47 protein-coding genes and 1 pseudogene are annotated in these 57,671 nt (G+C 74.0%); 33 read left to right on the forward strand and 15 right to left on the reverse strand.

Annotated features, from left to right (window positions below; translation table 11 throughout):
• Positions 1–197: 197 nt before the first annotated feature.
• The gene (locus IE180_RS33085) at positions 198–878 is read right to left on the reverse strand and encodes a ScbR family autoregulator-binding transcription factor (protein WP_190160641.1); all 681 of its coding nucleotides are present in this window, start codon (positions 876–878) and stop codon (positions 198–200) included.
• Positions 879–1,006: 128 nt separating this feature from the next.
• On the opposite strand from IE180_RS33085, the gene IE180_RS33090 reads away from it, so the two are divergent.
• The 3 genes from IE180_RS33090 (at position 1,007) to IE180_RS33100 (ending at position 3,765) form a co-directional block, all read left to right on the forward strand.
• Complete coding sequence (locus IE180_RS33090) at positions 1,007–1,960, forward strand: ScbA/BarX family gamma-butyrolactone biosynthesis protein (protein WP_190160642.1); 954 nt, start codon at positions 1,007–1,009, stop codon at positions 1,958–1,960.
• 15 nt (positions 1,961–1,975) lie between these two features.
• The gene (locus IE180_RS33095) at positions 1,976–2,923 is read left to right on the forward strand and encodes an NAD-dependent epimerase/dehydratase family protein (protein ID WP_190160643.1); all 948 of its coding nucleotides are present in this window, start codon (positions 1,976–1,978) and stop codon (positions 2,921–2,923) included.
• Positions 2,924–3,000: 77 nt separating this feature from the next.
• Positions 3,001–3,765 carry a glucose 1-dehydrogenase gene (locus IE180_RS33100; RefSeq protein ID WP_190160644.1) on the forward strand — a complete coding sequence of 255 codons (765 nt, stop codon included), beginning with the start codon at positions 3,001–3,003 and terminating at the stop codon, positions 3,763–3,765.
• Positions 3,766–3,803: 38 nt separating this feature from the next.
• Here the strand turns inward: IE180_RS33100 and IE180_RS33105 are convergent, their stop codons facing one another.
• Both IE180_RS33105 and IE180_RS33110 read right to left on the reverse strand, forming a co-directional pair.
• Complete coding sequence (locus IE180_RS33105; protein ID WP_190160645.1) at positions 3,804–4,454, reverse strand: ScbR family autoregulator-binding transcription factor; 651 nt, start codon at positions 4,452–4,454, stop codon at positions 3,804–3,806.
• A 243-nt stretch (positions 4,455–4,697) separates the two neighbouring features.
• Complete coding sequence (locus tag IE180_RS33110) at positions 4,698–5,186, reverse strand: hypothetical protein (RefSeq protein WP_190160646.1); 489 nt, start codon at positions 5,184–5,186, stop codon at positions 4,698–4,700.
• 354 nt (positions 5,187–5,540) lie between these two features.
• On the opposite strand from IE180_RS33110, the gene IE180_RS37280 reads away from it, so the two are divergent.
• From IE180_RS37280 to IE180_RS33150, 7 genes are all read left to right on the forward strand, one after another.
• Positions 5,541–7,085, forward strand: a complete 1,545-nt coding sequence (locus IE180_RS37280) for a vanadium-dependent haloperoxidase (protein WP_190160647.1) — start codon at positions 5,541–5,543, stop codon at positions 7,083–7,085.
• A 163-nt stretch (positions 7,086–7,248) separates the two neighbouring features.
• The gene (locus IE180_RS33120; RefSeq protein ID WP_190160648.1) at positions 7,249–7,788 is read left to right on the forward strand and encodes an HPP family protein; all 540 of its coding nucleotides are present in this window, start codon (positions 7,249–7,251) and stop codon (positions 7,786–7,788) included.
• 41 nt (positions 7,789–7,829) lie between these two features.
• Complete coding sequence (locus tag IE180_RS33125) at positions 7,830–8,735, forward strand: sulfurtransferase (protein ID WP_190160649.1); 906 nt, start codon at positions 7,830–7,832, stop codon at positions 8,733–8,735.
• Entirely contained in the window at positions 8,728–9,144 is a 417-nt protein-coding gene (locus IE180_RS33130) for a cupin domain-containing protein (protein ID WP_190160650.1), read from the forward strand. Before IE180_RS33125 ends, IE180_RS33130 begins: the two co-directional genes overlap by 8 nt.
• Before the next feature lie 178 nt (positions 9,145–9,322).
• On the forward strand, positions 9,323–9,796 hold the full coding sequence (locus IE180_RS33135; RefSeq protein WP_190160651.1) for a cobalamin B12-binding domain-containing protein: 474 nt from the start codon (positions 9,323–9,325) through the stop codon (positions 9,794–9,796).
• A complete protein-coding gene (locus tag IE180_RS36920) occupies positions 9,793–13,116 on the forward strand; it encodes an FAD/NAD(P)-binding protein (RefSeq protein ID WP_229861160.1) in 3,324 nt (1,107 codons plus the stop codon). Before IE180_RS33135 ends, IE180_RS36920 begins: the two co-directional genes overlap by 4 nt.
• Positions 13,113–14,987, forward strand: coding sequence for an acetate--CoA ligase (locus IE180_RS33150; protein ID WP_190160652.1), 1,875 nt, complete (start codon positions 13,113–13,115; stop codon positions 14,985–14,987). The genes IE180_RS36920 and IE180_RS33150 overlap by 4 nt, the downstream gene beginning before the upstream one ends.
• Here IE180_RS33150 and IE180_RS33155 read toward each other — a convergent pair.
• The gene (locus IE180_RS33155; RefSeq protein WP_190160653.1) at positions 14,977–15,555 is read right to left on the reverse strand and encodes a TetR/AcrR family transcriptional regulator; all 579 of its coding nucleotides are present in this window, start codon (positions 15,553–15,555) and stop codon (positions 14,977–14,979) included. The two genes, IE180_RS33150 and IE180_RS33155, sit on opposite strands and share 11 nt — an antisense overlap.
• 144 nt (positions 15,556–15,699) lie before the next feature.
• On the opposite strand from IE180_RS33155, the gene IE180_RS33160 reads away from it, so the two are divergent.
• Together IE180_RS33160 and IE180_RS33165 are read left to right on the forward strand one after the other, a co-directional pair.
• Positions 15,700–16,248 (forward strand): carboxymuconolactone decarboxylase family protein, encoded by a 549-nt coding sequence (locus tag IE180_RS33160; RefSeq protein ID WP_229861161.1) that lies wholly within the window; start codon positions 15,700–15,702, stop codon positions 16,246–16,248.
• 149 nt (positions 16,249–16,397) lie between these two features.
• The gene (locus IE180_RS33165) at positions 16,398–17,513 is read left to right on the forward strand and encodes a LysR family transcriptional regulator (RefSeq protein ID WP_190160655.1); all 1,116 of its coding nucleotides are present in this window, start codon (positions 16,398–16,400) and stop codon (positions 17,511–17,513) included.
• Positions 17,514–17,633: 120 nt separating this feature from the next.
• On the opposite strand, the gene IE180_RS33170 is transcribed toward IE180_RS33165, so the two are convergent.
• Positions 17,634–18,728, reverse strand: a complete 1,095-nt coding sequence (locus tag IE180_RS33170) for an Lrp/AsnC family transcriptional regulator (RefSeq protein WP_229861163.1) — start codon at positions 18,726–18,728, stop codon at positions 17,634–17,636.
• 66 nt (positions 18,729–18,794) lie between these two features.
• Here IE180_RS33170 and IE180_RS33175 point away from each other — a divergent pair, with 66 nt between their 5' ends.
• Positions 18,795–20,069, forward strand: a complete 1,275-nt coding sequence (locus IE180_RS33175; RefSeq protein ID WP_229861164.1) for an MFS transporter — start codon at positions 18,795–18,797, stop codon at positions 20,067–20,069.
• The gene (locus tag IE180_RS33180) at positions 20,066–21,352 is read left to right on the forward strand and encodes an amidohydrolase (protein ID WP_190160656.1); all 1,287 of its coding nucleotides are present in this window, start codon (positions 20,066–20,068) and stop codon (positions 21,350–21,352) included. The genes IE180_RS33175 and IE180_RS33180 overlap by 4 nt, the downstream gene beginning before the upstream one ends.
• A 6-nt stretch (positions 21,353–21,358) precedes the next feature.
• Here IE180_RS33180 and IE180_RS33185 read toward each other — a convergent pair whose 3' ends face one another.
• Positions 21,359–22,531, reverse strand: a complete 1,173-nt coding sequence (locus IE180_RS33185) for an alkane 1-monooxygenase (protein WP_229861165.1) — start codon at positions 22,529–22,531, stop codon at positions 21,359–21,361.
• Positions 22,532–22,645: 114 nt separating this feature from the next.
• Between IE180_RS33185 and IE180_RS33190 the strand changes: the two genes are divergently transcribed.
• Together IE180_RS33190 and IE180_RS33195 are read left to right on the forward strand one after the other, a co-directional pair.
• Entirely contained in the window at positions 22,646–23,242 is a 597-nt protein-coding gene (locus IE180_RS33190) for a TetR/AcrR family transcriptional regulator (protein WP_190160658.1), read from the forward strand.
• Positions 23,243–23,518: 276 nt separating this feature from the next.
• Positions 23,519–23,701 carry a cold-shock protein gene (locus IE180_RS33195; RefSeq protein ID WP_190160659.1) on the forward strand — a complete coding sequence of 61 codons (183 nt, stop codon included), beginning with the start codon at positions 23,519–23,521 and terminating at the stop codon, positions 23,699–23,701.
• A gap of 688 nt (positions 23,702–24,389) precedes the next feature.
• Here IE180_RS33195 and IE180_RS33200 read toward each other — a convergent pair.
• The gene (locus IE180_RS33200; RefSeq protein ID WP_190160660.1) at positions 24,390–24,767 is read right to left on the reverse strand and encodes a nuclear transport factor 2 family protein; all 378 of its coding nucleotides are present in this window, start codon (positions 24,765–24,767) and stop codon (positions 24,390–24,392) included.
• Between the two features lie 696 nt (positions 24,768–25,463).
• Here IE180_RS33200 and IE180_RS33205 point away from each other — a divergent pair.
• On the forward strand, positions 25,464–26,864 hold the full coding sequence (locus IE180_RS33205; protein ID WP_190160661.1) for a histidine-type phosphatase: 1,401 nt from the start codon (positions 25,464–25,466) through the stop codon (positions 26,862–26,864).
• A 232-nt stretch (positions 26,865–27,096) separates the two neighbouring features.
• Positions 27,097–27,483, forward strand: coding sequence for a VOC family protein (locus IE180_RS33210; RefSeq protein WP_190160662.1), 387 nt, complete (start codon positions 27,097–27,099; stop codon positions 27,481–27,483).
• Positions 27,484–27,492: 9 nt separating this feature from the next.
• On the opposite strand, the gene IE180_RS33215 is transcribed toward IE180_RS33210, so the two are convergent.
• The 3 genes from IE180_RS33215 to IE180_RS33225 form a co-directional block, all read right to left on the reverse strand.
• Positions 27,493–31,686 (reverse strand): bifunctional nitrate reductase/sulfite reductase flavoprotein subunit alpha, encoded by a 4,194-nt coding sequence (locus IE180_RS33215; protein WP_190160663.1) that lies wholly within the window; start codon positions 31,684–31,686, stop codon positions 27,493–27,495.
• A 109-nt stretch (positions 31,687–31,795) separates the two neighbouring features.
• Complete coding sequence (locus IE180_RS33220; RefSeq protein WP_190160664.1) at positions 31,796–33,751, reverse strand: APC family permease; 1,956 nt, start codon at positions 33,749–33,751, stop codon at positions 31,796–31,798.
• Between the two features lie 188 nt (positions 33,752–33,939).
• The gene (locus IE180_RS33225; protein WP_190160665.1) at positions 33,940–35,730 is read right to left on the reverse strand and encodes a sigma-70 family RNA polymerase sigma factor; all 1,791 of its coding nucleotides are present in this window, start codon (positions 35,728–35,730) and stop codon (positions 33,940–33,942) included.
• A gap of 266 nt (positions 35,731–35,996) precedes the next feature.
• Here IE180_RS33225 and IE180_RS33230 point away from each other — a divergent pair, with 266 nt between their 5' ends.
• Together IE180_RS33230 and IE180_RS33235 are read left to right on the forward strand one after the other, a co-directional pair.
• A complete protein-coding gene (locus IE180_RS33230; RefSeq protein ID WP_190160666.1) occupies positions 35,997–36,737 on the forward strand; it encodes a class I SAM-dependent methyltransferase in 741 nt (246 codons plus the stop codon).
• Between the two features lie 263 nt (positions 36,738–37,000).
• The gene (locus IE180_RS33235; protein WP_190160667.1) at positions 37,001–38,344 is read left to right on the forward strand and encodes a diacylglycerol/lipid kinase family protein; all 1,344 of its coding nucleotides are present in this window, start codon (positions 37,001–37,003) and stop codon (positions 38,342–38,344) included.
• Positions 38,345–38,504: 160 nt separating this feature from the next.
• On the opposite strand, the gene IE180_RS33240 is transcribed toward IE180_RS33235, so the two are convergent.
• Entirely contained in the window at positions 38,505–39,431 is a 927-nt protein-coding gene (locus IE180_RS33240; RefSeq protein WP_190160668.1) for a helix-turn-helix domain-containing protein, read from the reverse strand.
• Between IE180_RS33240 and IE180_RS33245 the strand changes: the two genes are divergently transcribed.
• The 10 genes from IE180_RS33245 to IE180_RS33290 all read left to right on the forward strand — a co-directional run bounded on the left by IE180_RS33245 (position 39,408) and on the right by IE180_RS33290 (position 50,319).
• Positions 39,408–40,040, forward strand: coding sequence for a hypothetical protein (locus tag IE180_RS33245; RefSeq protein ID WP_190160669.1), 633 nt, complete (start codon positions 39,408–39,410; stop codon positions 40,038–40,040). The two genes, IE180_RS33240 and IE180_RS33245, sit on opposite strands and share 24 nt — an antisense overlap.
• Before the next feature lie 192 nt (positions 40,041–40,232).
• Positions 40,233–41,477: a threonine synthase gene (locus tag IE180_RS33250; RefSeq protein ID WP_190160670.1), complete on the forward strand. Its 1,245-nt coding sequence runs from the start codon at positions 40,233–40,235 to the stop codon at positions 41,475–41,477.
• A 17-nt stretch (positions 41,478–41,494) separates the two neighbouring features.
• A complete protein-coding gene (locus IE180_RS33255; RefSeq protein ID WP_190160671.1) occupies positions 41,495–43,159 on the forward strand; it encodes a thiamine pyrophosphate-binding protein in 1,665 nt (554 codons plus the stop codon).
• A 6-nt stretch (positions 43,160–43,165) separates the two neighbouring features.
• Positions 43,166–44,428 carry an ATP-grasp domain-containing protein gene (locus tag IE180_RS33260; RefSeq protein ID WP_190160672.1) on the forward strand — a complete coding sequence of 421 codons (1,263 nt, stop codon included), beginning with the start codon at positions 43,166–43,168 and terminating at the stop codon, positions 44,426–44,428.
• Positions 44,425–45,690 (forward strand): DUF1015 family protein, encoded by a 1,266-nt coding sequence (locus tag IE180_RS33265; protein ID WP_190160673.1) that lies wholly within the window; start codon positions 44,425–44,427, stop codon positions 45,688–45,690. Before IE180_RS33260 ends, IE180_RS33265 begins: the two co-directional genes overlap by 4 nt.
• Positions 45,630–46,430, forward strand: coding sequence for a fumarylacetoacetate hydrolase family protein (locus tag IE180_RS37285; protein ID WP_190160674.1), 801 nt, complete (start codon positions 45,630–45,632; stop codon positions 46,428–46,430). The genes IE180_RS33265 and IE180_RS37285 overlap by 61 nt, the downstream gene beginning before the upstream one ends.
• 50 nt (positions 46,431–46,480) lie before the next feature.
• Positions 46,481–46,915, forward strand: coding sequence for a DUF6917 domain-containing protein (locus tag IE180_RS33275; protein ID WP_190160675.1), 435 nt, complete (start codon positions 46,481–46,483; stop codon positions 46,913–46,915).
• Positions 46,912–48,123 carry an MFS transporter gene (locus IE180_RS33280; protein ID WP_190160676.1) on the forward strand — a complete coding sequence of 404 codons (1,212 nt, stop codon included), beginning with the start codon at positions 46,912–46,914 and terminating at the stop codon, positions 48,121–48,123. The genes IE180_RS33275 and IE180_RS33280 overlap by 4 nt, the downstream gene beginning before the upstream one ends.
• On the forward strand, positions 48,110–48,793 hold the full coding sequence (locus IE180_RS33285; protein ID WP_190160677.1) for an HAD family hydrolase: 684 nt from the start codon (positions 48,110–48,112) through the stop codon (positions 48,791–48,793). Before IE180_RS33280 ends, IE180_RS33285 begins: the two co-directional genes overlap by 14 nt.
• 341 nt (positions 48,794–49,134) lie before the next feature.
• A complete protein-coding gene (locus tag IE180_RS33290; protein WP_190160678.1) occupies positions 49,135–50,319 on the forward strand; it encodes an ATP-grasp domain-containing protein in 1,185 nt (394 codons plus the stop codon).
• 87 nt (positions 50,320–50,406) lie between these two features.
• Here the strand turns inward: IE180_RS33290 and IE180_RS33295 are convergent, their stop codons facing one another.
• Positions 50,407–51,165: an MBL fold metallo-hydrolase gene (locus tag IE180_RS33295; protein WP_190160679.1), complete on the reverse strand. Its 759-nt coding sequence runs from the start codon at positions 51,163–51,165 to the stop codon at positions 50,407–50,409.
• 73 nt (positions 51,166–51,238) lie between these two features.
• Positions 51,239–52,216 carry a GlxA family transcriptional regulator gene (locus IE180_RS33300; RefSeq protein WP_190160680.1) on the reverse strand — a complete coding sequence of 326 codons (978 nt, stop codon included), beginning with the start codon at positions 52,214–52,216 and terminating at the stop codon, positions 51,239–51,241.
• 362 nt (positions 52,217–52,578) lie between these two features.
• Here IE180_RS33300 and cuyB point away from each other — a divergent pair, with 362 nt between their 5' ends.
• Positions 52,579–53,322 (forward strand): cysteate racemase, encoded by a 744-nt coding sequence (gene cuyB, locus IE180_RS33305; RefSeq protein ID WP_190160681.1) that lies wholly within the window; start codon positions 52,579–52,581, stop codon positions 53,320–53,322.
• Between the two features lie 516 nt (positions 53,323–53,838).
• Positions 53,839–54,240, forward strand: a pseudogene (locus tag IE180_RS33315) (enolase C-terminal domain-like protein); the annotation flags it as partial.
• A gap of 20 nt (positions 54,241–54,260) precedes the next feature.
• Here IE180_RS33315 and IE180_RS33320 read toward each other — a convergent pair.
• Positions 54,261–55,409, reverse strand: coding sequence for a magnesium and cobalt transport protein CorA (locus tag IE180_RS33320; RefSeq protein WP_190160682.1), 1,149 nt, complete (start codon positions 55,407–55,409; stop codon positions 54,261–54,263).
• A gap of 169 nt (positions 55,410–55,578) precedes the next feature.
• On the opposite strand from IE180_RS33320, the gene IE180_RS33325 reads away from it, so the two are divergent.
• The gene (locus IE180_RS33325) at positions 55,579–56,691 is read left to right on the forward strand and encodes a winged helix DNA-binding domain-containing protein (protein WP_190160683.1); all 1,113 of its coding nucleotides are present in this window, start codon (positions 55,579–55,581) and stop codon (positions 56,689–56,691) included.
• Positions 56,692–56,793: 102 nt separating this feature from the next.
• Here the strand turns inward: IE180_RS33325 and IE180_RS33330 are convergent, their stop codons facing one another.
• Positions 56,794–57,600, reverse strand: coding sequence for a helix-turn-helix transcriptional regulator (locus tag IE180_RS33330; protein ID WP_373302854.1), 807 nt, complete (start codon positions 57,598–57,600; stop codon positions 56,794–56,796).
• Between the last annotated feature and the right edge of the window lie 71 nt (positions 57,601–57,671).

Raw genomic sequence — 57,671 nt, forward strand, 5'->3', positions numbered from 1 at the left:
AGGGCACGCACCGACTCCCGGAGCATGTCGTGCTCCTCCGAGGGCCGATAGAGGTCGAAGTCCTTACCCATGATGGAGCTCCCCTAGACGCTTTTGGCACTGAGTACCCTCAGCAAAACACACTCAGTGCCATGACGCCAGAGCGCCCCGACGCTGTTCTGCGTCGGGGCGCTCTGAAAACCGGCGAGTCGGTTTTGTTAATCGTCCGTTTCCGTGAAGTTCGCCTGCTCCCTGCGGCGCCGGTTCGCGTCGTATTCGGCGCCGAGCTTCCGGCCGTACTCCTCGGTCAGGCCGAGGCCGGTCAGCAGCGCCGGCGTGCAGATGCTCGGCATGAAGTGCTGGAGCAGGACCGAGACGCGATGGATCAGATCTTTACGATCGCACAGGATCTGGGACATCGCCTGGACCCCGGAGAAGGCGCCCGAGAAGAGCGAGGCCGTGTCCGTCACGTCGACGTGGACGAGCAGCTCGCCGCGCGCCTTCGAGACCATGAGGATCTCCGACACCTGGTCGATCCACGCCCGGAAGGGGGCGACCCGGTCCACGCCGACGGCTCCGCTGTCCAGGGCCAGGGCGACGCTCGCCCGCACGAGCGCGTCGCGCTGCAGCCGGTGGGCGAGCAGGAAGGCCTGGTCCGCGAGTTCCTGGAGCTTGATCGCCTGCGGGGGCAGCGGGACGTCGAGCATCTGGGCGTCGAGCACGCCGAGGGCGAGGTCTTCCTTGGAAGCAAAGTGGAAATAGAGGGCTCCCTTGGTCACCCCCGCGCGAACCAGGATCTCCCCGATGGTCGTGCGCTCGTAGCCCCGTTCGGCGAAGACGGCCGCGGCCGACTGCAGGATCGCCTGCCGGGTCTTGATTGCACGCGCTTGCTGCGCCAAGGCGCCTCCCGCTGTGTCGCTGTCTGTGCCCGTGGTGTGACATGAAGCATTGAAAAGAAAACCGGGCTGTACGTATTCTAGGTCGGGCGGGTACGCCGCCCAGGGGCGCGGGGATGCTAGGGGGATCCATGGATCAGAACTTTCGAGACGCGACATCGACATGCGTCCCCGGGGAGTTCGTTCACCGAGCGGATCCCGCGGACATCATCCCCACGGGGTGGACCCAGTTGGCGGAGAACCGGTTCTCCGTCTCCGCTCGCTGGCCTGCCGCGCATCCCTTCTTCTCTCCGGTGGCAGGGGACCGGCACGACCCCGTACTGGTGGCCGAGACGATACGCCAGACCACCATGCTCGTCGCTCATGCCGAATTCGGGGTACCCGTCGAGGACCAGTTCGTCATGTGGGGCCTCCACTACACCGCGGACGCCGACGCGCTCGCCGTGGACGGCCTCTCCTCGGACGTCACCGTCGACGTCGTCTGCTCCGACCTCGACAGCCGCCGCGGCGGCCTCCGCAACCTGCGCACCACCATGGTGCTCACCAGGGACGGCCGGCACCTCGCCACGGGCGGCGCCGCGGCCCGCTGCACCTCGGCCCTGGCGTACCGCCGGGTCCGCGGCGAGCGGATGGCCGCCCTCGGCCGGCCGGTTCCGCTGATCCCGGGCGTCCCCCCGCGGCTGGTCGGCCGCGAGCACGCCAAGGACGTCGTCCTCGGCCCGGGCACCCGCCCCGGTCAGTGGCAGCTGCGGATCAACACCCAGCACCCCACCCTCTTCCGGCGGCCGAACGACCACATACCGGGAATGGTGCTCCTCGAAGCCGCCCGGCAGGCGGCGACGCTGACGCTCGGCGGCGGCGCGTACCTGCCGACCGCCATGGACGTCTCCTTCTCGCGGTACGCCGAACTCGACAGCCCGTGCTGGATCGAGACCGAGAGCCTGCCCGGCACCGCCCCCGGCACGGAGACCGTGCGGGTGACCGGTCTGCAGGACGGCCGACCCGTCTTCCTCTCCACGCTCACCTCCCCGTCCCGGGACCTGACGGTGGCCGGAGCCGGCCTCGGCAGCTGCCTGGCGGGCTGAAACGGACCGGGAACCATGGGGCTTCGCACACTGATCACCGGCGCGACCGGATTCATCGGCGGCCGGGTGGCGGCGACGGCCGCGGCATCGGCGGAACCGGCGCACGTACGGCTGCTCGCCCGCCGCCCGCTCGCCCCGCCGTCCGGGCCGGGGGACGAGGGGGTCGAGGTCGTCACCGGCGACCTCCGTGACCCGGACTCCCTGCGCCGCGCCTGCGAGGGCATCGACGTGGTGATCCACTGCGCCTCGGCGATCGGGGCGACGGAGGACGTCGCCCGTGCCGTCAACGACGAGGGCACCCGTGCCCTGGTCGACGCCGCCGTGCGCGCCGGGGTGACCAGGATCGTCTCCCTGAGCACGGCCTCCGTCCACGGCCGCGGCCCGTTCCGGGCGGCGGGCCCCGGCACGCTTCCGCTCGCCCCGGGGTCGGCGACCAGCCGCACCCGGGCGGCGGGGGAGCGGCACGTCCTGGACGCGGGCGGAACCGTCCTGCGCCCCCACCTCGTGTACGGCACGGGCGACCGGCAGCTGATGCCCGGCCTGGTCCGGCTGCTCGCCGCCCTGCCGGGCCCGCTCGACGGGGGCTCCTCGCTGCACTCCCTGATCGACGTGGACAGCCTGGCGCGGGCCCTGCTCGGCGCGGCGCTCTCCCCGCGGACGCGGCCGGGCCCCCACTACGTCAACCACCCGGAGCCGGTTCCGGTGACGGACCTGCTCGCGGTCGCCGAGACGCTCGTCGACGGGGGGAGCGGGACCCGGGGGCCGGCGGTGGACATCGCCGAGGCCCGGACGCTGCTCGCGGACCTCCCCTTCGCGCAGCACCACCTCGCCATGCTCGCCACCGACCACTGGTTCGAGGACGACCGCCCCTGGCGGGAGTGGGGCCAGGACCCGGGGCCGGGTTTCACCGCGACGATCGCGGACCACATGCCGTGGTACCGGGACCTCCTCGGCCGCTCCTGAGCCGGCTTCCAGGGCGGAGCCGTCCCCGAACGCGTTCGGGCGGACCCGTCCCCGCACAGAAAGAAGGCACCACCGACATGTCCGCGCTGGCGGGGAAGACCGCGATCGTCACCGGGGCGAGCCGCGGCATCGGAAGAGGCATCGCGGAGCGGCTGGCCGGGGACGGCGCCCTGGTGGCCGTGCACTACGGCCACAGCGAGGCGGCCGCCCACGAGACGGTGAGGGCCGTCGAGGAGGCGGGCGGCCGTGCCTTCGCGTTCCGCGCGGACCTGGAGGCGCCGGACGCCGTGGACGCGTTCTACACCGCCCTGGACGCGGGGCTCGCGGAGCGGGGCGCCGGTCCGGAGTTCGACATCCTCGTCAACAACGCGGCGGCGAGCGGCTCGGGCCGGATCCACGAGCTGACCGCCGAGGTCTTCGACCGGCTCTTCGCGATCAACGTCAAGGCCCCGCTCTTCCTCGTCCAGCGGGGCCTCGGCCTCATGCGCGACGGGGGCAGGATCGTCAACATCTCCTCGGCCGCGACGAAGCGCGCCTTCCCCGAATCCGTCACGTACGTGATGACCAAGGGGGCCGTCGACACGATGACCCCGGCCCTCGCCAAGGAGCTGGCGCCCCGGGGGATCACGGTGAACTCCGTGGCCCCCGGCTATGTCGCGACGGACATGAACGCGCACCGCCGCGCGACGCCGGAGGCGAGTGCCGCCCTCGCGGCCCACTCGGTGCTCAACCGGCTCGGCACGCCGGCCGACATCGCGGACGTGGTCGGCTTCCTCGTCTCCGACGACGCGCGCTGGATCACGGGCCAGTGCGTGGACGTGTCGGGCGGCTACAAGCTCTGACCGCCGCTCGCGCGCGGCCCCCGTGGCGGACCGGACGCTCAGCCGACGGGCACGCGGGCGTCGCCGGTCGCGGCCGGGCTCCCCGCGGGGTCGAGTCCGGCGAGCGACTCGGGGGTGGCCAGCATCGGCAGCAGCGTGCGCCACAGGCCCGTGACGGTCCGGGGGGAGAGCCATTCGCCGTTGTCGCGCCAGAGGGTCTCCAGGCCGATCGTCGAGGCCACGACGGTGCGGGCGAGGTCCTGACGGCCTCCGGCGTCGACGGCGAGCAGGCCCTCGTCGGCCGCTTCCGCGAGCCGCTGCTGCACACAGCTGTGCCACTCCTGGCGCAGGCTGAGCTCCGTACGGGAGTCGTCGGCGCAGCTGAGCCGGAAGCCGGCGCGGACGACGACGTCCTCGCGGAGCAGCCGGGCCAGGGCGTGCGTGGTGTCGGCGAGGTTCTGCAGGGCGTTCGACCGCCGGCCGTACACGATCCGGGCGGTCCGGCGCAGGGTGGCGCAGGCCTCCTGCTCGACGGCTTCGGCGACCGCGGCCTTGTTCTCGAAGTGGAAGTGGAGGGCTCCGGGGCTCACGCCCGCTCTCGCGCTGATCGCGGAGAGCGTGGCCAGGGCGTAGCCGTACCGGTCGAATTCCTCGGCCGCAGACCTGATCAGTGCGTCGCGTGTCCGTGTGGCCCGCTCCTGTTTGGTCACCGAGGGCTCCCGTAGTTGTAAACCGACTGCTCGGTATTGTACGAACCAGGGGATGTCTTCCAGGTGCTTCGGCGCGTAAACCCTCCTTTGGGGTGAAGCGGAGGGGAAATCTCTGAGGGGGAGGGAGCGGGGAGGGGCGGAGGGCGCGGGGGTCGGGCCGAGGAGGGGCGCGAGGACCGGGCGAACGGGATGCGCGGCCTGCCGGGCCGGTGCGGCACGGCGTCACCGGCGCCACCGCCGTCCCTACCGGTGGCCGCCGGTGCGCCCCGGGCGGGTCAGCACCACCACCGCGCCCGCGAGCAGCACCACGTTCTTGACGACGAACTCGCCGACCAGCGTGAGCAGCAGCGGGTTGGAGTGGGCGAAGGCGACCGACGGGGTGAGGACGAGCACCGCGAAGGTGCCGCAGAGGTGGGCGGTGAGCACCGGGAGCGCGGCGGCGCGGGCGCGGCCCGACACCAGCCAGAGGCCGAGGGCCACTTCGGCCCAGCCGAGCGCGGGCACGAACCAGCTCCCGGCGGGGAAGGGCAGGACGGCGACGACGAGCGCGGCCGCCGGGCTCAGCCCGATGACCTTGAGGACGCCGAACCAGACGAACACCCCGCCGAGGCCGGCCCGGAGCATCCCCAGGCCGTACCGGTGCAGCCGTGGCGCGAGCCGGTCGAAGGCGCCGGCGTGCGGCGGCGGGACGACGGCGGTGACGGAAGGGGTCAGTTCGGAGGAAACGGTCATGCGCGGGCATCTCCAACACGGGTCGACGCGGGGCCGGGCGGGCCGGACGGGGCGGATCGGAGCCGGACGGGGGCGGAGCCGGGCGGGGACCGCTCGGATCACGCCGAAATCGCGGCCGGAGGGCGGACGCCGTGGGCTCACGCTAGCGACGTCCCGAGGACCCCCGCGATGCCCATCGCTTCCTTGCATGCCCGCGATGGAAGAAGTCGATCGGCCGTTGCCGGACGCGATCAATTCTCGCCAGCCTGAGGACTGTTCGAGTTTGTGTTTGATCCCGGGTGACGTCGGCCGTGGGTGACCCACAGGCCCGGACCGAGTCCGTCCGCTCCCGGCCGCATGCGAAGGAAACCCCGGATGACCCACCGACCCACCGCCCCCACCACGACCGCCGCGGCCCGCACCCCGCTCACCCGGCGCCGGGTGCTCACCACCTCCGCCGCCGCGGCCGGGGCACTCGCCCTGTCCGGCACCGCCGCCCGGGCCGTCCCCACCAGCTTCGAGGCCGAGACCCGCACCGGCCGCCGCGCCCCCGGCGCCGTGGCCGACCCCAGCGTCGTCGTCCGCTGGAACCAGGCCGCGATGGACGCGATCCTCGGCCGCTACCACGCCGCCGGCAACCGCTTCGGCCCCGCCACCGTGAACGCCCGCGCCCTCGCGATCGTCCACAACGCCATCTACGACGCCTGGGCCTGCTACGACCCCCACGCCGTCGGCACCCGCTTCGGCGGCTCCCTGCGCCGCCCCCGCGCCGAACGCACCCTCGACAACAAGAACGAGGCCATCGGCTACGCGGCCCACCTCGCCCTGCTCGACCTGTACCCCGAGTACAAGGTCGCCATCGACTCCATGCTGCGCAGCCTCGGCGGCGACCCCGAGCTCACGGACCCCCGCCCGTACAGCCCCGCCTGGATCGGGCTGCGCACCGCCCGCGCCGTCCTGGAGTACCGGCACGCCGACGGCGCCAACCAGCTCGGCACCCCCGCGTACGGCGACACCACCGGCTACCAGCCGCGCAACGGCCCGCAGACCGCGGGGGCCTTCGACCCGGCCGCGATCACGGACCCGGCGCACTGGACCCCGCTGATCGTGAACGGCAGGACGCAGAAGTACCTCACCCCGCAGTTCGCGGTCACGCGGCCCTTCGCCCTGAGCAGCCCCGACCAGTTCACGGTGCCCGCCCCGCCCGCGTACCCCTCCGTCCGCATTACCGCGGCCATCGAGGAACTCCTCGACATCAGCGCGAACCTGACGGACGAGCACAAGGCGATAGCCGAGTTCTGGCTCAACGACGACGTCACCCCGCCCGGCGCGCAGCAGATGTGGGGACGGTACGTCTCCGCCCGCGACGGCCACGGCGTCGACGAGGACGCCCGGCTGTTCTTCGGCCTCAACATGGCGGAGTGCGACGCCGCCATCGCCTCCTGGGCCGTGAAGCGCTCGTACGACTTCGCCCGCCCCTCCACCCTCGTCCCCTACGACCGGCGGGGGCAGCAGATCCGCGCCTGGGGCGGTCCCGGGCAGGGCACCGTCACCATGGACGGCGTGAACTGGCAGGCTTACGTGGCCGTTCCGCCCTTCCCGGCCACCGTCTCCGGACACAGCACCTTCTCCGGAGCCGCCGCCGAGTTCCTCCGCCGCTTCACCGGCTCGGACTCCTTCGGCGACTCGTACCGCTTCGAGGCCGGCGCCTCCACCGTCGAACCGGGCCTCACCCCGCGCACCGACGTCGTCCTGCACTGGGCCACCTTCAGCGAGGCCGCCCACCAGGCCGGCGTCTCCCGCGTGTACGGCGGCATGCACTGGAGCTTCGACAACGAGCCCGGCATCGAGATGGGCCACCGCATCGGCAAGGTCGTCCACCGCCAGGCGATGCGCTACTTCACCGGCTCCCACCGCTGAGCCGTCCCCACCGCCGAGCCGCTCCCACCACCGCGCCGCGCCGCTCCCACCACCGCGCCGCGCCCCCCGCCGAGCCGCTCCCACCACCGTTCCGCCCCGGTCGCCGGCCCCTTTCCCGCCACCGGTCCGCCCCGCCGCCCGCCCGTCGCACGAGGAGTACACCGTGAGCAACCAGACCCAGACCCCCGCGGGTCCGGCGGCCCCGCCCGCCCGGAGCCGATGGGCGGGCGGATCCCCGCCCTTCCCCGGCCCCCGGCCCGCCGCGCTCGGCAGCCTCGCCACCGTCGCCTCGCTGCTGATCCTCGTGGCGCTCGGCGAGACCACCGGCCACCTCCTGATGATCGCCCCCCTCGCCGCCACCGCGATGATCATCTGCAGCACCCCCGCACTGCCCCCGGCCCAGCCCCGCGGCGTCCTCCTCGGACAGCTCGGCTCCGGAGCCCTCGGCCTCGTCGCCGTCGCCCTGTTCGGCCACTCCCTCTGGGTCGCCGCCGTCGCCGCCGGACTCAGCGTCGGCCTGATGCTGCTGCTGCGGGCCGTCCACGCGCCCGCGGCCGCCACCGCCGTCCTCGCCGTCCTCCAGGACCCCGCACCCCTGCGCTTCCTCGTCCTGCTCGGCGTCGGCAGCGCCCTGCTCGTCCTCGTGGGCGTGCTCGCCTCCCGGCTCGGCGCGATCGGCAAGTACCCGACGTACTGGTGGTGACCCCCGGCCCCCTTCCCGCCCACACCCCCAACGGAGCGCCAGTGAACCGAGACAGACTGCTCGTCGGCTGCGAGCAGCTCATGGAACGACTGAGGAACCCCGCCACCCGGGACGAGCGCACGGTCGTCGTCGAGATCACCGACGGCGGCGGCGCACAGGGCCGGATACCCGGCTCCGTCCTCCTGGACTGGACCGGCGACCTCCAGGACCCGGTGCGCCGGGACGTCATCGGCCCCGAGGCCTTCGCCGCGCTCCTCGGCCGGCACGGCATCACCGACGGGCACACCGTCGTCTTCCTCAGCGGCAACAACAACTGGTGGGCCGCCGCCGGATACTGGCAGTTCAAGCTGTACGGCCACCGGGAGCTCCGGCTCCTCGACGGCGGCCGGGCCCGCTGGGAGGCGCTCGGCGGCCCCCTCACCCGGGACGTCCCGGAGCGCGAGCCCGTCGCCTACCCCGTACCCGCCGTCGACGAGACCGTCCGCGCCCGCCGCGAGGACATGCTCGACCACATCGGCCGCCACCAGATCCTCGACGTGCGCTCCACGGAGGAGTACCTCGGGCGGAGCAACACCCCGCCCGGCGTGCCCGAGGACCTCGGCGTGCGCTGCGGCCACGCCCTCTCCGCCGAACACGTCCCCTGGAACACCGCCGTCCACCCCGACGGCACCTTCCGCGACCGGGAGGAACTGGCCCGCGCCTACGCGGCCGTCCGCACCGACGTCCCCACCGTCCTGTACTGCCGCGTCGGCTGGCGCTCCGCGCACAGCTGGTTCGTCCTCAGCGAGCTCCTCGGGCTCCCCGACATCCGCAACTACGACGGCGCCTGGCGCGAGTTCGGTTCGCTCATCGGCGCCCCCATCGTCACCGGACCCCGGCCCTGGGGCCCCGACGGCATCCCGTCCATCGTCGCCCAGCGCGCCCCGGAGGTTCCCGCCCGTGCCTGACGTCACCGTCTTCCGCGACGTGCTCCGCAGCGGCTTCGACCAGACCGACCTGCCCTGGGTGCCCTGGACCGAACCCGGCCGCGCCGGCGTCGAGTACGTCGTCCTCTGGGGCCCCGACCCCGCCGAGGACGAGGACTCCGCCTCGCTCCTGCTGCGCTTCCCGCCCGGCGCGCACGGCGACTTCCACGAGCACCTCGGCCACGAGCTGATGCTCGTCCTCGACGGCACCCTCGACCACAGCGACGGACGCCGCTTCCACCGCGGCGACCTCGTCGTCGAGGAGCCCGGCACCCGCCACCAGATGTCCAGCGCCGAGGGCTGCACCGTCCTCGCCGTCCGCGCCCGACCCGCCGCCGCCCGCACCCCGGAGGCCGGCGAGATCACCACGGGCGTCGGCGCGGGGGCCTGACCGGCCGGAACCCCCGAGGCCACCGGGCGCTTCGCGCAGGCCCGGCGGCCTCGTTCCGTACCCGCACCCGCCCCTCGCCACCCGTACCCGCACCCGCCCCTCGCACCCGCCCCTCGCACCCGCACCCGCCCCGCCTCCCGCACCCCTCCACCCGCACCCCCTTCCGGAGAGAGACGCCATGACACCGTCCGCACGGCCTCAGTCCCTGCGCAGTCCCCAGCCCTCCCGCCGGGTCCTCCTCACCACCGGTTCCTCCGACGCCCACACCTGGAACCTGGTCCACCTCCAGCTGTTCCTGGAGGAGCACGGGCACTCCGTGCTCAACCTCGGCCCCTGCGTCCCCGAGCGACTGCTCGTCGACACCGTCCGGATGACGAGCCCCGACCTCGTCGTCCTCTCCTCCGTCAACGGCCACGGCCACCAGGACGGCCTGCGGGCCGCCCGCGCCCTGCGCGCCGACGACCGGACCCGCTCCGTCCCGATGGTCATCGGCGGGCTCCTCGGCATCTCCCCGGAGGGCGCCGCCGCCCGCACCGCCGAACTCCTCGACGCGGGATACGACGAGGTGTACGAGGACGGCACCCCGCTTACCGCGCTGCTGCGCCTGCTCGCCGGCCTCGACGGCGCGTGTACCGGGCGGGCCGCGGCTTGACCACCTCAGCCCCGACCCCGTCCCCGCCCCCGCTCGCCCCCGGCGACCTCGGCGCCTTCGTCCGGGACGCGGCCGCCGCCGGCGAACTGGTCGTCCAGCCCCGCATGGGCATGGCCGGGCCCGAGGAGATGGCCCGCGGAGTCGCCGCCGTCGCCGCCCTGCCCGAACGGACCGTCGCCACCCTCACCATCGACAGCTACACCCGCGTCGGCGACCACGCCGCCGCCACCGCCGCCCTCCGCGCCGGACACCCCCTCAACGGCTTCCCCCTGGTCAGCCACGGACCGAGGACCGGCGCGCGGGTCGCGGCGGCGGCCGGGCGCGCCGTCCCCGTCCAGGTCCGGCACGGCTCCGCCGACCCGATGGCCATCTTCCGCACCATGGCCGCCGCCGGGCTCACCGCCTCCGAGGGCGGCCCCGTCTCGTACTGCCTGCCCTACGGCCGCACCCCGCTCGCCGAATCCGTCGCCGCCTGGCGCGACTCCGTCCGGTTCCTGACGGAGGAGAGCCGGCGGCACGGCCGCCGGGCCCACCTCGAATCCTTCGGCGGCTGCCTCCTCGGCCAGCTCTGCCCGCCCTCGCTGCTCGTCGCCGTCTCGGTCCTCGAATGCCTCTTCTTCACGGCCCACGGCGCGACCAGCGTCTCCCTCAGCTACGCCCAGCAGACCCACCCCGGCCAGGACGCGGGCGCCCTCGCCGCGCTGCGGAAGCTCGCCGACGAGTTCCTGCCGCCGGCCGTCGACCGCCACCTCGTGCTCTACACGTACATGGGCGTGTACCCGAAGACCGTGCCCGGCGCCCGGCTGCTGCTCCGCCGCAGCGCCGAACTGGCCGTACGCGGCGGGGCGCAGCGCCTCATCGTGAAGACCGAGACCGAGGCGCACCGCATCCCCACCGTCCACGAGAACCTGACCGCCCTGCGGATCGCCGCCGAAGCGGCCCGCACCGCCCACGGCACCCCGGCCGGCGGGGGAGCGGACGCCGAGGAGACGTACACCGAGGCCCGCGCCCTGATCACCGCCGTCCTCGGGCTCTCCGACGACCCCGGCACCGCCCTCCTGAAGGCCTTCGACCGGGGCCTCCTCGACGTGCCGTTCTGCCTGCACCCGGACAACCGGGGCGCCGTCCGGTCCACCGTCGCGCCCGACGGGCGCCTGCGGTGGACCGACCTGGGCGCGCTGCCGCTGCTCACCACCAGCAGGAGGACCCTTCCGATGACCTCGCGACAGCTCTCCGGCGTGCTCGGCCGCGTCGCCCGCGAACACGACCGCGCGGCGGCGACCCGGCCCACCCCCGACCCGGCACCCCGTACCGCCCCGCCGCCGGCCGCCCCGCCCCTCCGGGTCGGGTTCGTCGGCATGGGTCCGCGCGGCCTGTCCGTACTGGAGCGGCTCGCCGCCCGCTGCGCCGAGGAGCCGCCCGCGCGGCCCGTGGAGGTGTTCGCGATCGATCCGTACGAGGCGGGGGCCGGTCGGATCTGGCGCACGGACCAGTCGCCCCGGTTCCTCATGAACACCCCGGCGCAGGAGGTCACCATGTTCTCCGGGCCCGCCGACGGCGGACCCCACCGGCCCGGCGCCGGGCCCACCCTCGGCGAGTGGTGGGCCGAGGACGACCCGGCGGGTGCCGAACCCGACGGGTACGCGCCCCGCGCCGTCTACGGCCGTTACCTGACGTACGTGATGGCGCGGATCGAGGAGACCCTGCCGCCCCGGCTCACCGTCCATCGGGTCCCGGCCCGGGTGGTCTGCGCGGACCGGGACCCGGCCGCCGACCGGGCGCGGGCCGGGGCCGGTCCGGACGGCGCGGCGGGTCCGGGCGGCGCGGCGGGTCCGGGCGGCGCGGCGGGTCCGGGCGGCGGTGCGGGTGCGGACGGCGGTGCGCACCGGCTGCGGCTCGACCGCGGCGACGTCCTCACCGTCGACCGGCTCGTCCTCGCCACCGGGCACCCCCTCACCGAACTCGACCCGGACCAGCGCGCCTGGCAGCGGTTCGCCCGGGAGCACAGCACCCCCGCCCGGCCCGTCCGCTACGTGGCCGGGGGCTCCGCGAGCGAGATGCCGCTCGCGGAGATCCCGGCCGGCGCGAGCGTGGGCATCCTCGGCATGGGCCTCACCTTCTACGACGTCCTCGCCGAGCTGACCCTCGGCCGCGGCGGCGGCTTCACCGAGGGCCAGGACGGACTGCTCTACCTGCCCAGCGGCAAGGAGCCCCGGATCCTGGCCGGTTCGCGCGGAGGAGTGCCGCTGCTCACCCGGGGCGCCAACCAGAAGGGCCCCGAACACCGCTACCGCGCCCGGCTCTTCACCCCCGAGCGGATGGCCGCGCTGAGGGCGGCCGGGGCGCCGCTCGACTTCGAGCGGACCGTCCTGCCCTGGCTGCTCGCCGAAGTGAACCTGGTGCTCCTCGCCACCCGGATCCGCCGGGCCCACGGCCCGGCCGCGGCCGAGGAGTTCACCGAGCGGGGCGCGGCCCTCCTCGCCGGCCGCGCCGATCCGCGCCCGCGGCTCCTGGAACGGCTCGCCGCCGACTACGGCCCCCGGGTCGACCCGCGGCCGCTCACCGGACTCGACGCGCTCGCCCGCCCGTTCGCAGGCCGGCGCTTCGGCTCCTCGGCCGAGTACCACAAGGTGCTCACCGAGTGGCTCCGCGCCGACCTGGCCGAGGCCCGCCGGGGGAACGCCGACGGTCCTCTCAAGGCCGCCGCCGACGTGCTGCGGGACGTCCGGCAGACGATCCGTACCGTGGTCGACTTCGGCGGGCTCACCCCCGACTCGCACCGCTGGTTCCTCGCGGAGTTCGGCCCCGTCGCCGCGATGGTCTCGACCGGACCTCCGCAGCTGCGCTCGGAGCAGTTCCTCGCCCTGCTCGCCGCCGGGATCCTCGAACCGGTCGGCCCCGGCGCCCGCTTCGAGGCCGATCCCGTCGAGGGCCGGTTCGCGGTGGAGTCCGCGCAGGTCGAGAACTCCTGGGCGGCGCTCGACGTCCTCGTCGACGCCCGGGTGCCGGGCACCGACCTGGCCGCGGACCGGGACCCGCTGATCCGGGGCCTGATGGTGGACGGCGAGATCCGCACCTTCACCAACGCGGCCGAGGGAGCCGGGGAGTTCGCCACCGGCGGCCTCGACTGCACCGACTCGCCGTTCCACCCGGTGCGGGCCGACGGCTCGGTGGACACCAGCACGCACGTGCTGGGGATCCCCAGCGAGCACACCCGCTGGTTCACCCAGGTCGGCAGCGGCCGGCCGGGGCCCTGGGGTTCCTTCACCCGGGACGCGGACGCGATCGCGGCGGCCCTCCTGGAAGGCGGCGCCGCGTGAGTGCCGTCCGTACGCCCGCCCACGGGGAGTACCGGGCCGCCCGCGACCTGCTGCTCCGGCTGCGCGGCGACCGCGAGGCGGCCGTCGCCGCCTTCCGGTGGCCGCGCGCCGAACACTTCAACTGGGCCCTCGACTGGTTCGACGTGATCGCCGAGGGCAACGGCCGGCCGGCCCTGGAGCTCCTCGGCCGCCCGGCCCCGGACGGCTCCGTCCCCCTCGCGGACCGGGTGTCCTTCGCCGAACTCTCCGCGCGTTCCAGCGCGTTGGCGAACGCCCTGCGGGAGCACGGGGTCGCCCGGGGCGACCGCGTCCTCGTCCTGCTCGGCAGCAGGACCGAACTCTGGGAGACCCTGCTCGGCTGCGTCAAGCTCGGCGCGGTCGTCGTCCCGGCCTACCAGGACCTGACCCGGGACGAGGCGGCCGACCGGATCACCCGCGGCCGCGTCCGGCACGTGGTCTGCGCCCCCGACCTCGTCCCGCTGCTGGACGACCTGCCGGTGCCGGGGCTGAGGATGGCGCCGGGAGCCGACGGATCCGGTGCGGAGCCCGGGACCGCGCCCGGAGCCGACGGGGCCGTTGGGGGCCCGGGGGCGTCGCGCGCCGCCGCGGGGACCCGGAGGCCGTCCGGCCCCGCCCGGCCCGGCTGGTCCCCGTACCCCGACACGCGGGGCCCCGGCCGACGGCCCTTCGTCCCGGACGGGCCCACCCGCGCCACCGATCCGTCCTTCTGCTACTTCACCTCCGGCACGACCTCCCTGCCGAAGCTCGTCGAGCACAGCCACGCCGGGTACGGCGTCGGGCACCTGTCCAGTCTGTACTGGAGCGGGCTCCGCCCCGGCGACCGGCACCTCAACCTCTCCGCGCCCGGCTGGGCCAAGCACTCCTGGTCCAGTTTCTTCGTGCCCTGGGCGGCGGAGGCGACCGTCCTCGCGCCCCCGGACGGCGGCCTCCCGCCGGCCGTCCTGCCCCGGCTCCTCGCCGACCGCGGCGTCACCAGTCTCTGCGCGCCGCCCAGCGCCTGGCGGGCGATGCTCCCGTACGTTACCGGGGGAGCGGGAGCTCCCCGGCTGCGCGAGGCGACGGCCGCCGGGGAGCCCCTGACCGCCGAGACGGTGCGGCACGTGGAGGCCGCCTGGGGAGTGCGGATACGGGACGGGTACGGCCAGACCGAGGCGACCGCCCTCATCGGCCGCGCCCCCGGCGGCCCCGAGCCGCTCGCCCCGCTGGGGCATCCGCTGCCCGGCTACCGCATCGTGCTGCGGGATCCGGAGACGGGGGAGCGGGGCGAGTCGGGAGAGGTGTGCGTGGACCTGACGGAGCGCCCGCCCGGCCTCATGCGCGGCTACGCCGACCTCCCCGGACGCACGGCGGAGGCCTTCGCCGGCGGTCTGTACGGCACGGGTGACCGGGGCGAGCGGTGCGCGGACGGCTCCATCCGGCTGCTCGGCCGGATGGACGAGGTCTTCAAGTCCCACGGCCACCGGGTCTCCCCGCCGGAGATCGAAGCGGTCCTGCGCACCCACCCGGAGGTCGCCGACGCGGCGGTGATCCCCTGCCCCGATCCGGGCGGCGGCCTGGCGCCGTACGCGGTGGTGGAGCTCCACGGGGGACTCCACGGGGTCTCCCGCGCGGGTGCGGACCGGCCGGGGCCGGCCGGCGGGGCGCTTCCCGGAGCCGTGCCGGACGGGGCGGAGCCGCCCGCCGCCCGGCACCGGCGGGTCGGCGCCGAACTCGTCGCCCTCGCCGCGGAACGGCTCGCGCCGGTCTTCGTCCCGCGCGGCGTCGACGTCGTCCCCCGCCTGCCCCGCACCCGCTCGGGCAAGGTGCGGCGCGGCGAACTGCGCCCGGGGTCCGGGGCCGTCAGGTCCTGACCGGTTCCCGGGCCGCCGCCCGCAGCAGGACCTCGGCCACGGCCCCGGCCCGTACCGCCGCCTCCGGCGTGCCCTCGCGCACGGCGGTGACGATCGCGCCGTCGCCGAGCAGGGCCAACTGGCGGGCCAGGGGCTCGTGGTCGCGGTAGCCGGCCTCGGTGAGCAGCCGGTCGAGGACCGCGATGACCTTCTCCTTGTGCTCGGCGGCCACGTGGTGCGCCGGGCTGTCGGGGTCGGCCGTCTCGACCATCGTGTTGATGAAGGCGCAGCCGCGGAACTCGGCGGCGGAGAACCGTTCCGCGAGTCCGTCGAAGAGCGCGAGCGGCAGCTCCTCGGGGGAGCGCTCGCTGGCCGCGATCCGGCCGTCGAGCCAGGCGCGCCACATGCCGTCGCGCCGCCGCAGGACCTCGACGACGACGTCGTCCTTGCTGGGGAAGTGGCGGTAGAAGGAGGCGCGGCCGACTCCGGACTCGGACAGGATCCGTTCGATCCCGACGGCCCGGATCCCCTCTTCGTAGAACAGACGCTCCGCCGCGCCGAGGAGCCGTTCTTTCGCGTTCGTGGCCATACCAGACGGTACCACTCGGTTCCGTATCAGGGATTCCGATGCGAAGGGCGGAGCCGCGCACTCCCGTTGCGCCAGACGGAACCGATCGGTACCGTCTCGATGGTACCGATCAGTTCCGTCTTGTTCCGGCTCAAGGAGAGCGCCATGCCCCGTCTGCCCCAGCTGACCGTCGAGACCGCCGACGAGGAGCAGCGCGAGCTGCTCGAAGGCACCCTCAAGCAGCTCGGCAAGCTGCCCAACCTGTACGCCTCCCTCGCCAACGGCCCCGCCGCGCTCCGCGGTTACCTCGCCATGCGCGAGGCCCTCGTCGGCGGCAGCTTCAGCGCCCGGCAGCGCGAGCAGCTCGCGCTCTACATCGCGCAGCGCAACGACTGCACGTACTGCGTCTCCGCACACACCCTGCGCGGCGGCAAGGTCGGCCTGAGCGAGCAGGAACTGCTCGACACCCGCCGCGGCGGCGACGCCGGCGACCCGCACATGGACCAGGTCCTCCGGTTCACCGGCGCCGTCATGGCGACCGGCGGCCGCGTCACCGACGAGGCCCTCGCCGACGCCCGCGCCGCCGGCGTGACCGACGCCGAGATCGCCGAGATCGTCGGCCACGTCGCGCTCAACGTGCTGTCGAACTTCTTCAATCACGTTGCGCAGCCGGACTTGGACTTTCCGTTGGTCCCGGCCCAGCTCGCCGAGTAGAGTCCTTCGCGGCCGAGCAGGGGTGCCGGGCGCGAGGACGCGACCGGCACCCCTGCGGCTTGTACGGCCGACCGACCGGGGCGATCGAAGCGGGTGGACGACCAACCACCTGGTGCGGACTGCCGCCCGCGCGGCAGGGGGGAATTCACGTGGACATCGACGCAAGAACCCTTCGGACCTTCCGAGAGGTGACGCTCACCGGGTCGTTCACCCAGGCGGCGCGACGCCTCGGATACTCGCAGTCCAGCGTCACGGCACAGATGCGTGCCCTGGAGAGGCAGGTGGGCGAGCCCGTCTTCGAGCGGCTCCCCAACGGCGTCCGGCTCACCCGCGCCGGAACCGTCCTGCGCGACTACGCGCGCCAGATCCTCACCCTCGTCGGCGAGATGGAGACGGCCCTGCGCCGGCCCGCGGCCAACCCGCCGCGCCTCACCATCGGCATCGTCCCCGCCCTCGCGTACGGGCAGCAGCTCGCCCGGGTCACCCACGTCGGGCGGCGGCTCCTCTCCGGCGTCCAGCTCGCCCTGCGCATCATGGGGACGGCCGAGGTCCACGACGCCTTCCGGGCCGGCGCGATCGACGGCGCGCTCGTCCTCACCACCGTCGACGCCGACGACCCGGCCGACCTGCTGGGCGACCAGCCGTACGCCGAGCGCTCCGACGACCTGACGGAGATCCGGCTCCAGGAAGTCGAGTTCGTCCCCGTCACCGGCACCGGCCGGCGCCCCGGCGGCCACGGCCGGCAGGTCGTCATCGCCGACCCCGACTGCCCCTCCCAGCGCTGGCTCCCCGAATTTCTCCGGCTCCGCTGCGACAGCCCGCCCGAGATCCACGAACTCGGCTCCATGGCGGGCGTCCGCGCCGCCACCCAGTCGGGCCTCGGCTGCGCCATGCTCCCCACGGCCCTCGCCGCCGACCACGAGGAGGCCGGTGGCCTGCGCCCCCTCCCCGGCGTGCCGCGGATGCGCTGGAACGCCTCCCTGATCCTGGGCCGCCACGACACCCGGCCCGCCGTCGACCGGCAGAACCTGACGGAGACGCTCCGCCAGGCCACCGCCCTCGGCCGCGCCGTCCACCCGGCCGCACCCGCGGTCGGCGTCCTCGAAGGCAACGTCCTCGAAGGCAATGCGCTCGACGACGACGTCATCGAGGCCGGTGCGCTCGACACCGGTGCGCTCGGCGGCGGCGCGCTCGACACCGGTGTCCTCGGCGGCGGTGTCCTCGGCGGCGGGGCCACCGCCCCCGGCCCGAGCATCGCCTCCTGACCCCTCACGGGTCTCCCGGCCGGTGCCACGGCGCACCGCCGGCTCCCCGGCCCACCCCCGACCGGGGCCGACGGGAGCGGCGGCGCGCCGTGGCACCCTCCCTCCCCCCGGTCCGGCGCCTCAGAGTCCGGGCAGCCCCAGTCCGACCCGGCCCGTGGCCCGACCGTGCTCGTCGAGGAGCCAGCTCATGCGCTTGGGGGAGTGCAGGGCCACCGTCCGGTCCCGCACCTCAAGGGCCGGGAAGCGCTCCGCGAGCTGCGCCTCGAAGGGGTCCACCGCCCCGAGCCCGTGCAGCCAGACCAGCACGAGCAGGTTGTACGGACCGCTGACCGAGACGCACATCCGCACCTGTTCGAGGCGGGCCAGCGCGTTGCCCGTCCGCTCCAGGAGCGCGTGCGGCACCGACGTCCGGTAGATCACCATCGTGGACAGCCCCGCCAGCGGGTGCGCCAGGTCGCAGCGCAAGGTGATGTCCCCGTCGCGGATCAGGCGCTGGAGCCGGCGCCGCGCGGTGTGCTCGCTCATGCCCGTGAGCGCGCCGAGCTCCCCGTACCCGAGCCGCCCGTCGGCACCCAGCGCGGTCACCAGCGCCTGGTCCCCGGGCGCGGGGCGCGCGTGCAGGTGCGTGCTGTACGTCCGGGGCCGGGCGACGGCGCCCGGCTCGCCGAGCCCGGCCCGTTCCGCCGGGTTCATCGCCCGCATCCGCCAGTCCCGCCCCTCCCCGTACAGCGTCATGCCGAGCCGGGTCCGGGTGGAACGGACGCCGCGCAGCCCGCCGATCCCGGTGTGCACCGCGCGGCCCAGGGACGGCAGGTCCGGGGCGGCGACGGAGAGGAACAGGTCGAAGTCCCCGGCCGTCTCGTCGACGCTGAACACCCACGGCAGCGCCGTGACCGCCGCGCTCACCCGGTCGAAGGCGCGCGGCCGGCACCGCACCTCCACGTAGGCGACCGTGGCCGTCTTCGCCGCGTCGTACGCCGTGACCCAGGCGAGCCCCTCGGCGCGGAGCCGTTCGAAGCGCCGGGCGGCCGTGGTCGGGTTCACGCCGAGGGCCCGCCCGATCCGCGTCCACGGAGCCCGGGGGGCGGCCTGGAGGGCGTCGACCAGCGCCAGATCCAGCTCGGAGAAGGCCGCCGTGGAGCCTCCGGTGCGGGAAACCGGCGGAACGGCGCTTCCGAAGACGCTTTCCGGCAATTCCGGGGGGACCTCGCTCACGGACCGGATCGTAGGGGCACTTCCGGCCGGACCACCAGTGTTCCGGCCACCGGTGAGAGGAGTACCGTGCCTGCTCCACCCCTTCCCCCGCTCACTGCGGTGCCGTCCGCGCACCGCAGGACCGTCCGGCTCACGGTCGTCCTGCTCTTCGCGGCCTGGCTGGTCGACTACGCCGACCGGCTCGTGATCAACCTCGTCCTGCCGTCCATCGGCGCCGAGTTCGACCTCGACCGCACGCGGCAGGGCCTCGTCGTCTCCGCCTTCTTCCTCGCCTACGCCCTCTGCCAGATCCCCGGCGGCCTGCTCGCCGACCGCTTCGGCGGCCGGCGGGTGACCCTCTGGGCGCTGCTCGCGTGGTCGGTCTTCACCGCCCTCACCGGCTTCGCCTGGTCGTTCGCGGTCCTGCTCGCCCTGCGCTTCGCCTTCGGCGTCGCCGAAGGCGTCTTCCCGCCGGCCTCCATGAAGGTCCTGGTCGAGCGCACCCCGCCCGAGGAGCGCAGCAGCGCCAACGGGGCGGTGATGAGCTCCAACGCCCTGGCCGCCGTCCTCACGCCCCTCGCCGTCGCCCCGCTCGTCGCCGCCTTCGGCTGGCGCTCGGCCTTCTGGTCGACCGCCGCCCTCGGGGTCCTCGCCCTCGTCGCCGTACGCCTCCTGCTCCCGGCCCCGCTGCCCCGCACGGAAGACGCGGAGGTCCCGCGGCCGGCCCTCCGCGCCGTCCTGCGCAAGGGCGTCCTGTGGCGCTTCGCCCTCATGATGTGCGGTTACAACACCATCATCTGGGGCCTCAACACCTGGGTCCCCTCGTACCTGAGCGAGGAGCACGGCGTCTCCCTCACCGAGGCCGGAGCGCTCGTCGCCGTCCCCGCGCTCGGCGCCGCGCTCGCCACCGTCCTCGGCGGACGGCTCTCCGACCGGCTCGGCGGCCGGCACCGCCTGATCGTCGTCCCCGGCATGACCGTCTCCGCCGTCGCCCTGCTCCTCATGGCGAACACGCCGTCCCTCACCGGCTTCGTCGTCCTCGGCACCGTCGCCGTCTTCGCCGCCTCCCTCGCGTACATGCCGATCTTCGCCGTCCCCCTCGCCGGCCTCGCCTCGGAGTACGTGGGCGTCGGCAGCGCCGTCGTCATCCTCGGCGGCCAGATCGCCGGCATGGTCGCCCCGCCCGTCATGGGCGCGCTCGCCGACGCCTTCTCCTTCCACGTCGCCTTCGGCTTCCTCGTCCTCGGCGCGGTGATCGCCGCCGTCATGGCGTGCCTGACCCCGCAGGACGCCGACGCCTTCCGTGCGGCCGCCGACCGCGCCCCCCTCCCCTCCCGCACCGCAAAGGAAGCCCTCGCATGACCGCCGACACGGCACTCGCCCCCCTCCTCTCCGGCCTCGACGCCCGCCTGCCCGACCTGCGCGCCCTCTACGAGGACCTGCACGCCCACCCCGAGCTGTCGTTCCAGGAGTTCCGCACCGCGGGCGTCGTCGCCGAGCGGCTCCGCGCGCAGGGCTGGCAGGTCACCGAGGGCGTCGGCCGCACCGGCGTCGTCGGCGTCCTCGCCAACGGCCCCGGCCCCGTCGTGCTGCTCCGCGCCGACATGGACGCCCTCCCCGTCAAGGAGGAGACCGGACTGCCCTACGCCTCCACCGCGACCGGCACCGACCCCGACGGCCACGAGGTGCCCGTCATGCACGCCTGCGGGCACGACATGCACGTCACCTGTCTGCTCGGCGCCACCGACCGGCTCGCCGCCCACCGGGACGCCTGGCGCGGCACCGTCGTCGCCGTCTTCCAGCCCGCCGAGGAGGTCGGCGGCGCGCCCGCCATGATCGAGGACGGCTTCCTCGACCGCTTCCCGCGCGCCGAGGTGTGCCTCGCCCAGCACGTCGCCCCGGCCCCCGTCGGCTTCCTCGGCACCCGGCCGGGTCCCGTGATGGCCGCGTCCGACAGCTTCCGGGTGACCCTCTTCGGGCGCGGCGGCCACGGCTCCACGCCCGAGACGGCCGTGGACCCCGTGGTGATGGCGGCCGCGGTCGTCATGCGGCTGCAGACCGTGGTCTCCCGGGAGATCGGAGCCTCGCAGACGGCGGTCGTGACCGTCGGATCGCTGCACGCCGGGACGAAGGAGAACATCATCCCGGACACCGCCGAACTGAAGGTCAACATCCGCTCGACCACTCCGGCGGTGCGCGACCGGATCCTCGCCGCCGTCGAGCGGATCGTCCGTGCGGAGGCCGCCGCCTCGGGCGCCCCGAAGGAGCCCGAGATCGTCCCGCTCAACTCCTTCCCGGTCACCGTGAACGACGCCTCCGCCACCGCCGTCGTCCAGGCCGCCCTCACCGAAGCCCTCGGCGAGGGACACGTCTTCACCCTTTCCCGGACGATCACCGGCAGCGAGGACTTCGGCGTCTTCGGGACCGCCCTCGGCGCCCCTTCCGTCTTCTGGCACTTCGGCGGCGCCGACCCCGCCCTGTACGCGGACGTCGACCCCGACTCCCTCCTGGAGGACGGCCTTCCCGACACCGTCCCCGCCAACCACTCCCCGCACTTCGCCCCCGTTCCCGGCCCGACGATCCCCCTCGGCGTGACCGCCCTCCTCGCGGCCGCCGCGCCGTGGCTGACGAAGCGGCCGGAGTGAGGGGGGTCAGCCGGCCGTCGCCCCGTACCGGGCGAGCAGGCGGGCCCGGCGGGACGGCTGGAGGTTCGCCCGGGTCACGTCCCCGTCGTAGTGGGCCAGGACCCGGGGGTCCATGACGCGGCGCCAGAGCGGGGGCACGTACGCGAGGACGATCATCCCCGCGTACCCCGTCGGCATCTCGGGGGCCTCGTCGAAGTGGCGCAGCGACTGGTAGCGCCGGGTGGGGTTCGCGTGGTGGTCGCTGTGCCGCTGGAGGTGGTAGAGGAAGACGTTCGAGGCGACGTTGTCGCTGTTCCAGCTGTGGCGCGGGGCGCACCGCTCGTACCGTCCGCTCGCGGTGCGCTCCCGCTTGAGGCCGTAGTGCTCGGTGTAGTTGATGACCTCCAGCAGGCAGAAGCCGAAGACCGCCTGGATCGCGAGGTACGGCAGGACGCCCGGCCCGAAGGCGAGCGCGAGCCCCGTGAAGAGCGCGAACGACAGCGCCCAGGAGCCGAGGACCGTGTTGCGCGGGCTCCACGCGGACCGGCCCCGGCGGGCGAGCCGGCGCTTCTCCAGCCGCCAGGCCGAGGCGAGGCTGCCGAGGACGGTCCGGGGCAGGAAGCGCCAGAAGCTCTCGCCGAGCCGGGCGCTCGCCGGGTCCTCGGGAGTGGCGACGCGGATGTGGTGGCCGTGGTTGTGCTCGACGTAGAAGTGGCCGTACCAGGTCTGGGCGAGCGCGATCCGGGAGAGCCGGCGCTCCAGGGCCTCCGCCTTGTGTCCCAGCTCGTGGGCGGTGTTGATGGCGATGCCGGCGACCCCGCCGAGGGTGAACGTCAGCCCGATCCTGTCCACGGGGGCGAGGTCGCCCCGGGTGATCAGCCAGCAGCCGAGGACGAGGCCGGCGTACTGGAGGGGGAGGTAGAGGTAGGTGCACCACCGGTAGTAACGGTCCTGTTCCAGGTGGGCGATCGCGCTGTCCGGAGGGTTGGCGGAGTCCTTGCCCATCAGGTGGTCGACGACCGGGAAGACCACGTACAGGACGAGGATCCCGGTCCACCAGAAGACGCGGAGCCCGGTGGCGTTCACCAGTCCCCAGGAGAGGAAGGGGAAGGCCGGGATGAGCAGGCCGAGCAACCAGAGCCAGCGCTTGGGGTCGCGCCAGGCGGCGGGGGCTTCGGGGGCGTCGCTGTGCAGGGCCAAGACCGGCTCCTCGGAGAGGTGGACACTTCGCTTGCCTACTGTCCAGTTCATAGACGGATCGGCAGTGGAACGTCAATGCCCTGGACAGTGACCGGTGGATAAAGTGGGGGCACGATGACACGTTTCCGCGAGAGTGTTCGGTCCCTCCTGCGCGAGCAGGTGCTCGACGCCGCCTACCGGCTCGTCGCCGCCGACGGCTGGGGCGGGCTGCGCATGGCCGCCATCGCGCGGGCCGCCGGCATCAGCCGCCAGACGCTCTACAACGAGTTCGGCTCCAAGGAGGCCATCGGCAACGCCCTGGTCCAGCGCGAGCTGGAGGGCTTCCTCGTGGGGATCCAGCGGGAACTCGACGCGCATCGGGGCGAGCTGGAGGCGGCAGCGGCGGCGGGCGTCGGCTACACGCTCCAGCAGGCCGTGGACAACCCCCTCGTCAAGAGCGTCCTGCTCGCGGCGCGCGGCGGCGAGGACGACCTCCTCGCCTACCTCACGACCCGCCCGGAGCCGGTCTTCGGCACGGCGATGGCGATGCTCGACGCGTACGCGGCCGAGGCCTGGCCCGACGTCGACGAGGAGTCCCGGGGGCTCGCCGTCGAGACGATCGTGCGGCTCACCGTCAGCCACATCGTCCAGCCCGTGGCCTCGCCGGAGGAGTCGGCCCGGCGCATCGCCAGGATCACGGCACGGATCGCCCACCCGGGCGGCCGCGCCTGAGGTGCGCCCCGCGCCCGGCGGGCCGGTGGTCGGCGGGCCGGCGGTCGGGAAAGGGGCGAGGCCCGCCGTCGGACACGGGGGACATCCGGCAACGGGCCTCTGTTGAATATTGTACGAGATCGTCGGGCTGCTCCGTGCACCCGGCGGCGGTGGCGAGGGGCCGGCCGACGGGGTACACCTCCCCTGAGACGCGGAAACGGCCACGGGCCGGACACCCCCGACCGCGTCGACGGCGACGACGAGGAGGTCGCAGTGGAAGGCAGGAGCACAGGGTTCGTGCAGTCCTTCAACCGACTCGGCGGGTACGGCTTCGTCGTCCCCGTGGGCTCCGAGGAACAGGTGTACTTCAGCGCCGAGGACATCGAGGGCGCGCAGCGGACGGTCTCCGAGGGGCAGCAGGTCTCCTTCGTCCTGGTCCTCGGCGAGGGCCGCTTCGAGGCGAAGGAACTGCGCCTCTGACCCCGGCCGGCCCCCGGCCCCCGGCACCCCGGGGACCGGCCGACCCGCCGGGCCGCGGTCCGGGCCGGAGCCGCCGGCCCCTCGGGCCGTGACCCGGCCCGGGTCCGCGAGGGCCGCCGTGCCGTGGCCCGGCCCGGGGCGACGGGTTCGTGACGCCGTGCTCCCGGCCGGGACCGCCGGGAGCCCCCACCCGTTTCCCGGGCACGGTGGGCGCATGTCCGCATCCGGGCCCGCGCCCGTGGAACCCGTAGCCGCCCGTCCGCGCGAGCGGACCCCGGGGCACGTGAACTCGCGGCGGCGGACGAGGTGTCCGGCCTGCTCGCCGACCCGCCCCGACTCCCTCCGGTGTGGCCGCCCACCCGGGGCGAGGCCGACGTCGGCGCCCTGACCGAGGCGTGCGGGGCCGCACGTCCGGCCGTCGGCCGGCACCTCGCCGAACTGCGCCTCGGCGGGCTCGTCACGACCCGCAAGGAGGGCCGCCGGGTCGTGTACGCCGTGCCGGACGGTCACCCGAAGCGCCTGGTCCCGGCGGGAGCGCGCCTGCCGCAGCGGCGCGGTCGGCCCGGCTCCGACCGGCGGCGGCCGTCGTTCTCCGGCGGGGCGGACACCGCGGCCCGACCGACCGCGAACGGCGGCCCCGAACGCCGACGGGACGGGATCGGGGGAAGGGCGGCGGCGGAAGCACGACTCAGGAGGCGAACGGCTCGATCTCCCCCGCGAAGACGATGACCTGGTCGATGAGGCTCCGTCGCAGGTGGACGACGTCCGTCCCCGCCAGGCGGGGGCCTCCGTCGGGCGTGGTGAAGACCCACTGGTACCGGGCCCATTCGTCAGGCATGTCCACCGCCGAGCAGCGCACCATCGTGCCCGTCCCCGCCGGGTGGCGCCGGATGTCCAGCACGAACCGCTCGACCGCCTCGATTCCTTCGCTGCGGCCCAACGGCCCCCAGAAGACCACGTCCGGGGCCAGGGCCTGGGAGAGCAGGGCAGTCACATAGCTGTCGTCCGAGGCGTTGAACGCGGAGATGAACGTGTCGATCGCGGCGCGTGCGGTCTCTTCCTGCATGCCCCAGTAATACCAGCCGTTTCGCGTGCGCTCGTCCCACGAGCCGCCTTCCGGCCACGGTGGACCATCCGGACACGGCACCAGGCCGCGGCCGTCGGGCGGGGCCCGGCCCCGGGCCGGGCCCGCGCTCCTGGTGGGGGCGGGGTCACCGGCACCGCCCCGAGCCGGTCGGCCGAGAGGCCGGAGAGGGGGAGCTGTTCCGGCGGACCTCCCGGAGCGTCCGCCTCACGGAGGCGGGAGCGACGTTCCAGCCACGGGCGAGCGACCTCCTGGGCCGTCTGGCGGCCGACCTCGGCGAGGCCGGCCGTGTCGGGCGCGGCGAGGCCGGCCGCCCGGACGACGCCTTCACCACCTCCGCCACCGCGATCGTCAGCGAACGGATCCGTGCCTTCTCCCGCCGCCGCCCGGACGTCCGGATCGAACGGCACGACGGCTTCACCGTCGATGTCCCGGCGGCCCGGAGCGGGGCACGGCCGACGTCGGGATCGTGCGGGACGCCGAGGAGCGAGACGGCATCGACCTTTCCCCGCTGACGACGGAACGGTTCGTCGCCGTCGTCCCCGCCGCACGGGGTGACCGCGTGGAGGCAACGGCGCCGGCCGCCGACCCGCTGAGCGAGGCACAGGACCCCTCGACACCCTCCGGGTGCCACCTCAAGGCCACCCGACGTTCACGTCCACCGCTGACGATGCGCCCATGAGACGTTCCGTCACCCCCGCCCTCGCCCTGGGGTTCTGCGCACTCCTGGCCACCGCCCCGCCCGCCCACGCCACCGCGGAGCGGACCGCGCACGCCGACAGCTACGGGACCAAGGCCCCGTACACCCCCCAGCAGAACCCGCGGACCTACCAGCACGCCCCCGCCGGTTTCACCCCCGTCCTCACCGAGAACGTCTCCCGGCACGGCTCGCGCGCCGCGAGCGACAGCGAGGACGGCGACCTGATCCTCGCCCTCTGGGAGAAGGCCGCAAGCGAGGGACAACTCACCAGGCGGGGAAGCGAGTTCGGTCCCCTCGTGCGATCCCTGCTCGACGCCATGGCCAAGGTGGGGTACGGCAACCTCAGCGGGCGCGGCAAGCAGGAGATGCAGGGCACGGCCACGCGCATGGAGCAGCGGCTGCCGGAGCTGTTCGCCCGGATCGCCGAGCAGAACGAGAAGATCGACGTCGTCAGTTCCGGGCAGACGCGGGCCGTCGACAGCGGGAAGGCCTTCACCGCCGCCCTCGCCGCCACCGACCCGGACCTCGCGCCGCTCATCGGCGCGACCCGCACCGACAAGGACCTGCTCTACTTCCACAAGGCGGCCGGCGGCGCCGCCTACCGGGACTACATCGCCCACGACGAGCGGCTCGCGAAAACCCTCAAGAGCATCACCGACCAGCCCGCGACCCACGCCGCCGCCCGCAGCGTCCTCGGGAAGCTCTTCAAGCCCGCCTTCGTGCAGCGCATCGCCGACGGCGACTTCCCCTCCGTCGGAAGCGACGTCGACGCCGCCGAGGCCGTCTACAACCTGTACGGCATCGCTCCGGCGATGAGGAACGAGAGCCCCGACGGCAAGGGCTGGGGCATGGAACGGTACGTCTCGCCCGGCGACGCCGCCTGGTTCGGGTACCTGAGCGACGCCGAGGACTTCTATCAGAAGGGTCCGGGCTTCACCGACAGCGACATCACCTACAGGATGGCCGATGTCCTGCTCGACGACCTCTTCGAGAAGGTGGAGGCCAAACGGGACGGAACGAGCGACCTCGGAGCGGAACTGCGCTTCACGCACGCCGAGGAGATCATTCCGCTGGCCGCGCTGCTGGGGCTGCCGGGGAGCACGGAAGCCGCCACCGCCGAGCAGCCGTACACGTACGCCGGCAATCCCTGGCGCGGCGCGTCCGTGTCCCCGTTGGGCGCGAACATCCAGTGGGACGTCTTCCGCAAGGGCGACACCTATCTCGTGCGGATGCTTCACAACGAGAAGGAGACCGCTTTCAAGCAGGGGTGCGTTCCGGTGTCCAAGGGCAGCAAGTTCTACGACCTGGATGAACTCGAGCGCTGCTTCGGGCGTGAGAACGATCGAGCACGGCTTCGCCCCCGGCGCGCCGGGCTGTGAGGCCGACGCGCCGAGGTCCCGGACGTGAGGCTGCGCGGGCCCGAATCCTGTGAAGGCCCCGGGCGCCCGCCCCTTCGTCCCGCTCGACGTCCTCCGCCCCTCCGGCACACGCCGCCGCACCGGGCGTGTCGGGTTTCCCCGGGGCGTCGGGCGAGTGGTTACGTGGCCGGACACCGAACCCCCGGGGCGCCGTGACGCGGTGGCCCGGGCCGGAACCCCGGAGGAGAACGCCATGCGGATCCACGTCACCAGTGTCTTCGTCGACGACCAGGACAGGGCACTCCGCTTCTACACCGAGAAGCTCGGCTTCGTGAAGAAGACGGAGGTCCCCCTGGGCGACTACCGCTGGCTGACCGTCGTCTCGCCGGAAGCCCCCGAGGGCACCGAACTGCTCCTGGAACCCGACGCGCACCCCGCCGCCAAGGCGTACGCCGAGGCCCTGCGCCGGGACGGCATCCCGGCCACCTCCTTCGCCGTCGACGACGTCCGCGCCGAGTACGAGCGGCTGAGCGCCCTCGGGGTCCGCTTCGCCCAGGAGCCCACGGAGGCGGGACCGGCCGTCGTCGCGGTCCTCGACGACACCTGCGGCAACCTCATCCAGCTCGCCCAGCTGCCCTGACCGGCCCCGTCAGTAGACGTCCCGGACGTAACGCCTGTCCGTGGCGAGCCGTCTGACGTAGGCGGCGGCCTCGTCGGCGTCCATGCCGCCGTGGGCGGCGACGACGTCCCTGAGGGCCCGGTCGACGTCCTTGGCCATGCGCTCCGCGTCACCGCACACGTAGAAGTGGGCGCCGTCCCGGAGCCACTGCCACAGCCGGGCGCCGTTCTCCCGCATCCGGTCCTGGACGTACACCTTGTTCCGCCGGTCGCGCGAGAAGGCGAGGTCCAGCCGGTCGAGATGGCCGGAGTCCACGTACCCCTCCAGCTCCCGGCGGTGGTAGAAGTCCGTGGCCTCGTGCTGCTCGCCGAAGAACAGCCAGTTCGGGGCGGTGTGGCCACGGGCCAGCCGGTCCTGGAGGAAGCCGACGAACGGGGCCACGCCCGTGCCCGGACCGACCATGACCATGGGCGTCGAGGGGTCGGCGGGCGGCCGGAAGCCCGGCGAGCGCCGCACGAACACCTGCACGGGGCCGTCGTCGGCGCAGTCGGCCAGATACGTCGAGCACACGCCCCTGCGGTCCCGGCCGAGGTCGTTCGTGTAGCGGACCACGGAGACGGTGAGCCGCACCTCCCCCGGGTGCGCGAGGGGGCTGGAGGAGATCGAGTACAGGCGGGGCCGCAGGCGCCCGAGCGCGGCGGCCCACTCCTCGGCGGAGGCCCGGACGGGGAACGCGGCGACCACGTCGGCGGCCTGCCGGCCCCAACTCCACTTCGCCAGCGCCTCCTTGTTGTCCGGACGCAGCAGCCGCTTCAGCTCCTGGCTGCCGGTGCGCGCCGCCAGGAACCTCAGCAGCCCGGTGGTGATGCGGGTGACGTCCAGGCGGGTGCGCAGGGCCTCCTCGAAGGGGAGCGGGGTCCCGTCCCCCGGGTCCACGGGGCCGGCGGGGTCGAGGCCGGTGAGTGCCAGCCATTCGGCCACGAGCCCGGCGCCGTTGACCGGCCACACCCCGAGGGCGTCCCCGGCCTCGTAGGCGAGCTCGCCGCCCCGGGTGTCGAAGGCGAACTCCCGCACCTCCTTCTGCGAACCGGGCAGGCTCAGCAGTCTGTTGCCGACGAGGAGGGTGGCGAAGGGCGAGGCCTTGGCGGGGGCGGGCGGCGACGTGGTGAGCGTGGTGACGGCAGCGGCGCGCGCGGGCGCGGCGGCCGGCCGTTCCCCGCCCGCGTCCAGGGCCGAGACGACCTGGCCGAACCACCTCTCGGCCGCCTCCTCGAAGTCGGGTTCGCAGTCCGTACGGGGGGCCAGGCGGGTGCCGCCGAGCGCGGCGAGCCGTTCGTCGACGCGCCGGCCGTGGCCGCAGAAGTCGTCGTAGGCGGTGTCGCCGAAGGCGAGCACCGCGTACCGGACGCCGTCCAGCCGAGCGGCGTCCGGGGCGGACAGCGCCTTCCAGAAGCCGGCGCCGTTGTCGGGCGCGTCCCCGTCGCCGAAGGTGCTGGTGACGACGAGGAGGTCGGTGCCGGGGCCGAGCCGGGCCGGTTCGACGTCCGTCATGGGGAGCAGCTCGGGGGCCCGGCCGGCCGCGGCCAGGCGCGCGGCGGCGGTGGCGGCGAACTCCTCCGCGGTACCGGTCTGCGAGGCCCACAGGACGAGCAGCCGGCGGCCGGGGGGCTCCGGCGCCCCGGGGGGAGCCGCCGCGGGCGCGGCCGTACGGGAGAACATGCCGGCGAGCACCCCGTTGACCCAGGCGGCGGGCTCCGGGGCGAGCGGTGCTTCGGGAGGCAGCACCGGGACGCTCCCGTCGGGCGGGGCGAGGGCGAGTCCCGAGAGGTAGCCGGCGAGGTAGCGGCGCTCCGGTCCGGCGAGCGGTACGGGGGCGAGGTCGTCGATCCCGAACAGCGCGGCGAGCGCGGGGACGGGATCCACGGCGGCGGCGGGGACGGGGCCCGCGGTGACGGGGACGGGGCCCGCGGCGGCGGGCGCGGGATCCGCGGCGGCCGGCGCGGATCCGGTCCCCGCCCCGGGGGCCTGCGTCGTCACGGGCGCGGCCGTCCTGGTGAGGGCGACCGCGCAGGCCTTGAACCCGGGCTGGAAGGAGACGGGGTCGACGGCGTCGTGGGTGACGGCGTTGACGCTGACGTACTCGCCGAACAGGTCGTTCCAGTGGAAGGGCGCGAAACAGGTTCCCGGCAGGACCCGGTCGGTGACCACGGCGGGCAGGACGGCGCGCCCGCGCCGGGAGGCGATCTCCACGGGGTCGCCCTCCGCGATCCCGAGGGCCCCGGCGTCCTCCGGGTGGACCTCCACGAACGGCCCCGGGTGGAGCCTGGCGAGCTTCGGGACCTTGCCGGTCCTCGTCATCGTGTGCCACTGGTGCGGGAGCCGGCCCGTGTTGAGGACGAACGGGTATTCGGCGTCCGGGAGTTCGGCGGCCGGCAGGTGCGGTCGGGCGAAGAAGCGGGCGCGTCCGCTCGCGGTCGGGAAGGCCAGCCGGGGGCGGGTGCCGTCGGCGCGCTCCAGGAGGGTCTGGCTGACGCCGTCGTTGAGGTAGCGGATCGGGTTGCGGTCCGGGCCGTCGGCCGCCGGGGCCGGCCACTGGACCGGTGCGGCGCGCAGCCGTTCGTACGTGACGCCCCGCAGGTCCCAGCCGGTCGCGGGGTTCCACGCCCGCTTGAGCTCCTCGAAGACCTCCTCGGCGCAGGAGTACGCGAAGGCGTCGGCGAACCCCATGGCTCGGGCGACCCGGGCGATCAGCTCCCAGTCGGGCAGCGCCTGGCCCGGCGGGTCGACGACGCCCCGGACGAGGGTGAGGTTCCGCTCGGAGTTGACCAGGACGCCGTCGGACTCCGCCCACAGCGTCGCCGGGAGGACGACGTCGGCGTACGCGTTCGTCTCCGTCTCGGCGAACACGTCCTGCGCGACGACGAGTTCGGCGGCCTCCAGACCGGCGATGACGGTCTTCCGGTTGGCGACGGAGGCGACCGGGTTGGTGCAGATGATCCAGCAGGCCTTGATCTCTCCCGCGGCCATCCGCTCGAACATCTCGATCGTGCCGCCCCCGGCCTCGGTCCGCAGCGAGCCCTCCGGGACGTCCCACAGCCGCTCGACGAAGGCGCGTTCCTCGTCGACGAGCACCGAGCGCTGTCCGGGAAGGCCGGGCCCCATGTAGCCCATCTCGCGGCCGCCCATGGCGTTGGGCTGGCCGGTCAGCGAGAAGGGGCCCGCCCCGGGGCGGCAGATCGCGCCGGTGGCGAGGTGCAGGTTCACCAGGGCGTTGGTGTTCCAGGTGCCGTGGACGGACTGGTTCAGGCCCATCGTCCAGCAGCTCGTCCAGGCGCCGGCCTCGCCGATCCACCGGGCGGCCCGCCGGATGTCGTCCTCGGCGAGGCCGGTGACCTCCGCGACCCGGTCGGGCGGGTGGTCGGCGAGGAGACCGGGCATCCGCTCCCAGCCCTCGGTGAACTCGGCGATGAACTCCTCGTCGGTGTGGCCGTTCTCGACGAGCAGGTGCAGCAGTCCGTTGAGGAGGGCCAGGTCGGTGCCGGGCCTGATCGGCAGGTGGAGGTCCGCCTTGTCGGCGGTGGCGCTGCGGCGCGGGTCGACGACGATCAGCTTGGCGCCGGCCTTGACCCGCTCCATCATCCGCAGGAACAGGACCGGGTGGCAGTCCGCCATGTTGGAGCCGATCACGAGGAACGCGTCCGCCCGGTCGAAGTCCTCGTACGAGCCGGGCGGGCCGTCCGCGCCCAGCGACAGCTTGTAGCCGGAGCCGGCGGAGGCCATGCAGAGCCGGGAGTTCGACTCGATCCTGCTGGTGCGGACGAAGCCCTTGGCCAGCTTGTTCGCCAGGTACTGCGCCTCCAGGGACATCTGCCCCGACACGTAGAACGCCAGCGCGTCCGGCCCGTGCTCGTCCACGACCGCCCTCAGCCGGGCGGCGACCGACGCGATCGCCTCGTCGACGTCCGTCTCGACCGGCCGCGCCCCCCGCTCGGGACGGACCAGCGCCTTCGCCGCCCGCCCGGGCGCCGCCAGCATGTCCGCGCTCGTCGCCCCCTTGGTGCACAGCCGGCCCGCGTTGGCCGGGTGCTCCCTGTCCCCGGACGCCTTCACCGCGAGGCGGCGCCCGGTGGCGGGGTCCCGCCGCACGTCCAGGACGATCCCGCAGCCGACCCCGCAGTAGGAGCAGACGGTGCGGACACCGCCGTCGTTCGAGCCAGTTGCCATGCCCCGCACCGTAGGAAGACCGAATTTCGGTCCGTCACGCCTCAGGAGCACCGGGGGTTACACCCGCCGCACGCGACGGTCGCACGGGGTGTGAGATCGCCGCCCCGGCTCAGCCGACGTGGACGCGGGGGCGGAGGTCCCGGTCGGGCTCCGCCTCGCGCAGCACCTCGCGGGTGGTGGGGGCGACCTCGCCCCGGCCGAGGAGGAAGAAGCGGAAGAAGTTGGCGAAGGGGTTGCCCTCGGTCCACTCGAAGTAGACGTGGGGGCGGACGCCGGTCAGGTCGCGGGCGTGGAGGAGGAGGGCCGCCAGCGCGTTGGGGACGGAGGAGGACTCGACGGTGAGGACGCGGTACCGCTCGTGCATGACCTCGCCGCGTACGGTCAGACCGGCCTCGAACTCGGAGGGGTCGGTGACGGTCACCTCGACGAAGACGAAGTCCTCGGTGGTCGGCAGGTCGTTGTCGGCGCGGATCTGCTCGATCTTGTCGCGGTACTCGGCGACGTCCCTATTGTCCGGTTCGTTGGCGATGAACCGCGGGGCGCGGCGGGAGATGTCCTGGATGAAGCGTTCGGCGGTCTCGTCGAGCTCGATGTGGGTGACGCGCAGCTCGAACACGCGGCCGAGCCGGGAGAGGAGCGAGATGAGGACGATGCCGGCGATGAAGCAGGCGCCGATCTTCACGCCGTCGGGACGCTCGATGACGTTGACGACGGTGGTGTAGAGGAAGACCACCGAGATCACGCCGAAGCCGATCGTCCAGCCCTTCTGCCCGGCCTTGCGCGCGGCGATGGTCACCGCGATGGCGGCCGAGCAGATCAGGACGAGGACGCCGGTGGCGTACGCCCCGCCCTGGGCGTCGACGTCGGCGTCGAAGATCCACGTCACCAGGAAGGCGACCAGGGTGAAGACGATGACCATGGGGCGCACGGCGCGGGCCCAGTGCGGGGCCATGCCGTACTTCGGCAGGTAGCGGGGCATCAGGTTGAGCAGTCCGGCCATGGCCGAGGCGCCCGCGAACCAGAGGATCGCGATCGTGGAGACGTCGTAGACCGTGCCGAAGGCGCTGCCCAGGTACTCGTGGGCCAGGTAGGCGAGCGCGCGGCCGTTGGCGTCGCCCCCGGACTCGAACTCCTTCTGCGGGATCAGGACGGTGGTGATGAAGCTCGTGCAGATCAGGAAGACGCTCATGATGAGCGCGGCCGTGGTGAGCAGCTTCTTCGTCCCCCGGATGCGTCCGGCGGGGTTCTCCTCGGTGTCGTCCGGATCGCCCTGGACGTGTGGCATGACCGCCACGCCGGTCTCGAAGCCGGACAGGCCGAGCGCGAGCTTCGGGAAGACGAGCAGGGCGACGCCGACCATGGCGAAGACGTTGCCGTGCTCCGTGGTCAGCGCCGCGGACCAGTCGGTGACCACGTGGCCCTCGGTGAGGACGTGCCACAGACCGGTGGCCACGACGACCACGTTCAGGCCGAGGTAGAGCCCGACCAGGGCCACGGCGACGCCGATGGCCTCCAGGAAGCCCTTCAGGAACACCGCGCCCAGCAGGGCGATCAGCACGAGCGTGATGATCATCTGCTTGTCGTGCAGCGCCGATTCGAGATGGGGGTTCTCGACGAGGTGGGTGGAGGCGTCGGCGGCCGACAGCGTGATGGTGATGAGGAAGTCCGTCGCGGCGAAACCGAGGAGGGTGAGGACGAAGAGCTTGCCCTGCCAGAAGGACAGCAGCCGCGACAGCATCGCGATCGAGCCCTCGCCGCGCGGGCTCTCCTCCGCCACCCGCCGGTAGACCGGAAGGGCGCCCGCCAGGGTGACGATCACCAGGACGATCGTCGCGACGGGGGAGAGCAGCCCGGCCGCGAGGGCGGCGATGCCGGGCTGGTAGCCGAGGGTCGAGAAGTAGTCGACACCGGTCAGGCACATCACCCGCCACCAGCGTTGTCCCCGGTGCCCGGCGTCCGGCGCCGCCTCCACGGGCCGGGAGGGCCTGCCCTTCCCCATGTCGGAGAGGCCCTCCAGCATCCACGCGCGCAATCGTCCGGTGCGGGCGTCCTTCGTGGTGGCCATACGGGTGTCCCTGAGGTGTCGGCGGGGGTCGTCGAGGCGTCGACCCGACTGTCGGTTTTCGGCCATCGAACGGACGGCCGAGTCAGCCTAAGCAGCCCGGGAGCCCCGGATCGGGCCTCACGCGTCAGAGAACCGTCAAGATGCCCCTCCCGGACGTCGTCCTCGTCACACCGGACCCCTCACAGGCCTCAGCGGCTGCCGAAGGCCTGCGTCCAGTAGGGGCCCCCGGAGGTGTGGAGGCCGATGCCGATCTCCTTGAAGCCGCAGTTCAGGATGTTCGCCCGGTGGCCGGGGCTGTGCATCCAGGAGTCCATCACCTGCGCCGCGGTGGTCTGGCCCTTCGCGATGTTCTCGCCGTACGACGACCACGCGTATCCGGCCGCGGTGATGCGCTCGCCGGGGCCGTCGCCGTCGGGGTCGGTGTGGTCGAAGAAGTTCCGCGCGGCCATGTCGTCGGAATGGCCCTGGGCGGCCTCGGTCAGCAGGGGGTGCTCGGCCAGCGGCCCGCAGCCCGCCTTGGCGCGTTCCGCGTTGACCAGCTCGATCACCTGCTCCTCGGTGGAGCCGGAGCCGGAGCCGGAGCCGGAGCCGGAGCCGGAGCCGGAGCCGGAGCCGGGGTCGGGGTCGGAGCCGGAGCCCGTGTGCGTGCCGGTGGGGCGGGGCGCGGAGGTGGGCGCGGGCGCGGTCGTGCGCGTCGGCCGGGGCGGGAGCGGGGGCGAGGTGCGGGACGCGGTCGGCGTGGGCCGCGAGGGCTTCGGGGGCGTACGGGGGGTCTTCGGGGCCGAGGGCGAAGAGGCGGCCGAGGGGGTGGCGGCCGAGGGAGAGGCGGTCGACTCCTGCGGGGCCGGCAGGCCGGTGCCGGTCGTCGCGGCGAGGGTCGTGCCCCCGCCCCCCGTACCCTCCTCGGAGCCGGTGGTCAGGGTGAAGGCGCCGCCGGTGACCGCCACCACGGCTATGCCCGCCGCGATGACGGCGCGCCTGCGGCCCCGCTGCTGCCTGCGCCGACGCCGGGCGGCACGGCTGCTCCGGGGGCCGCGCCCCGCGGCCCCTCCGCCGGCCCCGGTGCCCGTCCCTGCTCCCGGACCGTGCGACGGCGCGGAGAGCGGACCGGCGAACGGGGCCGGGGCCGGGGCCGGGTCGGCGAGCGGACCGGCCGACGGGGAGACGACGGCGGCGGTCCCGAAGCCCGCCCGCTCGCGGACGCCCGCGAGGAGCATCGCGGCCGGGGGCACCAGGAGCAGCCCGGCGAGCAGCCCCTCCGCCGGTACGAGCCCGCTCCACAGCCCGGCGCAGTACGCGCACGCGCGGGCGTGCCGGGCGATGCGCTTGCGCCAGAGGGCCGACGGCCGGCCGTCCCAGGTGTCGGTCTCGTACCGCAGCGTCGCGCATGGCGGGTTCTGCGACAGGGCCCGTACGACGACCCGCGCGGTCTCGAGCCGCTCCTTCATCCGCTGGACCCGCACCGCGGTGTGCTGCGGGGACAGCCCGAGCGCGGCGGCCACCTCGTGGCGGCTCAGCTCACCGGCGCATTCCAGCCACCACAGGGACAGCAGGTCCCGGTCGTCCGGCTCCATCCAGCGGGTCGCCTCGGCGGTCTCGCGCCGCTGGCCGGAAAGGTTCAGCCGGACCACGGCCAGCTCCACGAAATCGGCCCCCGGCTGCGCGAGCTCACGGGCGTCGTCGAGGCCGCCCGTGGGCGGGCCGGCCTGCTGTTGCCGGTGCCAGTGGCTGCGGACGCCGTTCATGGTGATGGCGACCAGCCAGGACCGGAAGCTGTCCGGCGAGCGCAGGCCGCCGAGGCCGGCGAGCGCCCGCAGCATCGTCTCCTGCACGACGTCGTCGACGTCGTGGTGACCGTTCATCGCCCGGCCCACGATGTTGTAGACCAGGGGCAGGTGGAGGGCGATGAGCCGGTCCTGCGCCCGCGGGTCCCCGCTCTGTGCCGCCCTGACCAGTTCCGTACCGTGCTGTGCGCCCATGCTCCGAATCACCCTGTCCGTTCCCGCTGTCGTCTACGGCCAACACCTGGGAGATCACGGGGAGGCGGGCCGATAACAGGAACCGGCGGAGGAGTCCCGTGATCCTCGACGGCCCCCGGACCGTGCGCGCTCCCGTGCGGGAGGCCGACGCGACGTCCGGGACTTCGTGGGATCCGCCAGTACGGGCCGCCGCCGCGGTCCGGCAAGACTGCCGGGGCACGACGGATCACCGGGGGACATGACCGGGCGACGGGGAGGACGGCGCGATGGGCGTGCAGCTGTACGACGAGATCGGCGAGGCGTTCGAGGGGTTCAAGTCCCTGCCGCTGACGCGGTACGGGGAGGTGCCCGGTTTCCTGGGCCTGGTCGGTGACGTACGGGGCAGGTCGGTCCTCGACCTCGCCTCCGGCACCGGCTTCTACAGCAGGGAGTTCAAGCGGCGGGGCGCCGCCGAGGTGCTCGGCGTCGACATCTCCGGCGCGATGGTCGACGCCGCGCGGGCCTTCGAGGAGGGCGAACCGCTGGGCGTGCGCTACGAGGTGGGCGACGTGTCCGAGCTGCGCGACCTCGGCCGGCGCTTCGACGTCGCGCTGGGGGTCCAGCTGCTCAACTACGCGCCGGACGTCGCCGCCATGGAGCGCATGTGCCGCCATGTGCACCGGAGCCTGGAGCCCGGGGGCGAGTTCTTCGTGCTCGCGCAGAAGCCCGACTACCGCTTCGACGGGCCGTCCCTCGCCAAGTACGGCTTCCTCTGCGAGGCGACCGGCGAGGAGATCGAGACCGGGCCGCGCGTCCGGATCACGGCGCTGCTCGACCCGCCGATCTCGTTCGTCGGTGCCTGCCCGCGCCGCGAGGTGTACGAGGGGTCCCTGCGGGCGGCCGGTTTCAGCGAGCTGACCTGGGTGCCGCTGGAGATCTCCGAGGCCGGCGTCCGTGAGTTCGGCGCGGACTTCTGGGCGGACTGCCTCGCCAACCCGCCCTTCGAGCTCCTGCGCTGCCGCGCCTGACGACCGGCCGACCGCCGGCCGACCGCCGGCCGTCCGCCCCGTCCCCACCGGCCCGGAGCGGCCCCGAGGAGCACGAACGGCCCGCATCCGGATGCCCCCGGGACCGGGAACGGGCAGGCTGGTGCCCCGGACCGGACACGACGCCTCACGATCGTTCGGTCCCGCGATCGCCCGGTCCCGCGGTGATCGCCCCGTCCCGGGACCGAGCACGGTCCCGGGACGGGCGCGGTCCCGCGGCCGGGCACGGCAGGGGAGAGGACGGCATGGAAGGGTCAGGACCCGCAGGGAATCCGGCCGCGCGGCTGCTGGCGCGGCTGGCCCTGCTCGCGGCCGTCGGTTCGCTGGCCGTGCTCCTGCTCGCGATCGGGGGCGGCGGCCTCGCGGTGGTCGGGGCCGGGCTCCTCGGCCTCGTCCTCTGCGCCGCCGGCGTCTGGTGGTTCGTGTCGCGCAGGGGAGCCGTGCGCCTGCTCGGGGCGCTCCTCGCGGTCGCCGCGCCCGTCGGCGTCCTGGTCCTCTTCACGTTCGCCGGCCTGTGGCTGACGGCGCTGATCCTGTGCCTGTGCTGGGGCGCGGCCCTGGCCTGCGCGCGGGCGGCGCTGCGCAGGGCGCTTCCGAAGCGGTCGATGCGGGCGGTACCGGCGGACCGGCCCCGGCGGCCGGTCCTGATCATGAACCCGAAGTCCGGGGACGGGAAGGTCGGCCGCTTCCACCTGGTGGAGCGGGCGGAGGAGCTCGGCGCGCGGGTGATCCTGCTCGACCCGTCCGCCCCGGCCGACGTCGAGGCGCTGGCCCGCGAGGCCGTGGCCGGGGGAGCGGACCTGCTCGGGGTCGCGGGCGGCGACGGCACGCAGGCGCTGGTCGCGGCGGTCGCCGCCGAGCACGACCTGCCGTTCCTGGTGGTCTCGGCCGGCACCCGCAACCACTTCGCCATGGACCTGGGCCTGGACCGCACCGATCCGTCCCGCTGCCTCGACGCGCTGACCGACGGGGAGGAACTCCGGATCGACCTCGGCGACGTCGCCGGCCGGGCCTTCGTCAACACCGTGTCCTTCGGGGTGTACGCCGATGTCGTCCAGCACCCGGAGTACCGCGACGACAAGGCGGGCACGGCGCTCTCCCTCATGCCGGACCTGCTGCTCGGCGAGGGCGTGCGACGGATCGACGCGCGCGTCGACGGCACGGTGCTCTCGGCCCAGCAGGCCCTCCTCGTCAGCAACAACCCGTACGTCTCGCCCGACGACATCAGCGGCGGCGGCCGCCGGCCCAGCCTCGACGACGGCGAGCTGGGGGTGCTCGGGATCAAGGTCATGGACGCGGCGCAGGCAGCCGACCTGGCCGTCCGGGGCTCGCAGTCCACGGCGCTGACCGTCCTGACCGCCCACCGCGTCGAGGTGACCTCCGACACGGAGGAGATCTCCGTGGCGGTCGACGGCGAGGCGCTGCGGATGCCCGCCCCGGTCGTCTGCACGCTGCGGCCCGGCGCCCTGCGCGTCCTCGTGCCGCGCGACCGCCCGGGCGTCCCCGCGCCGGCGCCACCCGTGAGGTGGCGCCGGGTCCTCGACCTCGCGTTCGGCCGTGCGGAGCGGCCCGCCGAAGCGTCGCGGTGACGGGGCGCCGGTCCCCGCCGCGGCCGACCCCTGCCGGAGCCGATCCCCGCCGCGGCCGACCCTCGCCGCCGCCGATCTCCGTCGCCGCCGGGCCCGCCGCCGGGCCCCGCCCTTCGGAGGAGTCCGTCCGGCGTCCGGAGGCCGCGCCGGGTCCGCAGGATCAGCCGACGCCCGAAGGACCGGCCGCCGCCTCCTCCTGCGGACGCGTCCGGTCCGGTCCGGACGGGCCGAGCAGGCCCCGGACGGCCGCCAGGTAGCCGGCCTGGAAGCGGCTCTCGGCGCCGAGCGACTCCATGATCGCGGCGATGTGGCGGCGGCAGGCCCGTACGGACATGCTCAGGCGGCGGGCCACGCCCTCGTCCTTGTGGCCGAGCGCGAGGAGTTCGACGATGGCGCGGCGGAGGTCGCCGTTGGCCTGGCCGTAGCCGAAGCCGTTGGGGGCCGCGCAGAACGGGGTGGCGGTGCTCCACAGGCTGTCGAGCGAGCGGTACAGGTAGTCGACCACGGCGGGCTCGCGGACGACCACCGCGCCCACGTCCCCGGAGCTCCGGACGCGGTCCGGCAGGACGGCGACCTCGCGGTCGAAGACGATGATGCGCTCGGCGACCTGGTCGCTGGTGCGCAGTTGCGAGCCGTGGTCCGTCATCTTCGCGAAGTGCGCCTGGATGTAGGGGTGGGCGAGGACGGCGTGCGGATAGAGGGTGCGGATGCCCACGCCCCGCTCGATGGCGTCCAGGGTGCGCTGGAAGCCCTCGTCCAGCGCTTCGGGGGGCGGCAGCACCGGGTGGGCGGCGAACACCTCGGTGCGGCACCCGGAGGTGAGCCGGCCCAGCTCGGCCTGGACGGCGGGCAGTCCGGTGAGCACCTCGACCGAGGTGCCGCCCCGGTCGAGGTGCCGGGCCTCGATGTAGGTGGGGTTGAGGGTGAGCAGATGGGAGCGGATCTGCTCGATGGACCGCCGGTGGAGCTGCACCTGGGCCTCGATGGGGCCGGTCAGATGGGCGGCGGCCACCTCGGGGCTGCTGGGTATCAGCGCGCCGTCCTGCGGGGAGAGCCGGAGCAGGTGCATCCGGAGCAGGTCGTCCACCCCGGCGGCGACCTCGGTCCCGGCCAGCCCGGTCTCCGCCGCGAGTGCCTCGGCGTGTGCCCGGCCGTTGCGCAGAACCCGTTCGTAAAGGAGCTGGTGGATCTCGGTGAGCCGGGGAAGGGTATCGGGAGGGTGGCCTGTCCGGTGTATTTCAACAGGCTGTTGAGAAATCACTGGAACGAATCCCTCCGCTTTATTGGCAGGAATGCGCTCCGCTGCTTCGTGGTCAATGCATTCTGTCCGTTTCTTGCCCACTTGTGCGTTCCTGTCCGGGTGGGGGGTTCCTGCCTGCAACTTGATGACACCGGTGGTATCTGGTGCGCAGCCTACTCGCGGCCGCAGGATTACTTCCGCCGCACCCCGGCAGAACATCGAGCGCCTTGCCGTGACCTGGCAAGGGAAACTCAGGAGAATGACGTGCAGTTCGTGGATGCATTCACGCGATCCCTTGTTGTCCTTGGTTTTTCCGCAGCGGTTTCCTTGATGGTCACCCAAGCCGCCGAGGAAGTGTTCCCGACCTCTTCGACGGCCTCGGTGGGGTCGTCCGTGACGCTCGCGGGCACGACCCGGCCCGCGGTCTACCCGCAGCCCGACATCATCTGGCACTGAGTTCCGGCATCGCCCGAGCGGGCCTCCCGGACGGTATGCCGTAACCGTCCGGGGTCCGTGCGATCGCCCCATCGGCCTTCTGCAGCCCGCCACTTCTGCCGCCCGCCGCTTCTGCCGCCCGGCGCAGACGTCCGCCACCAGGCCGCAGGCCGGCCCGCCTCCAGTACTCCATCGACGCCCAAGGGGTCCGTCATGCCGTTCGTCAAGTACGCGGAACTTATAGACAGTTACGCGCGTGGATCGAGCGAGAAGGTCATCCACCACTGCTGCATTCGCTGCGGGAAGGAGAGCGACGACCCGACGCTCAACCGTTGCCCCGAGTGCTCCGGGGCCATGGACGCCATCTACGACCTCGATCACGCCGCGCAGACCGAGTGGGAGGATTCCCCCAATCCGCTCCTGCGCTATTTCCCGCTCATTCCGGTGCGGGACCCGAAGAATGTCGTGTGGCTGGGCGACGGAAACTCGCCCTGTATTCAGTCGCACAAGCTCGGTGCCGAGATAGGCCTTCCCGGCCTCTTCCTGAAGGACGAGTCCTTCAACCCGACCCGCTCCACCAAGGACCGTATCGCCTCCATGGGCATTTCCCGGTTCGGGGAGCTCGGAATCAGGAAGCTCGCACTCGCCTCGACGGGCAACAGCTCGACCTCCTACGGCCGCGCCGTCCAGGTCGTGCCCGGCTTCGAGGCCCACATCTTCGCCGGCCGGGCGTTCGTGCACCGCCTCAACTACGGCGACCACCCGCGGGTCAAGACGTACGCCATCGACGGCGAATTCGCCACCGCCGGCAACGCCGCCCAGCGCTACGCCGAGGAGAACGGCCTCTTCTCCGAGGGCGGCTTCTTCAGCCTCTCCCGGCGCGAGGGCCTCAAGCTGGCCTACCTGGAGGCCTTCGACGCCATGCCGGCCGCCCCGGACTACGTCTTCCAGGCGGTCAGCAGCGGCATGGGCCTGCTCGGCGCGTACAAGGGAGCCCTCGAGTACCTCAAGCTCGGCCGGCTCTCCGAGCTGCCGCGTTTCATGGCGATGCAGCAGGCCAGCTGCGCCCCCATGGCCCACGCGTACGCCGAGGACTCCGAGACCATCCAGGACCGGCACATCGTCAGGAACCCCAAGGGACCGGCGTACGCCATCCTGCGCGGCAACCCCACCCCCAGCTACCCCTACATCCGCGACGTGGCGAAGGAGTCGGGCGGCGACATCCGGGCCGTGACCACCGAGGAGATCGAGCACGCCAAGGACCTGCTCCGCACCGTCGAGGGCATCGAGGTCTGCCACGCCGCGGCCACCGCCTTCGCCGGAGTGATCGCGGCCGTCGCCGACGGCCGGGTGCCCTCCGACGCCAACGTCCTGGTCAACCTGACCGGCGGGGTGCGCCCGCACCGCCCGTCCCCCTCGCAGGTCATCGACTTCGAGATCGCCGAGGCCGACCTGTGAGCCTGCCCTCCACCCCCGTGACCGCGACCCCCGCCCCGACGGCGCCGACCGTCGCCGAAGCCACCGTCGACGAGCTCGCCCGCGCCGGCGTCCAGCACGTCTTCGGCTTCCCCGGCGAGACCTCGCTCCCGCTCTACGTCGCCCTCCAGCAGCGCCCCGAGGTCGACCACGTGCTGGCCCGCTGCCCGCGCTGCGCCGGCTACATGGCCGAGGCGTACGCCCGGATCTCGGGCCGGGTCGGCGTGTGCGACGCGCCCGGCGGCATCGGATCGCCCTGGACCACCCCCGCCCTCCTGGAGGCGCGCAACAGCTCCACCCCCCTGGTCTTCCTCGCCAGCGGCATGGCGCGGCGCAAGGAGGACCGCTGGGCCACCGGCGAGGTCGACCAGCAGGCGCTGTTCGGCCCCGTCACCAAGAAGACCGTCCGGCTCGCCGGCGCCGAGCGCACCCGCGAGGAGGTGGCCGGCGCCCTGTCCTCGGCCGCGACCCCCCGCACCGGACCCGTACTCCTGGAATTCCCCGCCGACAGCCTCGACCAGCCCGTCCACGGCGGTCCGAGCCCGGCGTCCGCGTCCTGGGGCTGCGCCTACCCGCAGGTGCGGGCCTACCCCGACCCCGCGCTCGTCACCGCCGCGGCCGACGCCGTGCGGAACGCCCGCCGGACCGTCGTGGTCGCCGGCGGCGGCGTCCACCTCTCCGGCGCCGTCGAGGAGCTGCGCGCCCTGTCCCGGGAGACCGGGCTGCCCGTGGCCACCACGCTCAACGGCAAGGGCGCGGTCGACGAGGACGACGTCCACTCGCTCGGCGTCACCGGCGCCAAGGGACTCGAAGTCGCCAACCGCTACGTGCACGAAGCCGATTGCGTGATCGTCCTCGGCAGCAAGCTCGGCGACAAGTCCTCCGACGGCTACAGCTGGCCCGAGCCCCACCAGACCCTGGTCAACGTCAGCGACGACGCGGCCGAACTGGTCCGCGGCGCCCGCGGCGGCATCGTCGTGCAGTCCGACGTCCGCGCCTTCTGCGAGGCGCTCCGGCGGGAACTCGACGGCTTCCGCTACGAGGGACCGGCCGTCCACCGCGCGGAGCCGCGCTGGGACACCGGCCTGACCGACACCCTGTGCCGGATGCTCACCGACGCGCTGCCCGAGGACGGCGTCCTCGTCGCCGACGCCAGCGTCTCCAGCGGCTGGGCCGGCGCCGCCGTCCGGCTGCGCGGCGGCACCCGCAGGCTCCTCACCCCGCGCGGCACCGGCAGCCTCGGCTACGCCCTGCCGGCCGCCATCGGCGCCTCCGTGGCCCGCCCCGGCGCCCGGGTCGTCGCCATCGGCGGCGACGGCGGACTGTCCATGGCCATGCACGAGATGGAGACCGCGGCCCGGCTCGGCCTGCCGCTCGTCTACTTCCTGCTGAACAACGAGCGCCTCGGCCTCATCGACCGGCACGCCACCGACCTGCTCGGCGGCGACCCGGTGAGCTCCTCGTTCACCTCCGTCGACTGGCAGTCGGTCGCCGCCTCCTTCGGGTGGCGCTCGCACCGCGTCACCGACACCGACGCGCTCAAGAGCGCCTGGGACGAGATCCTCGCCCCGGCCGACGGCCGGGCCCGGCCCACGCTCGTCGAGTGCGTCGTCCCCGCCACCGAGATGGCACCCGACTTCCTGCTCACCCTGAAGAGGAACTGAACCCACATGAGCGTCCTGATCCTGCACACCAGCAACGCCAGCCGCAAGCGGCACTTCGCCCGCGCCCGCCTGCACGGGGAGCGCCTGCTCCTCATCGTCAAGAACCCCACCTGGGAGACCGAGTTCGTCGACCGGGTCGTCGCCGCCGACACCAGCAGCATCGAGGACACCGTCGCCGCCGCCCTCGAACTCGCCGCCTCCGAGACCGAGAAGATCGACGCGGTCGTCGCCTTCGTCGAGCACAGCGTGCCCGCCGCGGCCGCGGTCGCCGCCGCCCTCGGCGTCCCGTTCGTCTCCGAGAAGACCGCGCACATCGCCCGCAACAAGTTCGAGATGCGCACCGAGTTCGCCCGCCACGGCGACGTCCCCGGCCCCGGCTTCGGCCTCGCCCACACCCTCGACGAGGCCCGCAAGCTGGCCACCGACATCGGCTACCCGCTGGTCATGAAGCCGCTCATCGGCGGCGGCAGCATGTACGTCCGCCGGGTCGACGACGAGACCGAGCTCGACGAGCACTTCGAGCTGATCCGCTCCGGCTCCTGGGACGGCTTCGACTACGACCCGCTGTACCGCGCCGACCGCGAGAAGTACGGCGCCGCGCTGCTCCTGGAGGGCTACATCCAGGGCGACGAGATCAGCGTCGAGTCCATCGTCCGGGACGGCGTCACCCACGTCGTCGCGATCCACGACAAGCCGCTGCCGATGGAGGGCCCCTTCTTCGAGGAGGTCTTCTACTGCACCCCCACCCGGCTCGCCCCCGAACTCCAGGCCCGCATCAAGGAACTGACGGCCAACGCGCACGACGCCCTGAACATCCACACCGGCGCCACGCACACCGAGTTCCGCATCACCGCCGACGGCGAGCCGGTCATCCTGGAGACCGCCGCCCGGCTCGGCGGCGGCCCCATCTACCGCTCGGTGCTCACCAGCACCGGAGTGGACATGGTCGACGCGGTGCTCGACGTGTCGCTCGGCCGCACCCCGGACCTGGACCCCCCGGCCCCGGTCCGCCCCACCGGCTTCTTCATGTTCTTCGCCGAGAAGGCCGGCGTGATCACCTCGATCAGCGGAGTCGAGGAGGTCCGCGCCTCCGAGGGCGTGGTCGAGGTCGAGCTCTACAAGAACATCGGCGACGCCGTCCAGGTGCCCCCGCACATCTGGCAGGCGCACGGCCACGTCGTCTTCACCGTGGACGACGCGGCCGACCTCGACGCCCGCTTCGCCGAGCTGCGCGACATGCTGCGGATCGACGTGGCGCCCCAGCAGTGAGGACGGGCATCCGGTCCACCGCCGCGCCGCTGCGACCGTTCCGCGCCCTGCGGTACGGTCCGGCGGCCGGCGGCCCCCCGCACGGACTCCTCAGCCCGCCCGGCGACGGCGTCACCGCCGACCGCGCCGCCGCCCTCGCCGCCCACCCCCACGCCTTCCTGCGGCTGGTCCGGCCCGACCTCCTCGAAGGACGGGACACCGGCGAACACCCCGACGGCACCGCGCGGCTGCTGCGGGAATGGACCGCCCGCGAGGTGCTCCGCCAGGACGCGGACCCGAGCCTGTACGTCGTCGAACAGCGCACCGGCGACGCGCGCGTGCAGCGGGGCCTGATCGGCGTGCTCGACCTGGCGCACCCCGGCTCCGCCGAGGTCCGCCCGCACGAAGGGGTCGACCCCCACCGGGTGCGGGCCCAGGCCCGCCGCCGCAAGGCCGCGGGCGCGGACCTCGAACCGGTGCTGCTCTGCTTCGACGGCTCCGAGGCGGGCCCCGCCGCCGCCCCCTCCGTCGAGGCCGGCGCGGCCTGCCTGGACCGGGTGACGGCCGGCCGGCCGCTGGTCGAGACCCGGGCCGACGGGTGCCGCATCCGGCTGTGGCGGGTCGACGACCCCGTACGACTGGGCGCGCTGGACGCCTACCTGGCGGGCCGGCCGCTCTGCATCGCCGACGGCCACCACCGCTGGGCCGCCGCCGAGGAGCAGTACCGGACCGACCCCACGGGCCCCGGCCGGACCCTGCTCGCCATGGTCGTCGACGTCGGCCGCCACCCCCTCACCTCGTCGGCCATCCACCGGGTGCTGACCGGCGTACCGGCGGCCGAACTGCTGGCGGCCGCCGGGGAACCGTCCCCGCTCCCCTCCCGGCCCGGGCACGCCCTCGACGTGCGCGGCCTGCTGCCGGACCACGTCCGCGACCCGCTGGCGGCCTACCGGCTCGCCGAGCAGCTGATCGCGCGGGTACGGCCGGACGGCCGGGGAGTGGAGTTCGAGACCCGCCGGGACCGGGCCGTCGCACGGGCCGCGGCCACGTCCGGCACCGCCCTGATCCTGCCGCCGGTCGCCTTCTCGGCGGTACGCGAACGGGCCGCCCGGGGCCTGCTCATGCCCCGCAAGACCACCTCGCTCACCCCCAAGCCGTGGAGCGGCCTGGTGGTCCACCGGCACCACCCCGAATCCACCTCCCACCATCCCGAGGAACAGGTATGCGACTGGCGCGAGTCCGAGTCCATCACGACGGCACCGAGCACTACGCGGCCGTCGTAGCCGCACCGACGGGCCCCGGTGGCCCGGACGGCATCGAGTACGTACTCCTGGAGCAGAACCCGTTCGACGGATCGGCGACACCGCTCCGGCAGCCGGACGGCCCCCGGATCCCCGCCCGGTCCGCGACCCTGCTCTCGCCCGTCCCCGCCTCCGCCAAGGCCGTGGGCATCGGCCGCAACTACGCGGGCACCGTCGACGGCCCCGGGGACTCCCCGCTCTTCCTCAAGCCCAGCACCTCGCTGCTCGCCCACGGCGAGCCGATCGTGCAGCCCGCCTTCTCCGACGAGATCGGCTTCGAGGCCGAGCTCGCCGTGGTCATCGGCCGCACCTGCAGCCGCGTGCCGCACGCGCGTGCGCAGGAGTACGTCCTCGGATACACCTGCGCCAACGACGTGACGGCCCGCGACGCCCAGCGCAGCGACGGCCAGTGGACCCGGGCCAAGGGCTTCGACACCTCCTGCCCGATCGGCCCCTGGATCGTGACCGGCATCGACGTCGCCGACCTGGGCATCACCGCCCGGCGCAACGGCGTGGTCGTCCAGCACGGCCGCACCTCCCAGATGCTCCTGGAGATCGCCGGACTGATCGAGCGGGTCTCCGCCGCCATGACGCTCAACCCCGGCGACGTGCTCCTGACGGGAACCCCGGTCGGAGCCGGCGGCCTGAGCGTCGGCGACGAGATCGAGGTGGAGATCGAATCCGTCGGCAAGCTGGCCAACCGCGTGGTCGCGATCCGCTGACCGGCCGGCCGACCCCCACCAACGGACAAGGCAAGGAACGGAACCAGACAGTGCCCTCCACGACTTCGACCCTCTTCTCCGCCCGCAGCGACGTGACCGCCCACTGGGTGGCCGTCATGCAGCACCGCAGGAACGACCGGGCACTGGTGCCCGCCCCCCTGCGCACCCGCTGCCTGCGGGCCGGGGAGATCCACGAGTTCATCCTGTGCCGCCCCGGCACCGACCCCGCCGAGCCGATGAACGAGGTCTCGTACCTCGGATTCGCCGAGATCTCCCGGGGCGGCGTCCTGGAGGTCGGCGACGAGCTGTACGCGGGCAACCGTCTCGTCGGAACCGTCCACGGCTTCGACGAGATCCACCTGCCCAACCACTACAACATCCTCGTCGCCGTGCCCGAGCTGATCACCGGCGCCGACGCGGGACTGCGCCCCGGCGAACCGCTCACCATGACGGCGGGGGCGGCCAAGAAGGAACCCTCCCTGTGACCGCCACCGTCACCGCCCCCGCCGTGCCGATGCGGCGGGCCGTCCTCACGATCTCGGCGACCCGGGTGGTCACCAGCCTCGGCTTCTACCTCAGCATCCCGATGCTCGGCGTGATCGCGCTGCGCAGCGGCACGATGAGCGCCGCCGACGTGGGACTGCTCGTCGCCACGCACGCCCTGTTCCGGCGCGCCTTCAGCATCCCCCTCGGCATCGCCTGCGACCGGTGGGGCGCCCGGCCGATGCTGGTCGGCGGCCTGTGCGCCGAGACCATCGCGTACGGGCTCCTCGCGAGCGGCACCAGCTTCCCGCTGTGGCTCGGCGCCCTCGTCCTCGACGGCCTCGGCGGGGCCGCGTACAACGCCGGCGCCCGACTGCTGCTCGCCCGGGTCGCCCAGGGCAACGCGGCCTCGTCCTTCGCGGGCTTCTACATCGCGACCAACCTGGGCGCGCTGTTCGGCCCGCTCGCCGCCGCCGCCCTGTCGGGCGCCGGTCACCCGGCACTGCCGCTCGCCCTGTCGGCCGGCGCGTACGGGATCAGCACGGTGGCCGGACTCCTGGTCACCCGCCGGATCGCCGACGAGACCAACCCGGGCGCGCGCTTCGGCAGGGCCGTGCTCGCACCGCTGCGCCACCGGTCCTTCATGGGCTACTGCGCCAGCACCGTCCCCCTCTGGTTCGGCATCTCCCTGCTGGTCTCGGCCCTGCCCCTGGAAGCCGAGCTGCGGGGCCTGAGCGCCTACGACGTGGCCGTGGTCAACGCCCTGAACGCCCTGGTCGTGGTCGCCTTCGGCGGCGTCGTCGGCCGCCGCGCCGACGCCTGGTCACTGGCGACCCGGCTGAAGGTGCTGGCGATCGGGTCGCTGACGATGGCCGCCGGAAGCCTGGTGTGCCTGGCCCCCGGGCGCCCCGGCCTGTACGGGGGGCTGCTCCTGGTCACCGTGGGCGAACTGGCCCTCATCACCGCGGCGGACGTCGTCGCCGTACAGCTGGCGCCGTCCGGCGAGACCGGCGCCTACCTCGGTTACGTCACCTTCGCCTGGGCGGTCGGCGGCGTCGCCGCCGGCATGCTCGCGGGCCGGCTGCTCGACGTCCCCGGCTCGGGCACTACCCTGTTCTGGCTGATCAGCGCGGCCCTCGGCCTGGCGGGCGCGGCCGCGCTGCTGCGTCGGTCGGTGCGCGTCGGGGGAGCTGCCCATGGAACTGCCTGAGGACTGTGCGGGCGTCCTCCTGGACATCGACGACACGCTGATCGACTTCAGCGAGGCGAGTCCGACCGCGCTCGCCCACGTCCTGGGCCCCGACGCGGACTTCGCGGAGTGGAGGGAACTCACCGAGCGCCTCTACCCGCAGTTCACCTCGGGCGCCCTCGACTACCAGGAGCTGGAACGGCGACGGCTGGCCGCCCTCCTCACCCGGATGGGGCGGCCCGTGCCCGACCCGCAGGAACTCGACGCCGTCGAAGCGCACCGCAGACGCGAGGTCGAGTCCCGGCTCCGGCTCTACCCCGACGTGCTCCCCTTCCTCACCCGGGTCCGCGCGTCGGGGCGCCGCATCGGCGTGCTGTCCAACTCGGACGGCCCGCAACAACGGCGCAGGATCGACCGGTTGGGACTGACCCCGTGGCTCGACGCGGTGACGGTCTCCGGCGAGACGGGCATCGCCAAGCCGCGCCGCGAGGCCTTCGCCGTGGCCTGTCACCGACTGGGCGTCCCGGCCGCGAGGACCGTGCACATCGGCGACAGCCTGGAAGCCGACGCACTCGGCGCCCACGCCGCCGGCCTCGGCGCGGTCTGGCTCCACCGCCCCCACCGGGGCCCGGCGCCGGCACCGCCGGCCCGGGGCATCGCGGTGGTCGGCACGCTCGACGCGCTCGCGTGAGGCGGCCGTCCCGCTCTCCCGTGCGACGGGGGCGCGGCGACCTTCCGCCCCTCCGCGGGACCGCCGCGATCCCCCCCCGTACGACGCGCCCGCCACCGCCCGACCTCCACGTGCGACATGCCCGCGACCGCCAGCCCCCCACGTGACGTGCGACGCGGCTGCCACCCCTTCCCCCCCACGTACGACGCAGCCCCACCGCCCCTTCCCCCCCACGTACGACGCAGCCCCACCGCCCCCTTCCCCCCCACGTACGACGCAGCCCCGCCGTCTCCCGACCCCACGTGCGAGACGGCCTCCCCACCCCCTCACCCTTCTTCCTTCCCTTCCTCCAGGAGCACACCATGCACCTCCTCCTCGTCGGCGCCTGGCCCGAGCTGGCCAACTGCCTGATGGGGCTGCCGGCCCGAGTGACCCTGATGCAGACACCGGGGACACCCCACAGCCCCTGGCCGGAGCGGCAGACGACCGTCGACTACACCGACACGGCCGAGGCCCTGCGCCGGGCGGCGGAGCTGCACGCGGTCGACCCCTTCGACGCCGTGGCCGGCTTCCGCGAGCTGTCGCTGCCCGCCGTCGCCGCGATCGCCGAGGGCCTCGGCATCCGCTGCGTCCCGGGCCCGACCGCGAGCCTCGGCCACGACAAGGCAGCCGTACGCGACCTGCTGGCGGCGGGCGGCTGCCGCACCGTCCGGCACAGGGTCTGCGCCGACCCCGAGGAACTCGCGGAGTTCGTCGGGGAGGTGGGCCTCCCGGTGGTGGTGAAGCCCGCGTCCGGCGCGGGCAGCGCCGGCGTCCACGCCCTGAAGGAGCCGGGCGACCTGGCGGCGGCCTGGGCCCACACGGCGGCCGCGGACCAAGGGGCCCTCCTGGCGGAGGAGATGCTCTCGGGCCGGGAGTTCAGCGTGGAGGTCCGCTCCGTGGCGGGCGCCCACGAGGTCGTGGCCGTGACCGAGAAGCACACCACCGGGGCCCCGCACTTCGTGGAGACGGGCCACGTGGTCCCGGCCCGGCTCACCGCCGCCGAGCGGGCGACCGTGGCGGAGGAGGCCGTCCTCGCCCTCAAGTCCGTCGGGCATCTGGACGGCCCCTCCCACGTGGAGATCATGCTCACCGCGGACGGCCCGGCGGTCATCGAGATCAACCGGCGACTCGGCGGTGACCGCATCTGGGAACTGGTCCAGCTCGCCACCGGCCGCGACATGATGCGCGAGTCCCTCCTCGACGCGGCCGGCGCGGCGTCCGTGCCCGCCCCGCACGCCGCTCGCGCCGCCGCGATCCGCTTCGTCCAGGCGCCGCGCGAGACGACCGCCCCGGAGGTGCCGACGGACCTCGACCCGGGTGCGGAGACACCGGAGCTGGTGCGGCTGCGCCTGTCCCTTCCCGACCCCGGGACGCCCGTCCGCCCGATGCGGTCCTCGCACGACCGCCTCGGCTATCTGATCTGCGTCGCCGACACGTCCGACGAGGCCGACGCGGCCGCCGACCGGGCGCTCGCCCGGACCCTGGAAAGGCTGTTCCCGGAGTAGGCCCCCGGCCGGATCGGCCGCGTGCCGTGCGAACCCGCCGACGACGTGCCCCCCCGCGGGAGGGGGCACCGGCCCCTGTGCCTGCCGTCAGACCGTCTCGTCCTCCGCGCGGGCGGGGATCCGTCCGGCTCCCGCGAGCCGGGACAGCCGCCGGTGCTCCCGGTCGGCCCAGCGCCGGACCCGGTCGGGTTCCAGCGGGGTGCCGTGGCCGACGTGGAGGCTGGTGGGATTCAGGGCGAGCATCTTCCGCAGGCTGGCGAGGTTGCGCAGCGGGTCGTCGTGGAAGGGAGGGTTGGCGGGACGGCCCCGCACGAGGCCGAAGAAGGAGTTGGCGATCAGGTCGCCGGCGACGAGGTCCCCCCGGTCGGTGAGGACGGAGACCGATCCGGCGGTGTGTCCGGGGGTGGGCACGATGCGCCCGGTGATCCCGAAGTCCTCCAGATCGGTCTCGCCGGTCACCAGGACGTCGGGTTCGAGCGGTTCCACCCGGAGGTGCAGGTTCTTGTTCCTGGCCATGAGGCGGCCCATCGGTCCGGTGGGCAGATAGGGCTCGCGGGCCCGGCCGGTGCGGTAGGCGCCGAGGTCGGCGACGTGCCCCGCCACGGGAGCCCCGGTCAGACGGTGGAGTTCGGCGGCGGAGCCGAAGTGGTCGATGTGGCCGTGGGTGAGGACGATCAGCGACACGTCGGCGGGGTCCACCCCGTGGGCGGCGATCTGTTCGTGGATCCTTCGGCCGCTGCCGGGCGTTCCCGCGTCGACGACGACGGGGCGGCGGCCGAGCAGCAGGTACGCGTTGATGTGGTGCCGGCCCATGACCGGCAGGGGGACGACCTCGGTTCGGGACACGGTTCTCTCCTCGGGCACGGCTGTCTTCCGCCGCGCGGTGGTCCGCGGGCGGTGGGGTGGGTACGGGCGGTGTTCAGCGGAAGCGGCGTCGGTACTGGGCGGGTGTGGTGCCGAGCCGGCGCCGGAAGGAACGGTGCAGGCTCTCCACGGAACCGAGGCCGCTGAGGGCGGCGACCTCGGGCAGGCCGTGGGTGGTGTCCTGGAGCAGCCGCCGGGCGGCCTCCAGCCGGACCGACTCGACGTACGCGGCCGGCGTGGTGCCGGTGCGCTCGCGGAACAGTCGCGAGAAGTGGCGCACGCTCAGATGCGTCCGTGCGGCGAGGACTTCGGCGGACAGGTCCTCGGTGAGGTGCTCGCCGATCCACATGCGCAGGTCGTCCAGCCGGTCGCCGGGCGCCGCGGGCGGCGCGAGCGGGGCGCTGAACTGGCTCTGGCCGCCCGCACGTTTGACGTACATGACCATGGTCCGGGCGGTGGCCAGGGCGCGTTCGGGGCCGTGGTCCTCGGTGACCATGGCCAGTGCCATGTCCATCCCCGAGGCGATGCCGGCGCAGGTCCACAGCCGGCCTTCCCGGATGAAGATCGGGTCCGGATCGACGGTGACGAGCGGGTGGTCGGCGGCCAGCCGGGCGGCCGTCCACCAGTGGGTCGTGGCGGTGCGCCCGTCGAGCAGGCCCGCCGCGGCCAGCAGGTGCGCGCCCGAGCAGACGGATCCCAACCGGTGGACATCGGGGGCCGTTCCGCGCAGCCAGTCGATGATCCCGTGGTCGAGCACCGGCTCCACCTCGTGGCCGCGGGTACGGACGGCGCCCGATACGAGCAGGGTGTCCACGTCGCCGTTCACCTCGTCCAGGGTCAGGTCGGCCATCAGCCGGATCCCGCTGGAGGTGGTCACCGGCTCTCCCCGGGCCGTCGCGACGCGAACGGTGTAGCCGGGTCGGCCGGTGCCGGCGACCCGCGTGGCGACGGAGAACACCTCGGCCGGACCGGTGACGTTGAGCAGTTCGACGCCGGGGAAGGCCGCGATGACGACTCGGTGCGGTGGAAGCATGCACTGATCATTTCGTCCCGCCCCGAGGGCCGCAATGACCATGTTCTGTCGGATCCGGACATGGTGAGGCGAGCCGTGCGGGCGGTACGGGCGGGAGGGTCCCGGCGGTCCGGTGCCGGGGCCCTCGTGTCGCACGTCGTGACGGTCCGGCTCACGGCCGGATCGTTGCCCTCCGGCCCGGTCAGCCCTGCCGGAAGCCTGTCGAGCTTGTCCCCGGCCGTCCGCGGGCGAGGGACGTTCTGGTTTCCCGTACGAAGCCGGGCGCCCGCTTTCGGAATCCGCGACGACGCCCCGCGCCCCCGGGCGGTCCACGATCGCCTGAGGTCCCGCGGACGACGGCGGGGAGAACGGAAAGGCCCCGCATGCGGCACATCGCCCGCCCCACCCTCGGCATCCTCGGCGGGATGGGTCCCCTCGCCACGGCCGACTTCTACCGCCGGCTCGTCCAGCGGACCCCGGCCGGTTCCGACCAGGCGCATCTGCCCGTCCTCATGTGGGCCGACCCCGCCGTCCCCGACCGGACCGCGGCGCTGCTCGGCGAGGGGCCGTCGCCCGTGCCCGCCCTGGTCGAGGGCGCCCGCCGGCTCCGGCGCGCCGGAGCCGGCTGCATCGCCGTCCCCTGCAACGCCGCGCACGCCTACGTCGAGCAGCTGTCCAAGGCCACCGGCGTCGAGGTCCTCGACATGATCGGGGCCGCCCTCGAGGCGGCGGCGCGCCGCACGCCCGGCCTCGAGCGGGTGGGGGTCCTGGCGACCCGGGGAACGCGGCTGGCCGGGCTGTACGAGCGGGCCGGCGCCCGGCTCGGGCTCGACGTGGTCCAGGTGCCCGTCCCCGTTCAGGAGGAGTACGTGGACCCCGCCATCCTCGCGGTCAAGGGCGGGGGGGACCTCGCCGGGCCCGAGCGGTGGATCGCCACGGCGGCCGAGAGCCCCAAGGGGCGGGGGGCCCAGGCGGTCGTCGCGGCCTGTACGGAGATTCCCCTGATCAGCAGGGCGGCCTCCCGCGTGCTGCCGCTGATCGACTCGACCGACGCCCTCGCCGAAGCCGCCGTCTCGCGACTGTGGAACCCCGCCGTGGCCGTTCGTACCGGGGGACGAACCGGCTGACGCACCCTCGTCCGTACGCACCACATCGCAGGGACGCGCACGTCCTGACCTGCGGAGATGATCAGGCACATGTCGACGCACCCCGCACGGAGCCTCAGCCGGGTGCTCGAGGACTTCGGCCACACCCTTCTGGATCTGCTGTGCGGCGACCCCGACGCGGCCGGGGAGATCGGCGGCGTCGGCATCCACGATCCGTACGACGAGCAGCACCACCCGGAGCACGCCATCGTGCTCGGCGTCGGCGTCCACGGCGCGGAGGAGACCGCCCGGCTGCTGCGGTACCTCGCCGCTCTCGGCGCCACCGTCCTCGTCGTCCGCGGCCCCGTCGACGACGCCGACGAGCTGGAGCCGGTCGTGAACGAGACCGGTGTCGCGCTGCTCGCCCTGACCCGCGGCGCCTCCTGGGCCCAGCTGGCCGCGATGCTGCGCACCCAGCTCGCCGAGGGCGACGTGGGCGAGGGCGAGGAGCAGACCCTGGGCGGGGTGCCGTCCGGGGACCTCTTCGCGCTGGCCAATGCCATCGCCACGCTGCTCGACGCGCCCGTCACCATCGAGGACCGCCGTTCCCGCGTCCTCGCCTGCTCCGTCATCAACATCAAGCCGGCCCGCGTCGGCGGCTACCTCGAAGCCCGCCGCATCCACGACGTCGCCCGCGCCCACGGCGTCCCGGTCTGGTGCGGCGGCATGCTGGAGACCGGCATCGGCCGCGCCGCCAACGTCGCCCTCGCCGCCCTTCCCGGCTTCACCCTCCCCGGCGACACCTCGGGCTCCCACCGCTACTTCGCCACGGACGTCACGGATCCGTTCGTCCTGTCCGACGGCCACCTCGACGTCCCGACGGGCCCGGGACTCGGCACCGAGCCGCTTCCCGACGTCCTGAAGGAGGTCACCACGTCCACGGAACGGATCGCGCTCTAGGGAGCGATCCCGGGGCTCCGCTACAGCCAGTCCTTCCGCTTGAACACCACGTACAGGCTCGTGCACACCACCGCCATCAGCACCACCGCGAACGGATACCCTCCCGCCCAGTGCAGTTCCGGCATGTGGTCGAAGTTCATGCCGTAGATCGTTCCCACCAACGTGGGTGCGAAGAGGATGGCGGCCCACGAGGAGATCTTCTTGATCTCCTCGTTCTGCTCGAAGCCCGCTTCCGTCAAGGCGCGCATCTCGGCGTTCTGTTGTTGGGTGACCAGGGTCGCGTTGACCGTGAGGATGTCCGTCAGGGCCTGGCGGAAGCCGTCGACGCGTTCGCTGGTGTGGGTGACGTGGTCGGCGACGTCGCGGAGGTAGCGCTGGAGTTCCTCGTCCGTGCCGTACTTGGCGAAGCCGGCCATCAGGGCGTGGAGCATGCCCACCAGGGGGCGGGTGGCGCGCTGGAACTCGACCATCTCGCGGGAGAGTTCGTAGATGCGGCGGGAGACCGCCGGGTCGCCGCCGAAGACCTCCGTCTCGATCTCGTCGATGTCGTTCTGGACGCCCGCGACCACCGGCGCGTAGCCGTCGACCACCGCGTCGAGGATCGCGTACAGGACGGCTTCGGGGCCCAGGGCCAGCAGGTCCGGGTCCTCCTCCATGCGGCGGCGGACGGCCGAGAGGTCCGGGGCGGCGCCGTGCCGGACCGTGATGAGGAAGTCCGGGCCCACGAAGACGTGGAGCTCGCCGAACTCGACCTCCTCCGGGGCGTCGAGGTAGCGGGCGGCCCGCAGGACGACGAAGAGGGTGTCGCCGTACCGCTCCAGTTTGGGGCGCTGGTGGGCCTCCCTCGCGTCCTCGACGGCCAGCTCGTGCAGGTCGAACTCGGCTGCCAGGGAGTGGAGTTCCTCGTCGGTCGGGTGCTGGAGGCCGATCCAGGCCATGCCGTCGGGGTGCTCGCGCAGCTGGTGGAAGGTGTCCGCGAGGGTGGCGGGGGAGGAGACCCGGCGGCCGTCGCGGTAGAGCGTCGACTGCACCACGCTCGACCGCGCCCCGTCCGGCCGCGCCACGCTCGACCGCGTCGCGCCCGCCGCCGGGGGCGGCTGCGCGGGCGGGGCCTCGGGCGGCGCTTCGGCGCGGCGGCGCCAGACCGCGCGGGGGCGGCGGTCGGGCATCGTCGCTCACCTCCTCCTCGGTCGGTGGCCCCGGCGCGGCTGCGGGCCGAGAGCGGGAGACGGATCGAGAGCAGGATATATGGGGTGAATCCTTCCCGTCCGGATCTCGCCGGCCCGCATTCCGCATGGAGGACAGGGGCTGTCCGCAACGGTCGATAGCGTGCCGGACATGGCCCTCAAGTCGACCCACCCCGTGCTCGGCCCGCGCGCCCTGAACCGCGCCACCCTCGACCGGCAGCTGCTCCTGCGCCCCGCCCCGCTCGGCGCCGAGGAGGCCGTCGCCCACCTCGTGGGCCTCCAGGCCCAGAACACCAAGCCCCCGTACTACGCGCTCGCCGCCCGTCTCGACGGCTTCCGGCCCGAGGACCTGTCCGCCCTGATGGAGTCCCGGAAGGTCGCCCGGATCGTCTCGCTGCGGTCCACCGTCCACACCCACACCGCCCGCGACGCCGTCGGCCTGCGCCGGCTCGTCCAGGCCGGGGCCATCGACCGCGAGCTGAAGGCGTTCCGCAAGGGGCTCGACGGCGTCGACCTCGACCGGCTCGCCGCCCTGGCCGCCGAGTGCGTGGAGGAGCGGCCCCGCACCCCCAAGGAGCTGCGGGAACGGCTGCTCCGGGAGTGGCCGGAGGCCGATCCGCAGGCACTCACCATCGCCGCCCGTTGTCTGCTCCTCATGGTGCAGGTCACCCCGCGCGGCCTGTGGGGGCGCAGCGGGCAGGTCGCGCTCACCACCGCCCGTACGTGGTTCGACGGGCCCGAGGACGGAGCCGCCGACCTCGACGGGACCGTACGGCGCTATCTCGGCGCCTTCGGCCCCGCCTCCGTCAAGGACATGCAGACCTGGTGCGGCCTCACCCGTCTCCGCCCGGCCTTCGAGCGGCTGCGGCCCGAGCTGCTCGTCCTCCGGGACGAGCGGGGCACCGAGCTCTTCGACCTCCCCGACGCGCCCCGCCCCGACGAGGACGCCCCGGCGCCGCCCCGCTTCCTGCCCGAGTTCGACAACCTGCTCCTCTCGCACGCCGACCGCGGCCGGGTCGTTCCCGCCGAACACCACGGCCGCACCTGGACCGGCAACCAGGCGCACCGCACGTTCCTCGTCGACGGGTTCGTCGCCGGGATCTGGCACCTCGACGAGGCGAAGGGCCGCACGACGCTCACCGTGGAGCCCTTCGCGCCCCTGCCGCGCGCCACGCGGGCCGCGCTCGACGCCGAGGCCGAGCGGACCCTCCGGCTGATGACGCCCCCCGGCACCCCGTACGACCTCGTGCACGCGGAGGGATGACGTGCCGCGCGTACGAGGGCGGAGGCCGAGGCCGTCAGCCGTCCGCCGCGTGGCCCCCGGCAGGACGCGCGGGACCGTTTCGCCTGACCGCGGACCGGGGCGTCACGGCAGCACCCCCGCCCTCCGGGCCGCCACCACCGCCTCCAGGCGCGTGTGGGCACCCAGTTTGCGCATCGCCGAGCGGAGGTAGCCCTTCACCGTCTCCGGGCGCAGGCCGAGGCGCTCCGCCACCGTCGCGTTCGTCGCGCCGGAGGCGACCGCCGCGAGGACGTCCGTCTCACGGGGAGTGAGCGCCACGCCCGGCACCGGCGCGGGGGGCGCGGAGGCCGTCTCCAGCCGTCCGCACACCGCGAGCAGGCGCGCCCGCAGCGCCGGGTCCAGGACCTTCGGCGCGAGCTCGCGCAGCTCCCCGTACGCCTGGCGGACCTCCTCCCAGGACGGGCCGGGCGCCGGGGGCGCGAGCAGTTGCCGCACCTCGTCCCGTACCGCGAGGGCCTGCTCGACGTCCCGGGCCGCCGCCATCGCCGCGTCGAAGACGCGCTCGCCGATCGGCAGGGACGCGCGCAGCGCCCCGTACAGCACGCCCCGGACCTTGCGCCGCACGACGACGGGGACGGCGATCACCGCGCGCAGGCCCTCCGCCGAGACGGGGGCGTCGTACTCGTGCGTGATGCGCCGCGACGACGGGTAGTCCGTGACCGCGCAGGGCCGGGAGAGGGCCAGGCACTTCCCTCCCAGGCCCGAGCCGGCCGAGATCGCCAGGCCGCTCAGCGCGGGCGTCACCGCCCCGCTCAGCTCGGCGATCCGCATCGCGCGCCCCTCCTGGAGCAGCCCGCCGAAGACGACGGGCAGCCCGGTGGCGCGCCTCAGCCGCAGCAGCGCCGTGCGCAACTCCACCGCTTCCGCCATCTCGGACACGGAACCACTCCTTCACCCCCGAACGGGGGTAGTGAGACCCGGGTCACCGATTACACGATGTC

The sequence above is a fragment of the Streptomyces litmocidini genome (assembly GCF_014649755.1).
In the GTDB taxonomy this organism is placed as follows: Bacteria; Actinomycetota; Actinomycetes; order Streptomycetales; family Streptomycetaceae; genus Streptomyces; species Streptomyces litmocidini.

Bases quoted from the DNA above. Each gene is read 5' to 3' on its own strand.
- IE180_RS33090 (WP_190160642.1), top strand. From the start codon at position 1,007: ATGGATCAGAACTTTCGAGACGCGACATCGACATGCGTCCCCGGGGAG.
- IE180_RS33095 (WP_190160643.1), top strand. From the start codon at position 1,976: ATGGGGCTTCGCACACTGATCACCGGCGCGACCGGATTCATCGGCGGC.
- IE180_RS33100 (WP_190160644.1), top strand. From the start codon at position 3,001: ATGTCCGCGCTGGCGGGGAAGACCGCGATCGTCACCGGGGCGAGCCGC.
- IE180_RS33110 (WP_190160646.1), bottom strand. From the start codon at position 5,186: ATGACCGTTTCCTCCGAACTGACCCCTTCCGTCACCGCCGTCGTCCCG.
- IE180_RS37280 (WP_190160647.1), top strand. From the start codon at position 5,541: ATGACCCACCGACCCACCGCCCCCACCACGACCGCCGCGGCCCGCACC.
- IE180_RS33135 (WP_190160651.1), top strand. From the start codon at position 9,323: ATGACACCGTCCGCACGGCCTCAGTCCCTGCGCAGTCCCCAGCCCTCC.
- IE180_RS33155 (WP_190160653.1), bottom strand. From the start codon at position 15,555: ATGGCCACGAACGCGAAAGAACGGCTCCTCGGCGCGGCGGAGCGTCTG.
- IE180_RS33160 (WP_229861161.1), top strand. From the start codon at position 15,700: ATGCCCCGTCTGCCCCAGCTGACCGTCGAGACCGCCGACGAGGAGCAG.
- IE180_RS33180 (WP_190160656.1), top strand. From the start codon at position 20,066: ATGACCGCCGACACGGCACTCGCCCCCCTCCTCTCCGGCCTCGACGCC.
- IE180_RS33190 (WP_190160658.1), top strand. From the start codon at position 22,646: ATGACACGTTTCCGCGAGAGTGTTCGGTCCCTCCTGCGCGAGCAGGTG.
- IE180_RS33200 (WP_190160660.1), bottom strand. From the start codon at position 24,767: ATGCAGGAAGAGACCGCACGCGCCGCGATCGACACGTTCATCTCCGCG.
- IE180_RS33205 (WP_190160661.1), top strand. From the start codon at position 25,464: ATGAGACGTTCCGTCACCCCCGCCCTCGCCCTGGGGTTCTGCGCACTC.
- IE180_RS33210 (WP_190160662.1), top strand. From the start codon at position 27,097: ATGCGGATCCACGTCACCAGTGTCTTCGTCGACGACCAGGACAGGGCA.
- IE180_RS33215 (WP_190160663.1), bottom strand. From the start codon at position 31,686: ATGGCAACTGGCTCGAACGACGGCGGTGTCCGCACCGTCTGCTCCTAC.
- IE180_RS33220 (WP_190160664.1), bottom strand. From the start codon at position 33,751: ATGGCCACCACGAAGGACGCCCGCACCGGACGATTGCGCGCGTGGATG.
- IE180_RS33225 (WP_190160665.1), bottom strand. From the start codon at position 35,730: ATGGGCGCACAGCACGGTACGGAACTGGTCAGGGCGGCACAGAGCGGG.
- IE180_RS33230 (WP_190160666.1), top strand. From the start codon at position 35,997: ATGGGCGTGCAGCTGTACGACGAGATCGGCGAGGCGTTCGAGGGGTTC.
- IE180_RS33235 (WP_190160667.1), top strand. From the start codon at position 37,001: ATGGAAGGGTCAGGACCCGCAGGGAATCCGGCCGCGCGGCTGCTGGCG.
- IE180_RS33250 (WP_190160670.1), top strand. From the start codon at position 40,233: ATGCCGTTCGTCAAGTACGCGGAACTTATAGACAGTTACGCGCGTGGA.
- IE180_RS33260 (WP_190160672.1), top strand. From the start codon at position 43,166: ATGAGCGTCCTGATCCTGCACACCAGCAACGCCAGCCGCAAGCGGCAC.
- IE180_RS37285 (WP_190160674.1), top strand. From the start codon at position 45,630: ATGCGACTGGCGCGAGTCCGAGTCCATCACGACGGCACCGAGCACTAC.
- IE180_RS33285 (WP_190160677.1), top strand. From the start codon at position 48,110: ATGGAACTGCCTGAGGACTGTGCGGGCGTCCTCCTGGACATCGACGAC.
- IE180_RS33290 (WP_190160678.1), top strand. From the start codon at position 49,135: ATGCACCTCCTCCTCGTCGGCGCCTGGCCCGAGCTGGCCAACTGCCTG.
- IE180_RS33300 (WP_190160680.1), bottom strand. From the start codon at position 52,216: ATGCTTCCACCGCACCGAGTCGTCATCGCGGCCTTCCCCGGCGTCGAA.
- cuyB (WP_190160681.1), top strand. From the start codon at position 52,579: ATGCGGCACATCGCCCGCCCCACCCTCGGCATCCTCGGCGGGATGGGT.
- IE180_RS33320 (WP_190160682.1), bottom strand. From the start codon at position 55,409: ATGCCCGACCGCCGCCCCCGCGCGGTCTGGCGCCGCCGCGCCGAAGCG.
- IE180_RS33325 (WP_190160683.1), top strand. From the start codon at position 55,579: ATGGCCCTCAAGTCGACCCACCCCGTGCTCGGCCCGCGCGCCCTGAAC.
- IE180_RS33330 (WP_373302854.1), bottom strand. From the start codon at position 57,600: ATGGCGGAAGCGGTGGAGTTGCGCACGGCGCTGCTGCGGCTGAGGCGC.